The 57,671-nt window shown below is 50.6% G+C and carries 50 protein-coding genes (2 of these 50 only partly in view); 23 read left to right on the forward strand and 27 right to left on the reverse strand.

What is annotated here, in order from left to right; all coding sequences use genetic code 11:
• Window positions 1–132, forward strand: partial view of a hypothetical protein gene (locus Dvar_RS22350; RefSeq protein WP_419655340.1) — the 3' portion only. The gene continues 75 nt to the left of window position 1, outside the view; the window shows 132 of its 207 coding nt (coding positions 76–207); its start codon lies off the left edge, out of view; the stop codon is at window positions 130–132.
• Window positions 133–146: 14 nt separating this feature from the next.
• On the opposite strand, the gene Dvar_RS22355 is transcribed toward Dvar_RS22350, so the two are convergent.
• The 9 genes from Dvar_RS22355 to Dvar_RS22395 form a co-directional block, all read right to left on the reverse strand.
• On the reverse strand, window positions 147–1,949 hold the full coding sequence (locus Dvar_RS22355; protein WP_419655341.1) for a sodium:solute symporter family protein: 1,803 nt from the start codon (window positions 1,947–1,949) through the stop codon (window positions 147–149).
• Between the two features lie 157 nt (window positions 1,950–2,106).
• The gene (gene acs / locus Dvar_RS22360; RefSeq protein ID WP_419655342.1) at window positions 2,107–4,140 is read right to left on the reverse strand and encodes an acetate--CoA ligase; all 2,034 of its coding nucleotides are present in this window, start codon (window positions 4,138–4,140) and stop codon (window positions 2,107–2,109) included.
• A gap of 202 nt (window positions 4,141–4,342) precedes the next feature.
• Window positions 4,343–4,975, reverse strand: a complete 633-nt coding sequence (locus Dvar_RS22365; RefSeq protein ID WP_419655343.1) for a TetR/AcrR family transcriptional regulator — start codon at window positions 4,973–4,975, stop codon at window positions 4,343–4,345.
• A 225-nt stretch (window positions 4,976–5,200) separates the two neighbouring features.
• The gene (locus tag Dvar_RS22370; protein WP_419655344.1) at window positions 5,201–6,148 is read right to left on the reverse strand and encodes a ParB/RepB/Spo0J family partition protein; all 948 of its coding nucleotides are present in this window, start codon (window positions 6,146–6,148) and stop codon (window positions 5,201–5,203) included.
• Window positions 6,138–7,034, reverse strand: coding sequence for a phosphoribosylaminoimidazolesuccinocarboxamide synthase (locus Dvar_RS22375; RefSeq protein WP_419655345.1), 897 nt, complete (start codon window positions 7,032–7,034; stop codon window positions 6,138–6,140). Before Dvar_RS22375 ends, Dvar_RS22370 begins: the two co-directional genes overlap by 11 nt.
• A 76-nt stretch (window positions 7,035–7,110) precedes the next feature.
• Entirely contained in the window at window positions 7,111–7,470 is a 360-nt protein-coding gene (locus Dvar_RS22380) for a PilZ domain-containing protein (protein ID WP_419655346.1), read from the reverse strand.
• A gap of 58 nt (window positions 7,471–7,528) precedes the next feature.
• Window positions 7,529–8,746, reverse strand: coding sequence for a cyclic nucleotide-binding domain-containing protein (locus Dvar_RS22385; RefSeq protein WP_419655347.1), 1,218 nt, complete (start codon window positions 8,744–8,746; stop codon window positions 7,529–7,531).
• Between the two features lie 15 nt (window positions 8,747–8,761).
• Entirely contained in the window at window positions 8,762–9,376 is a 615-nt protein-coding gene (locus Dvar_RS22390; protein ID WP_419655348.1) for a GTP-binding protein, read from the reverse strand.
• Between the two features lie 82 nt (window positions 9,377–9,458).
• A complete protein-coding gene (locus tag Dvar_RS22395; protein WP_419655349.1) occupies window positions 9,459–10,247 on the reverse strand; it encodes a hypothetical protein in 789 nt (262 codons plus the stop codon).
• 425 nt (window positions 10,248–10,672) lie between these two features.
• Between Dvar_RS22395 and mdh the strand changes: the two genes are divergently transcribed.
• Window positions 10,673–11,605, forward strand: a complete 933-nt coding sequence (mdh, locus tag Dvar_RS22400; RefSeq protein ID WP_419655350.1) for a malate dehydrogenase — start codon at window positions 10,673–10,675, stop codon at window positions 11,603–11,605.
• A gap of 50 nt (window positions 11,606–11,655) precedes the next feature.
• Here mdh and uvrC read toward each other — a convergent pair whose 3' ends face one another.
• Genes uvrC through ispF form a run of 4 tightly spaced genes read right to left on the reverse strand, consistent with a single transcriptional unit; the run spans window position 11,656 to window position 17,497 of the window.
• Window positions 11,656–13,497: an excinuclease ABC subunit UvrC gene (gene uvrC, locus Dvar_RS22405; RefSeq protein ID WP_419655351.1), complete on the reverse strand. Its 1,842-nt coding sequence runs from the start codon at window positions 13,495–13,497 to the stop codon at window positions 11,656–11,658.
• Window positions 13,498–13,533: 36 nt separating this feature from the next.
• A complete protein-coding gene (gene uvrB, locus Dvar_RS22410) occupies window positions 13,534–15,534 on the reverse strand; it encodes an excinuclease ABC subunit UvrB (protein WP_419655352.1) in 2,001 nt (666 codons plus the stop codon).
• Window positions 15,535–15,543: 9 nt separating this feature from the next.
• Entirely contained in the window at window positions 15,544–16,977 is a 1,434-nt protein-coding gene (gene cysS / locus Dvar_RS22415; RefSeq protein WP_419655353.1) for a cysteine--tRNA ligase, read from the reverse strand.
• Window positions 16,978–17,020: 43 nt separating this feature from the next.
• Window positions 17,021–17,497 (reverse strand): 2-C-methyl-D-erythritol 2,4-cyclodiphosphate synthase, encoded by a 477-nt coding sequence (ispF, locus tag Dvar_RS22420; RefSeq protein WP_419655354.1) that lies wholly within the window; start codon window positions 17,495–17,497, stop codon window positions 17,021–17,023.
• Window positions 17,498–17,942: 445 nt separating this feature from the next.
• Between ispF and Dvar_RS22425 the strand changes: the two genes are divergently transcribed.
• The 6 genes from Dvar_RS22425 to Dvar_RS22450 all read left to right on the forward strand — a co-directional run bounded on the left by Dvar_RS22425 (window position 17,943) and on the right by Dvar_RS22450 (window position 25,485).
• Window positions 17,943–20,114 (forward strand): acetate--CoA ligase family protein, encoded by a 2,172-nt coding sequence (locus Dvar_RS22425; protein ID WP_419655355.1) that lies wholly within the window; start codon window positions 17,943–17,945, stop codon window positions 20,112–20,114.
• A 50-nt stretch (window positions 20,115–20,164) separates the two neighbouring features.
• A complete protein-coding gene (locus Dvar_RS22430) occupies window positions 20,165–20,608 on the forward strand; it encodes a hypothetical protein (RefSeq protein WP_419655356.1) in 444 nt (147 codons plus the stop codon).
• The gene (locus tag Dvar_RS22435) at window positions 20,583–21,518 is read left to right on the forward strand and encodes an Hsp33 family molecular chaperone HslO (protein ID WP_419655357.1); all 936 of its coding nucleotides are present in this window, start codon (window positions 20,583–20,585) and stop codon (window positions 21,516–21,518) included. Before Dvar_RS22430 ends, Dvar_RS22435 begins: the two co-directional genes overlap by 26 nt.
• Before the next feature lie 96 nt (window positions 21,519–21,614).
• Window positions 21,615–23,687 carry an XrtA/PEP-CTERM system histidine kinase PrsK gene (gene prsK, locus Dvar_RS22440; RefSeq protein ID WP_419655358.1) on the forward strand — a complete coding sequence of 691 codons (2,073 nt, stop codon included), beginning with the start codon at window positions 21,615–21,617 and terminating at the stop codon, window positions 23,685–23,687.
• A 162-nt stretch (window positions 23,688–23,849) separates the two neighbouring features.
• The gene (locus tag Dvar_RS22445) at window positions 23,850–24,551 is read left to right on the forward strand and encodes a CAAX prenyl protease-related protein (protein ID WP_419655359.1); all 702 of its coding nucleotides are present in this window, start codon (window positions 23,850–23,852) and stop codon (window positions 24,549–24,551) included.
• A gap of 349 nt (window positions 24,552–24,900) precedes the next feature.
• Window positions 24,901–25,485, forward strand: coding sequence for a PEP-CTERM sorting domain-containing protein (locus Dvar_RS22450; RefSeq protein ID WP_419655360.1), 585 nt, complete (start codon window positions 24,901–24,903; stop codon window positions 25,483–25,485).
• A 256-nt stretch (window positions 25,486–25,741) separates the two neighbouring features.
• Here Dvar_RS22450 and prsR read toward each other — a convergent pair whose 3' ends face one another.
• The gene (gene prsR, locus Dvar_RS22455; RefSeq protein WP_419655361.1) at window positions 25,742–27,109 is read right to left on the reverse strand and encodes a PEP-CTERM-box response regulator transcription factor; all 1,368 of its coding nucleotides are present in this window, start codon (window positions 27,107–27,109) and stop codon (window positions 25,742–25,744) included.
• Between the two features lie 794 nt (window positions 27,110–27,903).
• On the opposite strand from prsR, the gene cysC reads away from it, so the two are divergent.
• On the forward strand, window positions 27,904–28,578 hold the full coding sequence (cysC, locus tag Dvar_RS22460; protein ID WP_419655362.1) for an adenylyl-sulfate kinase: 675 nt from the start codon (window positions 27,904–27,906) through the stop codon (window positions 28,576–28,578).
• A 21-nt stretch (window positions 28,579–28,599) separates the two neighbouring features.
• Here cysC and Dvar_RS22465 read toward each other — a convergent pair whose 3' ends face one another.
• The 6 genes from Dvar_RS22465 to Dvar_RS22490 all read right to left on the reverse strand — a co-directional run bounded on the left by Dvar_RS22465 (window position 28,600) and on the right by Dvar_RS22490 (window position 34,312).
• Entirely contained in the window at window positions 28,600–29,130 is a 531-nt protein-coding gene (locus Dvar_RS22465) for an NUDIX domain-containing protein (RefSeq protein WP_419655363.1), read from the reverse strand.
• Complete coding sequence (locus tag Dvar_RS22470; protein WP_419655364.1) at window positions 29,127–29,720, reverse strand: tetratricopeptide repeat protein; 594 nt, start codon at window positions 29,718–29,720, stop codon at window positions 29,127–29,129. The genes Dvar_RS22465 and Dvar_RS22470 overlap by 4 nt, the downstream gene beginning before the upstream one ends.
• A gap of 179 nt (window positions 29,721–29,899) precedes the next feature.
• Window positions 29,900–30,898, reverse strand: coding sequence for a glucosyl-3-phosphoglycerate synthase (locus Dvar_RS22475; protein WP_419655365.1), 999 nt, complete (start codon window positions 30,896–30,898; stop codon window positions 29,900–29,902).
• The gene (locus Dvar_RS22480) at window positions 30,891–32,048 is read right to left on the reverse strand and encodes a hypothetical protein (RefSeq protein ID WP_419655366.1); all 1,158 of its coding nucleotides are present in this window, start codon (window positions 32,046–32,048) and stop codon (window positions 30,891–30,893) included. Before Dvar_RS22480 ends, Dvar_RS22475 begins: the two co-directional genes overlap by 8 nt.
• Before the next feature lie 7 nt (window positions 32,049–32,055).
• A complete protein-coding gene (locus Dvar_RS22485) occupies window positions 32,056–32,916 on the reverse strand; it encodes an HAD family hydrolase (protein ID WP_419655367.1) in 861 nt (286 codons plus the stop codon).
• Complete coding sequence (locus Dvar_RS22490; RefSeq protein WP_419655368.1) at window positions 32,906–34,312, reverse strand: hypothetical protein; 1,407 nt, start codon at window positions 34,310–34,312, stop codon at window positions 32,906–32,908. The genes Dvar_RS22485 and Dvar_RS22490 overlap by 11 nt, the downstream gene beginning before the upstream one ends.
• Before the next feature lie 276 nt (window positions 34,313–34,588).
• Here Dvar_RS22490 and Dvar_RS22495 point away from each other — a divergent pair, with 276 nt between their 5' ends.
• Both Dvar_RS22495 and sixA read left to right on the forward strand, forming a co-directional pair.
• Window positions 34,589–35,854, forward strand: coding sequence for a glycosyltransferase (locus tag Dvar_RS22495; protein WP_419655369.1), 1,266 nt, complete (start codon window positions 34,589–34,591; stop codon window positions 35,852–35,854).
• Between the two features lie 14 nt (window positions 35,855–35,868).
• Complete coding sequence (gene sixA, locus Dvar_RS22500; protein WP_419655370.1) at window positions 35,869–36,333, forward strand: phosphohistidine phosphatase SixA; 465 nt, start codon at window positions 35,869–35,871, stop codon at window positions 36,331–36,333.
• An 8-nt stretch (window positions 36,334–36,341) separates the two neighbouring features.
• On the opposite strand, the gene Dvar_RS22505 is transcribed toward sixA, so the two are convergent.
• Window positions 36,342–36,923 (reverse strand): hypothetical protein, encoded by a 582-nt coding sequence (locus Dvar_RS22505; protein WP_419655371.1) that lies wholly within the window; start codon window positions 36,921–36,923, stop codon window positions 36,342–36,344.
• A 6-nt stretch (window positions 36,924–36,929) separates the two neighbouring features.
• Window positions 36,930–39,641, reverse strand: a complete 2,712-nt coding sequence (locus Dvar_RS22510; protein WP_419655372.1) for a hypothetical protein — start codon at window positions 39,639–39,641, stop codon at window positions 36,930–36,932.
• 356 nt (window positions 39,642–39,997) lie between these two features.
• Between Dvar_RS22510 and Dvar_RS22515 the strand changes: the two genes are divergently transcribed.
• Window positions 39,998–41,008 carry a 3-oxoacyl-ACP synthase III family protein gene (locus Dvar_RS22515; RefSeq protein WP_419655373.1) on the forward strand — a complete coding sequence of 337 codons (1,011 nt, stop codon included), beginning with the start codon at window positions 39,998–40,000 and terminating at the stop codon, window positions 41,006–41,008.
• Window positions 41,009–41,034: 26 nt separating this feature from the next.
• Here Dvar_RS22515 and pgi read toward each other — a convergent pair whose 3' ends face one another.
• Window positions 41,035–42,663, reverse strand: coding sequence for a glucose-6-phosphate isomerase (gene pgi / locus Dvar_RS22520; protein WP_419655374.1), 1,629 nt, complete (start codon window positions 42,661–42,663; stop codon window positions 41,035–41,037).
• Window positions 42,664–42,746: 83 nt separating this feature from the next.
• Window positions 42,747–42,968, reverse strand: a complete 222-nt coding sequence (locus tag Dvar_RS22525; RefSeq protein WP_419655375.1) for a hypothetical protein — start codon at window positions 42,966–42,968, stop codon at window positions 42,747–42,749.
• A gap of 490 nt (window positions 42,969–43,458) precedes the next feature.
• Between Dvar_RS22525 and Dvar_RS22530 the strand changes: the two genes are divergently transcribed.
• Genes Dvar_RS22530 through Dvar_RS22540 form a run of 3 tightly spaced genes read left to right on the forward strand, consistent with a single transcriptional unit; the run spans window position 43,459 to window position 46,967 of the window.
• The gene (locus Dvar_RS22530) at window positions 43,459–43,974 is read left to right on the forward strand and encodes a DUF2760 domain-containing protein (RefSeq protein WP_419655376.1); all 516 of its coding nucleotides are present in this window, start codon (window positions 43,459–43,461) and stop codon (window positions 43,972–43,974) included.
• Window positions 43,975–43,997: 23 nt separating this feature from the next.
• A complete protein-coding gene (locus Dvar_RS22535) occupies window positions 43,998–44,222 on the forward strand; it encodes a hypothetical protein (protein WP_419655377.1) in 225 nt (74 codons plus the stop codon).
• A gap of 12 nt (window positions 44,223–44,234) precedes the next feature.
• Complete coding sequence (locus Dvar_RS22540) at window positions 44,235–46,967, forward strand: ATP-binding protein (RefSeq protein WP_419655378.1); 2,733 nt, start codon at window positions 44,235–44,237, stop codon at window positions 46,965–46,967.
• On the opposite strand, the gene Dvar_RS22545 is transcribed toward Dvar_RS22540, so the two are convergent.
• On the reverse strand, window positions 46,937–48,043 hold the full coding sequence (locus tag Dvar_RS22545; protein WP_419655379.1) for a cation diffusion facilitator family transporter: 1,107 nt from the start codon (window positions 48,041–48,043) through the stop codon (window positions 46,937–46,939). The genes Dvar_RS22540 and Dvar_RS22545 overlap by 31 nt on opposite strands.
• 203 nt (window positions 48,044–48,246) lie before the next feature.
• Between Dvar_RS22545 and Dvar_RS22550 the strand changes: the two genes are divergently transcribed.
• The 5 genes from Dvar_RS22550 (at window position 48,247) to Dvar_RS22570 (ending at window position 50,425) form a co-directional block, all read left to right on the forward strand.
• On the forward strand, window positions 48,247–48,606 hold the full coding sequence (locus Dvar_RS22550) for a cytoplasmic protein (protein ID WP_419655380.1): 360 nt from the start codon (window positions 48,247–48,249) through the stop codon (window positions 48,604–48,606).
• Window positions 48,607–48,610: 4 nt separating this feature from the next.
• The gene (locus Dvar_RS22555; protein WP_419655381.1) at window positions 48,611–48,847 is read left to right on the forward strand and encodes a hypothetical protein; all 237 of its coding nucleotides are present in this window, start codon (window positions 48,611–48,613) and stop codon (window positions 48,845–48,847) included.
• Between the two features lie 16 nt (window positions 48,848–48,863).
• The gene (locus Dvar_RS22560) at window positions 48,864–49,424 is read left to right on the forward strand and encodes a YceD family protein (RefSeq protein WP_419655382.1); all 561 of its coding nucleotides are present in this window, start codon (window positions 48,864–48,866) and stop codon (window positions 49,422–49,424) included.
• A gap of 6 nt (window positions 49,425–49,430) precedes the next feature.
• On the forward strand, window positions 49,431–49,610 hold the full coding sequence (locus Dvar_RS22565) for a hypothetical protein (RefSeq protein ID WP_419655383.1): 180 nt from the start codon (window positions 49,431–49,433) through the stop codon (window positions 49,608–49,610).
• A gap of 233 nt (window positions 49,611–49,843) precedes the next feature.
• Window positions 49,844–50,425 (forward strand): hypothetical protein, encoded by a 582-nt coding sequence (locus Dvar_RS22570; RefSeq protein WP_419655384.1) that lies wholly within the window; start codon window positions 49,844–49,846, stop codon window positions 50,423–50,425.
• A 65-nt stretch (window positions 50,426–50,490) separates the two neighbouring features.
• On the opposite strand, the gene Dvar_RS22575 is transcribed toward Dvar_RS22570, so the two are convergent.
• Entirely contained in the window at window positions 50,491–51,489 is a 999-nt protein-coding gene (locus Dvar_RS22575; protein ID WP_419655385.1) for a J domain-containing protein, read from the reverse strand.
• 256 nt (window positions 51,490–51,745) lie between these two features.
• Here Dvar_RS22575 and Dvar_RS22580 point away from each other — a divergent pair, with 256 nt between their 5' ends.
• Both Dvar_RS22580 and Dvar_RS22585 read left to right on the forward strand, forming a co-directional pair.
• Window positions 51,746–52,915 (forward strand): MFS transporter, encoded by a 1,170-nt coding sequence (locus tag Dvar_RS22580; RefSeq protein WP_419655386.1) that lies wholly within the window; start codon window positions 51,746–51,748, stop codon window positions 52,913–52,915.
• 218 nt (window positions 52,916–53,133) lie between these two features.
• A complete protein-coding gene (locus Dvar_RS22585) occupies window positions 53,134–53,523 on the forward strand; it encodes a hypothetical protein (RefSeq protein ID WP_419655387.1) in 390 nt (129 codons plus the stop codon).
• A gap of 13 nt (window positions 53,524–53,536) precedes the next feature.
• On the opposite strand, the gene Dvar_RS22590 is transcribed toward Dvar_RS22585, so the two are convergent.
• Window positions 53,537–54,442: a universal stress protein gene (locus Dvar_RS22590; RefSeq protein ID WP_419655388.1), complete on the reverse strand. Its 906-nt coding sequence runs from the start codon at window positions 54,440–54,442 to the stop codon at window positions 53,537–53,539.
• A gap of 259 nt (window positions 54,443–54,701) precedes the next feature.
• Here Dvar_RS22590 and Dvar_RS22595 point away from each other — a divergent pair, with 259 nt between their 5' ends.
• Window positions 54,702–57,671, forward strand: the 5' portion of a protein-coding gene (locus Dvar_RS22595; RefSeq protein ID WP_419655389.1) for a beta-ketoacyl synthase N-terminal-like domain-containing protein. 4,113 nt of this gene lie beyond the right edge of the window; the window shows 2,970 of its 7,083 coding nt (coding positions 1–2,970); the start codon lies at window positions 54,702–54,704; its stop codon lies beyond the right edge, outside the window.

The following is a 57,671-nucleotide window of genomic DNA, read 5'->3' on the forward strand; positions in this document are numbered from 1 at the left end:
ATCAACGACGCGGCCGGCATTTCAGCGTATAATTCTATTTATCCGAACAATCCCCATCCAAAGGATGCGGTCCAGAGGATGGAAAACACGACCAATCCAATCATCCATATATCTTCTTTTTTCATGGGGTAATCCTCCTTTGATGCTTAAGCTTCTTTTACGACGATGTTGGTTTCCTTCTCGGCCCGGTCAATTTGAACCTCATTGGTAGTGGCCATTTCAGCCTTGAAGCAAAGGGCCCACATCATGATGATGCCCAGAATCCACCAGGAGATCTGCCAGGACCACAAGGGCGTGAATCCGGAGAAGGAGAAAGCCTTGTTACCCAGGATACAGGCCGGCCCAATGGCAAAGAAATACCACAGCGGCACGGCGATCTTCATCACACTGCGCCACTGCTTGCCTGATTCGCTGGGTGCATCGATATCGTCAAGGAAAGTGCGCACCTCGGCCTGGCGCTTGATGGTCTCCTCGTCATCCTTGATGCCCAGGCCGCGGCAGATGTAGGCCACGACAAGGCCGCTGAAAGTACCCCAGAAGGCACAGTGCATGGACAGCGGGTTCGGCCAGATCGCGTAGGTTAGATATACGGCCAACATACCGACCAAAACACCAAGTACAGCTCCGACCCGCGGGAACTTGAAGCCCCAGATGACACCTAAGAGCAGCACGTACATCACAAAACCAAAGGCGGTGGCCAATGCGCCGAGAATAACCAACGCCGCCTTGGAGGTCATGCCCACGACCAGTGCAAGAATGGTCAATACCGTCGCGAATACCCGGTTCATCCAGATCTGCTCGGCATGGGTGGCTTCCTGTTTGCGGATATATCTCCAGTAAATATCGCGCAGCAGAATCGAACCGCCTGTGCCGATGTACGGCGCTGCCGTGGAATGGATGGCCGCGATGGCGCCCATGAAAACGACACCCAGCATGAAGGGGGGCAGAAATTCGTTCATCAAGGTGGGTACTACCGTTGCATTGTTCAGGTTCTGGAAGGCTTCATGACCGGCCAGTTCCAGTACCTTGGCACCCATGCCCTGGAACGCGGTGAAGAAGAACAGGGCAAAGCCAACCACGAAGGTGGACATAAACGCCTGCTGCCAGGCCAGGGGTTTGGGTGACTTGATCCCGAAGGTCCACATGGTGAACGCCGGGGAGCTTTGGATGCCCATCAGGGCAAACATGTAGGTCAGCACCATGACCGCTGTCCAGGCCGATTCACCGGGTGCCCCGCCCAGGTAGTCCACCGTGTTGATGACCCGGGGAACCTCCAGGAATTTGACATCCAGGTTGTGGACAGCAGCCGAGAAACCCGACCAGCCACCGAACTGCGGTGCGGTGATAACGAAAAAGCCCAGGATGATGATACCACCGACCAGGAGAATAAACTGAATCACGCCGACCCAGGTGCTGGCCTTGAGCCCGCCCGTGCACACGTAAAACCATACGATGAAGGCCATGAAAATGGCACCAAAGGTAATCGGTACGCCGGCGATGATGTTAAACAGCGCTGCGGATGCCATCAGCTGAACGGCTGAGTAAAAAATGGAGTAGAGAACCGCCGTCAACACCACCAGAAACCTTAGCGGTTCGGAATTGTAGTAGTAGGCGTACATATCGCCAGGGGTGATAAACCCGTAGCGTTTGCCCATCAACCAGGTCCGTTTTGAAAAGAATGTACCGGTGATGGGAATGGTTAGTACATAAAATGACGCAAATGCGTATGCCAACCCGTCCCGCCAGATCAGGCCCGGATGGCCGATAAATGTCCACCCGGAGAACGACGCTGCCGTTGCCGCGAGCAGGAAAGCAAAAAAGGGAATCGACCGCCCGGCAATGGCATAGCCCGAAGAGGTCTTCTCTGTAAAGTATCCTTTAAGCCCCCAATAAAAACAGTAGATGATGTAAAGCCCCAACATGATATAGACCCACGTGGTTCCGCCCATAACGTTTCCTCCTGTGCCTATTTGTCAAAATCGTTTGACCGGCCGCCAAAAAGTTTGTTGTTGCTCCTGATCGTTCAGGCGTTGCATCACCTCCTCTCAAGGCCCTTTTGTGGCTGGACCGGACCGACCCATGATCCGATCCAGCCGGATTTTTTATTTATTGTTGAACCATTTGCCTTATTTCTTCCACAATCTCCGGATTGGCCAGCGTCATGACGTCGCCAACGTCACTCTTATTGGACAGTGCGCCCAGCACCCGTCGCATAATCTTTCCCGAACGGGTCTTGGGCATATCCTTGACAATCCAGACCTTGCGCGGTTTGGCAATCTTGCCGATTTCCTCGCAAACGGCATCGGAGATCTTTTTTGCCAGTGCGTCACTGGCTTCAAATCCGGGTTTGAGTGAAATATATAGATCCGGTTCCTTGCCTTTGATATCGTGGGCCACGGGCACAACCGCCGCCTCGGCAACTTCACCCACCACCAGGGCAGCGGATTCGATTTCCTTGGTGCCCAACCGATGCCCGGAGACGTTGATCACGTCATCGATTCGTCCGAGGATACGGTAATATCCGTCTTCGGCTTCGACCGCAGCGTCACCGGTCAGATAAGGCCAGTCCCGCCAATCCTTGCTGTTGGGATCTTTGCAGTACCGGGCAAAGTAGGTGTCCACGAACCGATCCCGATCCCCCCAGATGGTCTGGAACATACCGGGCCAGGGGTTCTGGATGCAGATGTTGCCGGCCTTGCCGGAGCCTCTGGGGACTTCATTGCCTTCGTCGTCAAAGATAATGGGGTGGATGCCCGGCATGCCGGGACCTGCACTGCCCGGTTTCATTGGCGTGATGGCCGGCAGGGTGCTGCACAGAAAACCACCGGTTTCCGTTTGCCACCAGGTGTCGACGATAATAGCCTCCCCTTTGCCCACTTCCTTGTGATACCATTTCCACACTTCCGGTTCGATGGGCTCGCCAACCGTGGTCATGTGTTTGAAATGGTAATTGTATTTGGCCGGCTCATCCGGACCGATTTTTCTTAAGGCGCGGATGGCGGTGGGTGCGGTGTGGAAAATATTGACATCCAGATCCTGGGCAATGCGCCAGGACCGGCCGGCGTCCGGATAGGTGGGAACCCCCTCATAGATTACCGTGGAGGCGCAGTTGGCCAGCGGACCATAGACGATATACGAATGACCGGTGATCCAGCCGATGTCGGCCATGCACCAGTACACATCTTCCGGATGAATATCCTGAACGAACTTGGAGGTGCCGGTGACATAGGCCAAATAACCGCCGGTACCGTGCTGGCAGCCCTTGGGCTTGCCGGTGGTGCCGCTGGTGTACATGAGAAACAGCGGATCTTCCGAATTCATGCGTTCCGGTTCAACCCGGGCGCCGTAGTATTTGCTCAGCAGATCGTTGACGAAAAAGTCACGGCCTTCGACCATGGGTTTCTTGGCCGAGTATTTGCCGGCATAACGCTGCCAGACCAGTACCTTATCCACCTTTTGGCCGAGCTTTTCGGCGTGCTCGACAGCGATATCCGCATTTTGCCGGTGGTCGATCAGGCTGCCGCTACGGTAGTAGGCGTCCATGGTGATCAGCACATTGCTGCCTGAATCGACGATGCGATCGGCACAGGCCGTTCCGCTGAAGCCACCGAACACCTGGGAATGAATGACGCCCAGACGGGCACAGGCCAACATGGTAATGGGCAGCTCCGGTACCATGGGCATATGCAGGGTCACCCGGTCCCCCCGTTTCAGGCCGGCAAAATCCTTTAGCAGGGCGGCGAATTCATTAACCCGAACATAGAGTTCCTGGTAGGTGATATGCTCGTATTTTTCATCCATCGGTTCAGGGACGAAATGGATGGCGGTTTTGTTCTTGTTGTCTTTCAGGTGGCGGTCAATGCAGTTGTAGCTGGCGTTAATCTTGCCGCCCTTGAACCATTTGTAACAAGGCGCATCGCTGGTATCTAAAATATCGTCCCAGTATTCATACCAATCTAAGAGATCGGCATATTCCTTGTAGCAATTGGGAAAATTGTCCAGGCTGAAGCGCTCGTAAATTCCCTTGTCGGTCATGTTGGCCTGGGCAACAAATTCAGTTGATGGATAGTAGTATCCTTCTTCCTGCCAGTGAACGGCAATTTGAGCCTCTGATGTTTCGACAACTTCTTTTTCTGCCATGGGTACGAATCCTCCGATTAAAGTTGTGGGTTCTGTCCTTCCGATTGGCTTGCGTTTTTTTTGATTTCCCAAGCAAATGGATGGACCCGTGGGTCCTTGAATTACGATGAACAAGAAGTTATCCTACCCCGATTACAATCCCCCCTTTCATCCATGTTGTGTTTTTTCCTTTTATCTCTACGGCCGATAAGCTTTACGCCGGTTATTGGCGCAAAATTCCGCGAAAAAAAATATCGAAAGCAATGTCAAAGGTTTCTTTGAGTACGTCGGTGTTGCCGTTGATCATCTTTTTGCTTGTTTCCCAAAGTACGATGCCTGAAAAAAGGGACCACAGAATATCGGCAACCGCTGTCGGACGGCAGTCAACAAATTGCTTTTTGCGGATGCCATCTTCAAAAATACTGGCAATGACTTTCATGGAATTTCGGCTGAGGGTTTCTATTTGCTGTAGCAGATCGGAGGAGAGGTTTTTCAGTGATTCACTGGATTGCATATGGAACATATTGAGCAGAATCAGCGGGTCGAATTCGTACACATCGAGCATGGCCCCTTTTAGACTGTCCAGCCGTTGTTTGGCATCCGTGAAGGGTTCGGCATTGACATGTTCCAGACGGATCATCAGATATTGGAGAATACGCAAGGAAAGCGAGGCATACAGTTCATCTTTGTTCTTAAAATAGAGGTAGAGCGTACCGGGACTCAGTTCTGCCTCGGCAGCAATATCTTCCATGGTTGCCTTGCCAAAACCTTTGTCAGTAAAGACGCGTTTGGCGGCAACCATGATCTGCTGCCGTCTTCGCTCCCTTTCTCGCTCTCTTCTTTCTTGAATGCCCATATTTTATGAATTCCATTTAGTTCCTGTACGAAGATACATATCATGGCTTTAATTTGTCAAGTTATATTTGTTCATAGTTTATAATTTTGTCCCAATCATTGGCAGGCTTTTGGTTTTGTGAATGGGCGTGTGATAGAAAGCTGTCAGCAAATAGCTGTTAGCCGTTAGGATGCATGGATCTTTCGATTAAACGCAAACAGCTAATCGCTTAAGAATCCGTCAAACTTATTCAGGTAGGATTTGGGTGGCGCCGGCAATTTTTTCAAGATCGGCCAACAGCCGTTTGAGCTGTTGACGAGAGCGAACCGAGAGGCTCAGGCGAAAGGTTTGGCCCTCGAAAAAACGCGGGGGTTGGAGTTGAATGGCAGGATCGACCTTTAGCCCCTTAAATGCCTGGTGAAAGGCATCTTCGGCTTTACTCAATTCCGGATAGCGCATTAGTTTGAGCACCTGCCGTAAGCGTTGTACCTGTTGCGGCATCGGCGTGTTATCGTCTGCAAAAATCGATGTGATATCCTGCTGTTCCAATAGCCGGGAAACGCTCATCTCTTTAATGATTGCCGTCTCGACAATGAGTTCGAAAAGTTCCCGCTGATTGTTTAGTCCTGTGTTTATTTTTTGGAACAGCAACGACAAGGCGGTGCCATCATCTTGGTGCAGGGTACGAATTGAGATGGCGACCGGCAGTGCAATGCTACCGTTGACGATGGCCATTTGCAGCGATTCCGGCATATCGGCAATGGGCAACAGACGCTGCACAGCCTTTCGGCTGGTGGGCAACCCCACTAACCGAGCGGCTGCATGCCAGTCCGTTTCATCTGGCGCAAATCGCTGTATCAAGGCAAGCGCCCGCGATTGTTCGACAGTATTGAGCGGGCGTTGAAATGCATTGTCGGCAATGGCCATTTGGGCCTGGTCGAAACCGGACGCGTGATCATTGATGATCCGTGCTGGAATATCCACCAAGGAAAGCGATTGACACACTGAAATCCGGCGAAAACCGCTGACAACGATGAACCCCTCTCCCTTGGGAACCAGCATAGGGGGCTGTAAGACCCCCATCTGGCTGATTGATGGCGTTAGATCGCTATAATCGCTGTTTGTGGTAATCCTGAACGTTTGATCGGAGGTATTGATCTTGGACAGGCGAATATGGCGAACGTTATAGTCCATGGTTGTCGCCGGATAAAAGGGTCAACGCCTCAACGTATTTGGCACGGGTATTGTCAATGACGACTTGGGGAAGTGTGGGGCCGGGAGCCGTTTTATCCCAATCCAGGGTCGAGAGGTAATCCCTTAAATATTGCTTGTCAAAGCTCTTTTGAGAGCCACCCGGTGTGTAGGTGGCTCTTGGCCAGAACCGTGAAGAGTCAGGGGTCAGCACCTCGTCGATTAAGATCAGCTGACCATCCAGCAGACCGAATTCAAACTTGGTGTCGGCGATCAAAATCCCTTTTTCAGCTGCAATCTGGGCACCTTTTCGATAAATCGCCAAAGACAGATCCCGCGCTTGTTCAGCAACCGATGCACCGACCAAGCGGACCATTTCATCAAAATCGATATTGATGTCGTGCTTGCCCTGGTCTTCTTTTGTCGACGGGGTGAATATCGGCTCGGGTAGCTGATCAGACTCCACCAACCCCTTGGGCAGCTGAATACCACACACGGATCCATCCTGTTGGTAGGATTTCCAACCCGATCCAGTGATGTACCCGCGGACCACGCATTCAACAGGAAGGGGCTGCGTTTTTTTAATGAGAATGCTTCGATTCTGCAAATCCACTTGATATGGTTTGCAGGATTCAGGGTACTGGTTGACATCGGCAGTGATCACATGATTGTCCACCAGCGATGCCATTATTTCAAACCAGAAAAGAGAAATCTGGGTCAGCACAACGCCTTTGTCCGGGATTGGATCAGGCAAAACAACATCAAACGCAGACATACGATCGGTTGCCACCATCAGATAGGCATCCTGAAGATCGTACATATCACGGACTTTGCCGCGTTGCATGAGATTAAGAGAAGAAAAGTCCGTTTCTCTAACAGCATGGGTCATTTTTAATATTTCCTTTGGTCATCAATGGTCGTCAGGTAGTCAACCTTATCGTTGTGGGCCCGATTGCCCACACATATCAGGTGTCGCTGGAGGGGGACATGGCATTAAATGCATTAATGTAGCGTCGTAGGGTTTTCAGGGAGCTGTCATCAATGGAAAGGAACTCAATGCCGGATTGGAACCGACCGGTTTGTGTAGGCCGATTAAACACGACCTTCCCGCGAATGGTGACCATATCTTCTTTGAGTCCAACGACAACTTTTACTATATCATTCTCATTGAACGGAATATGCGTTTCCAGCATGATCCCGGATTCGGATACGTTGATGGTGCGTCCCATGCCCTGCGTTACAGAGTCATTATTATTTTTGTCTATGTGCTCATAGTTAAGTAAATAGATCGAGTCTACCCTGGAATATTTGCGTTTTTCGTTCATGGACATTCACCCTTGTTCCAATGGAAGAGGTTGACGATGTTAAACCGTTACCAAACGATCAGACGCCTTGTCGGACTGATAAAGTTGAATCGGTAGCCGTCGCCTTCTTTGCTTTCAAGGAATTGCAGACAATATCCGAGGTAACCGAGATGCTGGTCGCTAAATTATCAACGATGTTCTTAAATGTTGTTGAGAGGCGATTATATTCTTTTTGCAGTGATACCGCCTGAACTTTGGAAACTTTTATATTATCCGACCCGTAAATGGATGCACCTTCGGGTTCCAGGCCCGAATTGAGAAAAGGCACACTACCGAAATAGTCTCCTTTGTAGAGGTGGCAAAGCAGTACCGGGCCGTTTGGGGTTCTGCGAACGACCGATGCGCGTCCCTGCTTGATGATATAAAGCTGCTCTTCTTTCATCTTGGCTTGGGGAATGAGGACCTTTTTGTCTTTTAGAATGTCTAAGGGTTGAACATTTCCATCATTATATTCAACGACACGATCGGTAAGCTGTTTGATGCGTTTGTCCAAACTGGTCAGATAGGCTCGAAATTCCATTGACATGGCCGCATATTCCTGGGCCAACCGTTGGGAATCCAAAACGCCCAGTTGGACATTGCCGACCGCTATGGCTGTTGCTGTGCGGATGTGCCCCTGCAACAAAAAGGATGCCATGCTGCCCACAAAGGAACCATCACCAATGCGAATAATAGGAATCTCCCCGGCGTCGGTCTCTTTGACAATATCAACAACCCCCTCTAGGATGACCCATATCCAGCTGCCGTGCTTGCCCTCTTCAACGATATATTCACCATCGAAAAAATCTTCCTCATCGACGACATACATGTAGTCCACAAGGGGACCTTTTAGGACCGGGGTTTTGGATATAGACGCCTTTAATTCGTTGATTTTGGTATCGGCATTGGCCGTTGGGCCAATGATTGGCGTCTGTCCGTCGTCCACAAGCCGCATCCCTTCCAGCACTATTCCCATGCGGCTTTTGGCAATGCGTTTTTCGGCAAATACGGCTTCACGGGTAAATTCAAAGGATCCGGAAAGCCATCCGAAAAGAGAATAAAGCGCCTCGATCCCCTCTACCGTGTCATTTTGTGCATTTATGGGGTTTCCATCAATGAAGTAGACAAAGGCAGGCACTGGGGCGTAACGGTTGATCAGCCGAAGAACGCCTGTACTACCGCTTGACCCAAGAAGCTGAATGATATCACCTAAGGACAGGAAACCCAAGCTTCCCGATAGCACCACGCTTTCATTCATAGGAAATATGATCCCCTATTTGGCCCACTGAAATTCTTTTTGTAAGGATTTCAAGGTTTCCATTAAGCAGGTCTTGAGTGTTATGCCCACCCCGTCACCTTTGACCGCACTTCCGGGAAATGATGGAACCTTCAGTTGCCGGTTGAGGTCTCTTTCCATCTGCTCAATAGACATCAGCGGAATACCTTCGTCAGCCAGATCCCTTTTATTGTGCTGAATCACCAGTGGCACTTTGAATATGCTTTTTCCGTATTCCTTGAGATTGGCTTGCAGATCTTTTAATGACAGCATATTTTTTTCGCGTCGAACTTCCAGAGAGTCGGCAACGAAAATGATACCATCGACCCCCCTTAAGACCAGTTTGCGCGTTGAACCGTATTTTACCTGGCCGGGTACCGTATACAACTGAACTCGAACATCACAGCCTTTGATTTTCCCCAGCCCCATGGGTAGAAAATCAAAAAACAAGGTTCGGTCGCCCTCGGTATTGATGGAGACCATCTCACCGGTAACCTGCTTTTTGTAAGACTTGAAGATGTATTCAAGATTCGTTGTTTTCCCGCAACGCCCTGCACCATAGTAAACGATTTTGCACTCGATTTCCTTTTTTTTCAGGTTAAAAATAGCCATATAGAATTATCCTTCACTGATGAATGATATGAGCGCTTCAAGAAAGTATATGTCAACACGACAAAGACCGTTGCAAGGGGTATCAAGTGCTTGAAATTTTTAGATCAAGGCAGAAATCTCCCCGTTTCGGACCACTATCAATCTGGGTCTTGTTCGCAACTACGGCCGTTCCGCTGAACATCGCAATGGGTGAGTAAAACTGAATATCTTCAAGCGTGTCTCCATTTTTCAAATCCTCAATCATTCCTTTATCGTTTTTTGGAATGATCATGCTCAGCAAATCACCGGATTGAAAGTTCACATCAATTTCAACCATCCTCCCCATATGCGGGCCGCTGGAGAAAGTGATCCCAATGGATGTGATTTCCAGAATTTCTTCTTCGGGCTCATCAGGCATACTGAATTCGATACCACCGCTTTGTGTCGTATCCGCTTCGCCTTCAACCACAGGAGCGGGAAGTGTTTTTTCGATGCCCCGTTTTTCCAGAATGGGTTGGAGATAGGCCCGGATGGATTCCATTTCGCCGGTGGAAAAAAGATCGCTTGAAAACCATTGGTTGTACTGGTCAATGGCATCATCCGCCGTGCCCATGGCCATCTTACAGCGGATGATATTCCTTGCCGCTTCCAGCCGGTAGGTATCATCTTTTAAAATGGCCTGCAGCTCAACAATGGATCGTTCGAACTGCCCGAATCTGGCCAGGGCCACTGCTTTTTGTAAGTCATTCTCGCCAAAAAGGTTTTTAATCAAGTCCTGGCCCTTTTCAGACAATTCAGGGGATGCCGGTCCGGTCTGGGCTTTCTCGGTTTTTTCTTCAAGAGATTGGATTTTTTCTGAAATGGCCTTGATCAAGCCCTCTTTATTTTTCAAATTATTTATATTATTAATAATTTCTGAAGCTGCGGTGTATTTTTGTTTTGCATCGGCGAAAAGTCCTTGAGCACGATACAATTCAGCTTCATTTAAAAGAGATTTGATTTGGAGCCTAATATCCATTCACGATCCTGTTATTTTTGATCGTTTATGCATGTTGCGTGAATGCCGCTGGTTGATCAAGGCATTTTTTTCGGTTGATCGGGATTCGATATGGAATGATTCCCAATGAACCTAATATTTTGCCATCACAAGATGTTTTATCCTGTTTGCCCTTTTATTGTCAACATTTGAGAACTAACTATTTATAAAACAAACATATTGACATTGACCGATGGTATGTTATCAAGACCTCTTCACCTTTTTCAGCCGTTTTAAAAAAATTCGACACAATAACCCATCAACCCAAAAAGGAGCAAATTATGGACAAAAAGGTTACAGTTGTCGGCGCGGGTAATGTTGGCGCCACCGCCGCCCAACGGCTGGCTGAGAAAGAACTGTGCGATGTCGTTCTCGTCGATATCGTTGAGGGTGTGCCCCAGGGCAAATCATTGGATCTGACCGAAGCCGCACCGGTTGAAAAACATGACGCGAAGATAACCGGTACCAATAGTTACGAAGCGACTGCGGATTCTGATATCGTGATTATCACTGCCGGTATTCCCCGCAAACCGGGCATGAGCCGGGATGATCTGATCAGCACCAACGCGGGTATCATCAAAAGCGTTACCGAACAGATCGTCAAATACTCTCCCAACACGATTCTTATCATTGTCAGCAATCCGCTGGATGCCATGTGCCATGTGGCCCTGGAGGCATCGGGATTTCCCAAAAACCGTGTAATCGGGATGGCAGGAGTGCTGGATTCCGCTCGCTTTCGGGCGTTTATCGCCATGGAATTGAACGTTTCCGTGGAAAATACGCACGCTTTCGTTCTGGGTGGCCACGGCGACACCATGGTTCCCCTGCCCCGCTACTCGACCGTTGCTGGTATTCCCATTACCGAGCTGATCTCCAAGGATCGCATTGACGCATTGGTCGATCGCACGGCCAACGGCGGTGCTGAAATCGTCGGGCTGCTGAAAACCGGCAGCGCCTACTATGCCCCGGCCTCTTCAGCCGTGGAAATGGCCGAATCCATCATCAAGGACAAGAAAAAAATTCTGCCCTGTGCCGCCTATCTGACGGGTGAATACGGACTCAATGAACTGTTCATCGGCGTGCCGGTAAAACTGGGCAAAGACGGTATCGAACAGGTCATCGAAATCACGCTCACCGAAGACGAAAAGGCCGCCTTGATGAAATCGGCCGATGCCGTGCAGGGATTGAAGGAAACCCTGGCCAAATTAGGATAACACCCATCCATTACTGGATGGACACGATGTTAAACGCTCAATGGCTTAAGTCAAGTCAACGCCTGTTTAATAGCTTGGGCCAATGAAACCGTAATACCGGGCAGTTCGCTGATCTCTTGGGCAGTGGCTGCCCGGATCTTTTTAATGCCACCGAAGTGCTTCAGGAGCAGGGCTTTGCGTTTGGGGCCAACCCCGGCGATACAGTCCAGCTGAGATCCCACCATGGCCCGACCCCGTGTTTTCCGCTGAAACGTGATGGCAAACCGATGGGCCTCGTCCCGAATTTGCTGCAACAGTAAAAGCAGCCGTCCATCTCGTCCCAGATTAACGGGATTGGCCCGATTGGGCAAATAAATTTTATCATCGGTTTCCCCCCGCTGCACATCTTTCTTGGCAATGCCGGCGACACTGAACTGCCCGGAAAGCCCCAGATCGGTCAATACGCTGATGGCGATTCCCAGTTGGCCCTTGCCGCCGTCCACCAATAAAAGATCCGGCTCCGGGTTGGCCGCATTGATCTTTTTAAAACGCCGGGTAAGCACTTCAGCCATGGTCGCATAATCATCCGGAGCGGCCACCGTACGGATGGAAAACCGGCGGTATCCGTTTTTATAGGGGCGTCCGTGCTCAAAGACAACCATCGCCGCCACTGGATGGGTGCCGGCCAGGTTGGAGTTGTCAAAGCATTCAATCCGTTGGGGCAGCCGGTCCATGTGCAGCCGTCGCTTTAACCCTTCCAGAATGTCGGCATCCTGTGAGATTCTTTGAATTTTTTCCCGAAGTGTGTTGGCCGCGTTGGTCTGGGCCATCTCAAGCAGGCGTCGTTTCTCGCCCTTTATCGGTTGCCGGATTTTCACCCGCCTGCCTTTCCATTCGGATAACGTCTCCTCCATCAGCGCGGCATTGTCCGGCAGGATAGGCACCAGGACTTCAATCGGGATATCATGGACCTTCTCATAGTACTGCCCTAAAAACTGAGCCACCAGTTCTGCGGGTTCGGACGGCACCTGGGTCATTTCGAAATGACGAATGCCCTGCAAAAATCCCCGCCTTAAAGTCATTACCGACAATACCCTGAAATCGATGTTTCCGCTGATGCCGATCACGTCCCGATCCAAAAAGTCGGTCGTCACCGTGACCTGCCGTTCCAATGTTTTTTCAAGCGCCTGCATCCGGTCCCGCAGTGCCGCGGCCATTTCAAAATCCAGACGCTCGGCGGCTTTTTGCATCTGGCGCTGGATGCGTTTGATCAACTCGGGCGTTCGGCCTTTTAGAAAAAGGATCACTTCTTTGACGATGGCCTTGTAATCGTCTGCGTTCACATCCAGGCAACATGGCGCCAGGCACTGCTTCATCTGATAATGAATGCAGGGCCGGGTCCGGTGCCCCATGGATCGGTCGCTGCATTTTCGAAGCGGAAAGGTCTTGTTGATCATTTTGACGGTCTGGCGCACACCGTGGGCCGAGGTAAAAGGCCCGAAATAAACGGCCCCATCTTTGGGGGTTTTGCGAACGATTTCGATTTTTGGATACGCCGCCTTGACGTTGATACGAATCGACGGGTAGCGTTTGTCGTCCTTTAGAACGACGTTGAAACGTGGCCGGTGCCGTTTGATCAGGCTGGACTCTAAGATCAGGGCCTCTTTTTCCGAGGCGGTGACGACCGTTTCAATGTCAGCTACGCGGGTGACCATCAAGGCGGTCTTGGCACTATGGGTGTCCTGGCGCTGAAAATAGGACGCGACCCGTTTGCGCAGGTTAATCGCCTTGCCCACATAGATGACCTGTCCGCTTTCATCTTTCATGATGTAGACACCAGGCTTTTCGGTAATCTGTTTGATGGTTTCGGCCATCTGAATCAATGGATCCGGCTTGTCTGAATCGGGTGCCATAGCAAAACCTATGGAGAGATATGGGAAATCGTCAGATCAGGATTCAAAAAGCATGCGTTTTCGAAGTGCTTTAATGCGATCACGGAACTCGGCGGCTTTTTCAAAGGCCAGTTCTTTGGCTGCATCCTGCATGTGTGCTTCCAGATCACGGATCATGGCCTCCAGGTCCGCCTCGCTCTCAAAGTCGGCCGTCACCTCGGCCACGGTGTCGGTCTGCATTTGTTCATCCGATGCGGTATAGGCCATGTCGAAAATATCGGTAATGGTCTTGCGAATGGTTGTGGGAATGATGTGATGGGTCTCGTTATAGCGCTGCTGAATTTCCCGTCGCCTTTCGGTCTCCTCCATGGCCTGCCGCATGGATGCCGTAACCTGGTCGGCGTAGAGTACCACCGTTCCATTGCTGTTTCTGGCAGCCCGGCCAAAGGTCTGGATCAATGACCGGGTGGAGCGCAGAAAACCCTCCTTGTCCGCATCCAGAATCGCCACAAGGGATACTTCGGGAATGTCCAGCCCCTCCCGCAACAGGTTGATACCAATCAAGGCGTCGAATTTGCCCACGCGCAGATCACGAATGATGTCCATGCGCTCCATGGTGGAAATGTCAGAATGCAGGTAGCGCACCGCCAGCCCCATGTCGGTGTAATACTCGGTGAGATCTTCGGCCATGCGTTTGGTCATGGTGGTGACCAGGATGCGCTCCCCACGCTGTTGACGCTGACGAATCTCTTCAAACAGGTCGTCCACCTGATTGCGGGCACTGCGCACATGCACGATGGGATCCAGAAGCCCGGTGGGTCTGACGATCTGCTCCACCACATGTCCATGGCTCTCGGACAGTTCATAGGCCGCCGGGGTGGCCGACACATAAACGATCTGGTGAACGCGCGAGCACCATTCCTCAAACTTGAGCGGCCGGTTGTCCAGTGCCGAAGGCAAGCGGAATCCGTAATTGACCAATGTCTGCTTGCGCGAACGATCGCCTTTGTACATGGCCTGGATCTGGGGGATGGCGATATGGCTTTCGTCGACGAAAACGATAAAATCTTTGGGGAAGTAATCCAGCAGCGTGGGCGGCGGCTGGCCGGCCAATCGGCCGGTCAGATGCCTGGAGTAATTTTCGATGCCGTTGCAGTAGCCGATTTCCTGGATCATCTCCAGATCAAACAGGGTGCGTTCATCGATGCGCTGGGCCTCGATGAGTTTGTTCTCCTGACGAAAAAATTCAACGCGGTCTTTGAGCTCCTGGACAATGGTCCGGGTGGCGCGCTGAAGGGTGGCCTTCTGGGTCACATAATGGCTGGCCGGGAAAATGGATATCTGATCGAGGGTCTGCAGCGTGGTCCCTTTAAGCGGGTCAAAGGTCTGAATGGTCTCGATGTCATCGCCGAAATAGTCGATGCGAACAGCCACATCCTCTTCATAAGCCGGAAAGATCTCTACCCGGTCCCCACGCACCCGGAACACCCCCCGGTGAAAATCCATATCGTTGCGCTGGTAATGGATGGAAACCAGCTGATATAGAAGACGCTCGCGCGGCAATTCCATATCCGCGGAAAGCTCGATGCGCATGGACAGATAATCTTCAGGTGCCCCCAGCCCATAGATGCAGGATACGCTGGCCACCACGATCACATCGGTTCGTGACAGCACGTTGCGCGTGGCGGAGTGGCGCATCTTGTCGATCATCTCGTTGATCGACGAGTCTTTCTGAATATACGTGTCCGTGGTGGGAATGTAGGCTTCCGGCTGATAATAATCGTAGTAGCTGACGAAATATTCGACCGCATTTTCCGGAAACAGCTGGCGAAATTCGTTGTACAACTGGGCCGCCAGGGTTTTGTTGGGCGCCAGGATCAGCGCCGGACGCCCCTCCCGGGCGATAATGTTGGCCACGGTAAAGGTCTTGCCCGAGCCGGTGACGCCTAACAGGACCTGGCTCTTTCGGCCTTTGGCCAACTGGTCGCTGATATGTTCGATGGCCTGGGGCTGGTCGCCGCAGGGCGTAAATTCAGATACGATTTTAAATGCTGCCATGGGCGTTTATCAGGTGGCGACTTTCCAATGGGTGCCATCGGCCTTGTCTTCCAGAACGATGCCGGCGTCCTGCAATTGATCGCGAATCTCGTCCGCCCGCTTCCAATCCTTGTTCTTCCGGGCCGCTGTCCGTTCGGCCACCAATGAGTCGATGGTCTCAGGCGAGATGGTCATATCCTGCATCTGATTTTGCGTCCGCTGATCGAAAAAATCGCGCCAGGACTGCTGCATGATTCCCAGTATATTGCCGATGCGCAAAAGATCGGCGGCCAAATCCGCCAAGGCAGTGTCGGCGTTTTCACCACTGTCTTCATCCAGTAGACGATTGGTTTCTTTTATAAGGTTGAAAAGAATGCCGATCCCCTTGGCCGTGTTGAAATCATCATCCATGGACTTACAAAAATCCTGCCAGTAACTGGTATTGGACGGGGTGTCGGTATTGGCCACAATGGAGGCTTCCTCATCCAGGCGCTTGATCACACCGTAGATTTTGTCCAAGGCCTTTTCGGTTTCTTTCAGGTGCTGATCGGCAAAGTCAATGGGGCTGCGATAGTGATTGGAAAGTAAAAACAGCCGCACGGTTTCAGGATGATAGGCCTTGAGGATGTCTTTGATCATTAAAAAATTATTCAATGATTTGGACATTTTTTCATTGTTGATATTCACAAAGCCGTTATGCATCCAGTACCGCGCAAAGGGTTTGCCGTGGGCCGCCTCGGATTGGGCGATTTCGTTTTCATGGTGAGGAAAAATCAAATCCTTGCCACCGCCGTGGATGTCAAAGGTTTCCCCCAGCAGCCGCCGACTCATGGCTGAGCATTCGATATGCCATCCGGGACGCCCCTGCCCCCATGGACTCTCCCATGACGGTTCACCGGGCTTGGCGGCTTTCCAGAGCACGAAATCATAGGGGTTGCGCTTGCTGGTGTTGATCTCGATGCGACTGCCGGCAATCATGTCTTCGAGCTTGCGGCCAGAAAGTTTTCCATAATCGGCAAATGCGTCCACGGCAAAGAAAACGTCTCCATCGCCCACATAAGCGGCATTTTTATCAATCAGTGTTTGTACAATGGCAATAATGTCATCGATATGTTCGGTCACCCGCGGTTCATGGTCGGCGCGCATGACGTTGAGTGCGTCCATGTCGCGGTGGAACTCGTCGATAAATTTTTCGGCCAGTTCAAGGGCGGGCATGCCGACCTCAGCAGCTCGCTTGATGATTTTGTCATCCACGTCCGTAAAATTGCGTACGTAGGTCACCTGATAGCCCATGGCCCGCAGGTATCGCACGACAACATCAAAGACGACCACCGAGCGGGCATGCCCCACATGGCAGGAGTCGTAAACCGTGGGCCCGCAAACATAGATCTGAACTTTTCCAGGAACGACGGGGTCAAAAGGTTGCTTGGATTTTGTCAGTGTGTTGTAGATACGTATTGCCATGGTTACCCAATCTCACTAGCGTATTAATTGCCGGTTGACGGCGTTATGGATTGTCCAAAAGGACCACGCACATGGCGGCGATTCCCGCCCCCTGGCCAATGTTTCCCAGGCCTTCGGTTGTGGTGGCTTTGATGTTGATGCGGCTGTGATCCACGCCCAGGCAGTCGGCCATGCGCATGGCCATTTGCGTTTTGAAAGGGGATAATTTCGGCGCCTGGGCGAACACCGTTGCATCCAGGTTGACCAGACTCAGCCCGCGCTGCCTGACAAGGCGGTAAGTGGTGTTAAGCAGATCGATGCTACAGGCGTCTTTGTACTGGGGATCGGTATCCGGGAAGTGTTCACCGATGTCCCCCATGCCCGCGGCCCCCAAAAGGGCATCACACGCCGCATGCAGCAGCACATCGGCATCTGAATGTCCCAAAAGCCCTTTTTCGAAGGGGATCTCGATCCCGCCCAGAATCAGTTTCCGGCCCGCAACCAACCGATGAATATCGTATCCCAACCCCACGCGTGTCATTCAGCCGACCATCTTTTTACAATTACCAGTTACCATTACCAAAGATTAACAAATCGCAATAAAAAATGATTTTAATACCACACTTATAAATGGTCGTAAAGCAGCACCCGGCATCGAATCAAACAAAATATTCGCTGTCAGCCAGACGCAAATACAATAAACGGGAAAAATGCCGCATTTCAGACAGATTCGTAAAAAGCCCGAGATCAAGGCTTGCGAATCCCGAGGAATACCGCTATCGCGGGTGCCGAAGGCAGCGTACATAGAGTACTCCGCAGTGACGAGGGATGAAGCGTAACGCCGATATCGGGCTTTTAACGAATCCGTTAAGTATGACTTGACCGCCCTGATGCCCCTCAAGTAAACAAAGATCTGTTTTTAGTCAGTGTTCATCCAGAAATGGTCTATTTCTTAACGGATAAAAGTTCAATGAGGAGACGCCTACGTGGATGTAAGTCAATTTGTAAGAAAGGTTCTTGACTCGGGTAGAACCGCCTTGTCGGAAGCGGAATCAAAGCCAATATTGCAACAGTACGGGGTGCCCGTCGTAACCGAAACTACGGTGGCAACACCCGAAGATGCCGTTCAGGCCGCAACCGCCATGGGGTACCCGGTCGTTTTGAAGGGAGTTAGCCAAACCGTCCTGCATAAAACCGAGGCCGGTCTGGTTCACCTGAATTTAGCCGATGACGGTGCGGTTACCCGGGCAGCGCAACAGATTCTGAAAAATGATTCTGATATGGCGATTCTCGTTCAGCCGCAAATCAGCGGCCACCGGGAATTCGTGGCCGGACTCTTTCGTGACCCCCAATTTGGCCCGGCGATTCTTTTCGGGCTGGGCGGGATCTTCACCGAGGCCCTTGCCGATGTTGTTTTTCGGCTGGCCCCCTTATCCGAGCAGGATGCACTGGATATGATTTCATCCATAAAGGCCCGCCCCTTGCTGAATGCTTTTCGCGGCGAGACGGCGGTGGATCGGCAAGCCCTTTTGCAAACACTGATGGGGCTTTCCGCCCTTGCCGTTGATGTTCCCGAGATTACCGAGATTGATATCAATCCACTGATCGCCACAGCGACCGGAAAGCTTGTGGCGGTGGATGCACTGATCACCCTGGCCAGCCCGGATGGTATTGATGCCGACCCGTCACGGGTCGAGCCGCGCGACATTCACAGGCTGTTCTATCCGCGCTCCGTGGCGTTTGTCGGCGCTTCTTCAGAAATGGGCAAATGGGGCCATACTTTGATCTGCAATACCCTCAGCGGAGGGTTCCAGGGCAAGGTCTATGCGGTCAATCCCAAAGGGGAGATAATCGCCGGCAAGCCTTCTTTCCGGACGGTGGCAGACATCCCCGGCCCGGTGGATCTGGCCGTGGTGACCATACCGGCGGCAGCGGTGCTGGACCTGATTCCACAGCTCAAGGCCAAGGGCATCGAAAAGGTTGTGATGATCACATCGGGATTCGCGGAAACCGGTCCCGAGGGCAAAGCGCTGGAACGTAAGCTGGCTGAGACGGCACAAGCTGCCGGCATCCATATCCTGGGGCCCAACACCATGGGCATCTGCAATCCGCACATCGATTTTTTCTGTACAGGCGCGCCGGTACGTCCCATGGCCGGTCCAACGGCTGTCGTCGCCCAATCCGGCAACATGGGGGTCCAGCTGCTGGCATTTGCCGAACAGCAGGGAATCGGCATCCGGGCCTTTTCCGGTTCCGGCAATGAAGCCATGATCACCATCGAGGATTATCTGGAAGGGTTTGAAGTCGATGAATTGACACAAACGGTGATGTTGTACGTGGAAAGCGTCAAACAGGGGCGTCGCTTTTTCGAAAGCGCCCGGCGGGTGAGCCGAAAAAAACCGATTGTTCTGCTCAAGGGCGGTCAGACAAAGGCCGGCAACCAGGCGGCGGCCAGTCACACGGGGGCCATGGCCTCGGATGTGCGGCTGTTTGATGCGGTCTGCCAGCAGGCTGGAATTATCAAGGTCGACCAGCCCATGGAATTACTGGATCTGTCTGCTGCCTTTTCTTCCCTGCCCCTTCCCAAAGGCAATCGCGTGGCAATTATGACCCTGGGCGGGGGATGGGGGGTGGTCACCGCTGATTTGTGCAGTCAGCACGGCCTTGATATCCCCGCGCTTGACAAGGACCTGATCCGCCGCATTGATACGGTGTTACCCCCCTATTGGAGCCGCGCCAATCCCATTGATCTGGTGGGCGAAAGGGACCCGTCACTGCCCATGACGGTTATGAAAATTCTGCTCGAGTGGGATGGGTGCGATGCGGTGATTATGCTTGGCATCATGGGACGCAGGATTTTTCTGGGCCGCATGGCAGCAATGGTTGCCCAGGCAGACCCTGCCTATACACGTGCGTCACTTGACCAGGCCGTGGACACGTTGACAGACTGGGAAAACAAATATGTTGATCAGATTGTGCAACTGATGGAAACCTACGCCAAGCCGATTGTGGGGGTCAGCCTTTTCAACGACAGCCAGGACGTTACCGTTCGAAAGGCAGGCGGGAATCGGTTCAAATCGGTCTTTTACGACACACCGGAGCAGGCAGTAAAAGCGCTGGCCCACATGGCCGGGTATCAACGGTTCCGCAGCCGTTAGCGCCTGTTTGATAAATCCGTCTTTGGACACGTTGCCTGAAAGGGTAGATAATGTTTTTTCTGGATTCATCGTTGCTCATCGCTGCCGGCGCTAGCTTTGTGGCCGGGGTAATGGGCTACATCATTGCCCGCTTGTGGATCAAGCCCATCGTCAGTTACAATATTACCAAACGCAAACTGGATGCCCAGCTGAACCGTTACCTGGCACAGATGCCCGAAGGCCCTGCCGCGATGAATGAAAACAATGATTCGTCTGCCGGTGCGGATGCCCTTGGCATGGCGCGCAAAATGGCCATGAAACTGCTGTCCCATTACAATGACGAAATTCCCTACTGGTACCGTTTATTCTTGGACAGCCGGCAGGAATCCCCCACGCAGGCATCAGGATTGCTTACCAATCTAAGCAAGATAAAAGATCCCCAAAAACGCCGGTCACGAATCGAGGCCGCCAAAAAAGAACTGAAACTCCATGGAAAAAAAACGACCCGAAGCTAGCCAAATCGCCGTCGACACCAACCGTCAAGACGGTCTGCACACCTTTCTGATGGCAGGTGACACGATTCGCGGTGCCATGCTTGACGGCAGCTGGATGATCGCCCAAATGGGATGGAATCACGAACTGGGTGTCTTGGAAACACTCGCCCTGGGGCACGCCTACCTTGGGGCCTGCCTGATGAGTGCCAGTCTTAAGGGCAATGACCGCTTGCGCCTGCAGGTCGATTGTACAGGGCCGATCAAAGGTCTGGTCGTCGAAGCCAACGCAGCTGGCGCGGTGCGCGGTTTTTTGAAAAATGTGCCCATTCCCATCGACAACCCCCTTGAGGATTTCAATCTGGCCCCATTTTTCGGCGCCGGCTTTTTATCCGTGACCCGTATGCTGGAAGATGCCAAGCAACCCTTCACAGGACGGGTGATGATGGCCCATGGCCGCCTGGCAAAGGATCTGGCCCACTACTACCTGACATCAGAACAGATTCCCACCGCTTTCAGTCTAAGCATAAAATTTGATACGCGTGGACGTGTGGTTGCGGCCGGGGGGTTGTTTCTCCAGGCCCTGCCAGACGCCGAAGAAGAGATTATCAAAAAAATCGAAACGCAGGTGGTCAGTTTACCCTCCATTGGGGTTTCCCTGGCCGAAAAGACGTCCCCAAAAGATTTTGTACAATCCCATCTGGCGGATTTTTCTCCCCGTTTCGTTGACCAACGGCCGGTGGAATTTGATTGCCACTGCAACCGGGATCAGATTCGCAGTGTGCTCAAAATGCTACCGCCTGGTGAATTGAAGGACATCCAGGCCAATGGGCCGTTTCCGTTGGAGCTTCGCTGCCATCACTGCAATACGCGTTACCTGTTTGACCAGGATCAGATCGACCGGATTGTGGCCGTGCGTTTTGCGCAAAATTAAATCTGAAAGATGAGCTGCGGGCGATTATAAAACTCAAAGCGATGAATAGTAAATTAGGTCAAAACACAACGCCATGAATCGCTCTTCGAGGAATAAATGATTTTTATTATTGGTGGTTTTTCCATCATACTCCTGTTCTCGATAATCGTGGATTGCCGGGTGGATCAACCGGTACGCTTGGTTTATTTCAGCATACTTCGGATGCTGGTAATCATCATCTCTTTAGCGGCTGTCTATTGGGTTGTTGTTTTTGGTAAAGAATTCTATTTTATCCCGCTTCTATATGCTGCCGAATCGATCTTTGCCTTATTTTGGATGTTGTTGGCATATCGGTTTTTCCAAGTCAGAAAGGATAAAAAAAGGCAGAACATTCTGATTGAGCTACTTTTTCTTTTGCTGTCGACAGGGGTTCTGGTTACTGCATTAAATACCCATCTGACCCTGTTCGCCGGTGCGTCGATTGTTGATAAAGTACTGCTCATTTCCAATCCCAGTCTGTCCTACTACAGTGCTTTATTGATGCTCGTCTCGACCATACTGATGGCATGGCAAATCGAGGCCTTTTGGCGCTCGCTGGACGCTGGGGGGAAACAGGGCCACAAATATCTGGCAATTGGTATTTTACTGGTTTGTGCCATCATGGGATGGTCAGGCGCCTATCGACTGACTTACCTTCGACTGCCCCGCGAACATGTTCTGTTGTTGGCCGTTATACTCTTTTTGGGTGTCGCTTTCATTGCTTATGCACTAGTCAAGTACCGCTTGCTCAACCGCAAGTTATTCATTTCCAGGAAGGTGGTTTATGCCACGCTTACACCGCTTTTGTTTGCCGGGTATTTTTTATTTGTGGGCATCTCGGCCCTGCTATTAAAATTTTTCGACTGGCCCGTTCCTTTCGTAGCCAAGTGGACGTTTGTAATTGTGGGAATAACCGTCATCTGTGTTTTAGCACTTTCCGGCAGCATTCGCCGAAAGGTACGTTTTTTTATCAGTACGAATTTTTACGTGAACAAATATGAATATCGCGATGAATGGTTGGCTTTCTCCAGTTTACTGCAGGACAAACTGACCGAAAAAGGGGTGATTGAGGCCTTACATCAAATATTAAAAGATTGCTTGTATACACAACGCATTTTGATCTGGTCAGGAGATACACAAAATGGTTTTAAATTAATTCACCACGGAAAACAGCCTGTTGATGCGAACGCAATTTTGGCCGGCGATGACTCCCTTATTTGCTATCTGCAAAATAATCCCCACCTCTATGTCCAGGACGACCACGGGGATGCGATTTATCAGACCATTTTGTCCGAACGGGAATCTTTTTTCCAGTCCCACGGGATTGTCTTGTTGGTTCCGCTGGTATTGGGCAGCCAATTTGTGGGGTTGGTCGGATTAGGGGAAGAAACCACCGGGGGACGCTATGGACACGATGATTTCGATTTATTGATGGCATTGGGATCCCACGCGGCCTCTGCATTACTTGCCGTCCGAAATGCTGAAAAACTGGCCAAAACACGTGAACAATCGGCATATATCAAACTCTCAGCCTTTATCCTCCACGATATCAAGAATGCAGCAGCCATGCTTGACCTGGTGCGAGCCAATGCACCCCGCCACATGGCCAATCCCGAATTCCAGCAGGATATGTTGGAGACCATCGACGATGCGCTCAAACGTATGGTAAAGGTGCAAAATAGATTGTCCGTCCTTAAAAATGAAACCATCCCAAATTTCAAATCAACGAATTTATATATCCTGCTTGATTCCATCTGTAAAAAATTAACAAAAAAGAATGGCAAATTAGAAATCAATGTAAAATATTTCGACAGTGTTGCGGTTCACACCGATCCTGAATTCATTGAGCGTATTATCGAAAATTTGGTGCTCAATGCAAACCAGGCCGGCGCCACATCTGTCAATGTGACGGCAACGGTAAACGAAAAAATAAAAATATCGATCGCTGACAACGGTGTCGGTATCAATGAGGACTTATTGCCCTATGCTTTGTTCGAGTCTTTTAAAACCGGAAAGCCAGCGGGTAGCGGTATCGGCCTGTGGCAGGCCAGGCAGTTGGTCGAGGCGTTGGGAGGTGACATTCAGGCATTGAATTCTCCTGATGGTGGGGCGCTGTTCGTCCTCCTGCTGCCGTTGGAAAAAGAACTCTAAAAAGTTGAATCTGTAAAAGGACCTCGACCCGTCATGCCGGAATTGATCCGGTATCCGTTAACAAAGGAAATGACTACATTACAGCGTGAACTGGAATGCCGTTGTTCTGTAAGTCTCGTTTTTTTTTTCGTTACCCATAGAATAGCGAAAGGACGTCAGCCTATGGCTTCTGAAGTCCCAGGAAACGAGCAGACTATAGGAATCTCAGGCCTGATGGACCGGCCATGGGTCCCTTACGTGATGCCGTTTGTCATTTTTATACTGATCACCAGCCTGGCGAATTATTTTCCGGCACACCGGGACATCATTTACATCACGAAAACCATTGCCGTTGGTGCATTACTCTGGTTCTGGCGGCGTCACTACGTTCAGGATATGAAACCCCGGTTAGGCTTGACCGGCTATCTGACAGCGTTCCTGGCAGGGCTTCTGGTGCTGGTCCTCTGGATTGTGCCGGACGGCGTTTTGCCAAAAATCGGCACACCCGTGGGATTCAACCCTTATTCCTTTGGCTGGCCGCAACATGCTGTAATCGTACTGATTGCCATCCGGCTTGCCGGTGCTTCATTGGTCGTCCCAATCATGGAAGAACTTTTCTGGCGGTCATTTGTCATGCGTTATGCCATCAATCCTGATTTTCGCTCGGTTCCTCTTGGAACATTCAGTCTGTTTTCTTTTTCAGTTGTTGCTGTCCTTTTCGGTCTGGAGCATTTTCGTGTTGTTCAGGGGGTCATGGCTGGCATTGTTTACGGCCTGCTGGTCTTTAAACAAAAAACACTCAGGGGGTGTGTCCTGGCGCACGCTACAACAAATCTCGGGTTGGGGATTTATGTTCTGTATGCGGAAAACTGGCTGTTTTGGTAATATGTCACTATTTGCCCGATAGCCTCCCTGCCTGGTGAGCATCTTAGTCAAGCTTATCCAAATATTGTTAAAAAATCCGACAATATTTAATGAATTGGCCAACCTAATTGATCAGTCTGATTCTGGCTAAGAGAATTTTACGCTTACTTTTTGGCGGCTATCTCAGGCCTATAGAATTCCATGAGCAATGTGCTTCTACTAAAATAAGCATGTCGGTAATTTTTACATGCCTTTAAATTGGAAATCAAAAATAAAAAAAATATTATAAAATACAGGTATATATATGTTTGGCATGGTGTTTGAATAAAATATGTGGCAGTTAAACCACACAAATCTTTTTGGAGGAAAAATGTTAAAAAAAGTTATTCTCTTTTTATTCAGCCTGGCATTTTTTGTGTTTTTAGGGAGCCCATCATGGGCAACGATGATTACATTTACCGATACGACGGTGTTCACTAGCACAGGAACAACCCCAAGTGGAGACCTTGATGATTATGGCAGGGGAAATGTTAATCGATTAGATGGAATTGGGGATTATGTGGCTTGGACTCATCATTTTACCTATGATTTTCCGGTCGATACAGTTCTTTCGGGGACCTTGAGTCTTGACCTTAGGGATGATGGCGGATGGCTTGATTCTTATGAGGTAGCCTTTGGCTATGCTGAAAGCGGGGATTGGGATATCGGTGACGTTGACACAGGTTCATACAGCTATAATGTTGGCATTTCATCTTTGGCCGACGGCTCTTTTTCTGTAACGCTGGCCTCAGTCTGGGGAGATTTTTACATCGACAATTCCGATCTCACGATCAGCTACGAACCTGTGGCTGCTGAGCCGGTGCCTGAACCGGGGACTATAATCCTCATGGGTGTTGGTTTACTGGGCGTAGCCGTCGCCAGCCGTAAACGCTTCCAAAAAAAGGATGACTTGTAGTACTATTACCTAACCACATACAAATTCGGTCATCAATTCTAAAGATCCTCAAGGACTGCCTTGAGGATCTTTTATTTTCGCTTATGGGACGCGTACAAAACAGTTATTCAGATGTGTTAATGCGCATTTGCACGAAATAGGTTTGGCCGAATTCAAGCGTGTAAATCAAAAACTATCCGAAATCGATGTGGCAGTCTCGTCTCCCTTTCCAGTTGCCAATAGGTTTATGGTACGGGTAAATGCAGACACCGAATTCCTACCCCGTCTCAATCCCATGCTTATTGATCAGATCGTGCAGGGTAGGCCGGCTGATAGCCAACAACTTGGCGGCCCGGCTGATATTATTGCCGGTGTGTAAAAGCGCCTGCCGGACACAGCGGCGTTCAGCCTGATCGCGCGCTTCCTTCAAGGTGAGCAGGGATTCGGTTGACGATTCGGGTTCTGCATCATTCAATCCCAGATCCGATACTGTTATGGACTGACCATCGAATATGGTCAATGCCCTCCGGATTCGGTTCTGAAGTTCACGGACATTACCCGGCCATGGGTGGGCGGACAGCGCGGCCATGGCGGAAAGGGAAAAGGCTACACGGGATTGATTAGCAGCCCTGGCTTCGGTGGTGAGAAAATGGTGGGCCAGTACCATGATGTCCTCGGGTCGCTCGCTCAAAAGTGGCAATTCCACCGGCACTACGTTCAACCGAAAAAAGAGATCTTCCCTAAATTTTTTCTCTGCCACGGCAGCGTTGAGATCGGCATTGGTGGCGGCGATGATACGCACATCCAGGTGAATGGTACGGGTGCCGCCGATCCGTTCGATGGTGCCCTCCTGAAGCGCTCGCAGGAGCTTGACCTGCATATTCAACGGCAATTCGCCGATTTCATCCAGAAACAGGGTGCCGCCGTCGGCCAATTCGAATTTTCCTTTTTTCTGCTCGGTCGCTCCGGTAAACGCCCCTTTTTCATGGCCGAACAATTCGCTTTCAATCAGGTTTTCAGGAATGGCGCCGCAGTTGATGATGACCAGCGGCTTTGACGAACGGGGACTGAGTTTATGAATGATATTGGCCGCCACCTCCTTGCCCGTGCCCGAGGCACCGGTAATCAAGACCGGATAGTCCTTGCCGCTTATCTTTTGGATCAGCTGGAAAACCTTCTGCATGACATCGGATATCCCAATCATGCCCAGCAGTCCACTGCATGCCATGGTCTGTTCATGCAATCGGCGGTTATCGGTTTCCAGGTCATGCATGGCAAACGCTCGATCCAAAATGACTTTGAGCATGTCCACATCGATGGGTTTGGAGCAAAAGTCATGGGCGCCAAGGGCCACAGCTTGAAGGGCAATTTCCTGCTCAGCATTCCCGGTAATGACAATGATTTTAGTGGCCGTGGTGAGATCAGGCGCTTCCTGCAGCAATTTCAACCCCTGTTCAGGCGAGTCAGGGGATGGGGGAAGCCCCAAATCAAGGGTGGCCACGGCAAATTCGCCGGAAGATAGAAAGCCCCGTGCCTTGCTGGCATCCGGGGCAATGGTGATGGCATAAATATCGTTCAGGGACCATTTGAGCTGCTTGGCGACGGAGGATTCATCTTCTATAATCAATAGTTTTTTTTTGCTCATTTTGGAACTCTGTTTCGATTTAAAAAGCCAATTCTGGCTGCCGGCTTAAGAGCCGTTCAGATTTTAAATATCCATGATATATAATTTTTATCACAGAAATGAGCTAAATAAAATCAAAGCCTTTCATCTTTTAGGCGGTAGACGGGAAGAGACTATCCAATTGTACGCCGCACCTTCCCTGCCCCTGCCGCGAGGCTTGTTTTCCCCATCACACAAAGCATTACATGTTAATAATCTATGTATTGACTTATCTTCAAGAATCCTGCACACTAAAATCGAAAGTCAACGATAACCATAAATGCTTTAGTTAAAAAGACCATGACAAAAAACGACATCTATCCATCCAAAAAGTCCCTTACCCCCCGGCTGATTAGAAAAGGCGATGTCCCACCTTGTGTAAAAAAAGGAAACCAGTGCCGTGGATGTTTTGGCTGGCAGAATATGATCCGGGCTGCGGAATCAAATCCGAATTGGCGAAAGTATCCCCTGAGTTGCGAGATCACGGGATTGACGATCAAATTTTAGCATAGCCTCACTCACACGCGAAATAAGTTAAATCCGGCAGCCTTGCGATAAGGCTGTCAGGCCTGATCAGCTGTTGCCTATACTTAACAGACTGTTAAGTTCCCGGACAGTTCCGTTTTCCTTCACCCCTTTTTCATCATCCTGATTTCCTCAAATATATAATTTTATCAACAATATAAAAAAATATCCGTCACATTCATCATGGCATGCTTTTTGGCTAATGGTTTCCTTTCGTCAGCGGTTGCTTAACCATAAAAAGGGGACTGGGTATGGAAAAAAAGACCAAAACCGATCTTGTTTGGCATCATGGGATGGTGAATCGCATAGACCGTGAACGGATTAACGGCCATCGTGGCTTCACCCTTTGGTTTACAGGGCTGTCTGCCGCTGGAAAATCAACCTTGGCCGTTGCCACGGAGACGGCATTGTTTAACCGCGGATGCCGCACCTATGTCTTGGATGGCGATAACATCCGGCATGGATTGAACAGCGATCTTGGGTTCTCTCCTGAAGGTCGGACCGAAAACATCCGTCGCATTGCCGAAGTCGCCAATCTTTTTCGGGATTGTGGAACGATCAACCTGACGGCGTTTATTTCACCCTATCGCCAGGACCGCCGGCTGGCCCGTCAACTGAGCAGCGACGATTCGTTCATAGAAATTTTTGTGGATTGCCCTGTCAAGGTCTGCGAGCAAAGGGACCCCAAGGGGATGTACAAAAAAGCACGGCAAGGTATGATCAGCCATTTTACCGGCATCAGCGCACCATACGAAGCACCGACAGCACCTGAAATCCATCTTAGAACGGATATCTTATCCATTGATGATTGTGTCCGTTCAATCTTGGCCTATCTGGAAAAAAACCGCTATATCTTTACCTTTGAGCCGGGACGCACCAACGATCAAACACAAAAGCAAGTGGTCTCCGGTGGGGCGAGCGCATAGTCGTGGTTTTGATTTATGGGATCAATCCAGACAGTTTGACGCCAGGTGTAGACTGGCGATGGTTTTAGCATCCTCAATCTGACCATCGGCGATCATGGCCAGTGCGGTTCGCATGGCAATGGGATGCACAGATAAAAGCTCGTCGTCGTCCAGATCCTGGGTCGCACGGGTCAGATCCGTAGCTAAAAAAATGTGAATGCGTTCGTCTGAATAGGCGGGAAGTGGTGTGATGACAGCCATTTTTTTCATTTCCCGGGCAGTGTAGCCGGTTTCCTCGATAAGTTCGCGCTTGGCACAGGTCATTTCATCCTCATCCGCATCGAGGGTACCGGCGGGAATCTCCCATATAAAGCCGCCCACTGCATGGCGATATTGTTTGAGCAGCAGCACCCGGCCATCGTCCATGACCGGAACGATGGCCGCTGCACCGGGATGGCGAATGACGTCCATATCCATGGTGACCCCATGGGGCAACGTTATGTTTTCCATATAAAAATCAAAGACACGCCCCTTTTTAATCAGGGTGGTTTGATTGCATTTGGCATTGTTCATTTTTTATCCTGGTGATTGTTTTTGAAATGATCGACAAGCTGTTTGACCGTCTGTCCACCCGGTGATTTGGCGTCGGGGTTGATGGCCAGAAGCGACTGCCATGCGGCCAGTGCGCCCTTTTCGTCTCTGAGATCATGGAACAACACGATGCCCTTGTTGAAACGTGAAATTTCATGTTTGGGGTCGATCTGCATGGCCTGATCAAATGCTTCGACGGCTTTTTCCGGCTTGTCGTTGCGACGGTACATCACACCCAGATCGGTCCATACATTGGCGTTCTCCGGATCGATCGCAAGGGCTTTTTCATAGGCTTCGATGGCATCATCAACCTGTTCCAGATCAAAGTATTGATGCCCCAACTGAATCCATGCGTTTTGATCGGTTGGATGCTGCCTGACGTAATCCGTTAATTCTTCAATCGCTTTTCGGCTTTCAGCCACCGGTGGCCTCGATCCGCTGGGACCTTGCATCAATCCACTTTTATAGACGCCAAAGGCCACCCCGCTTATGAATCCGACCAACAGTGCCAGAGCCACGAACCAGATTACATTTTCACTTTTCACGTATCCGGCGGGTTTGTCTTCGCGCATGTTTTTTCCTATCGTAAAAGAGGTTGGTAACTTAAGGATGCCGACGTATCATCTTCGCTTGAGCATGTCCATGGTCAATTGTCCTGGCAAAACCGATAGCCGGCATACTGAGCTCACAGCACCGCAGATGCCCGTATAATCAAAACATACGCAGTGCCTGTTTTCCTTTTTAACGGGCGTCAGCCGATGGACTGTGACAGGGCCCCGCTATTCGTGAACTTTTGTTGGTATTCAGGGATCGTGACGATCGGTGGGCGTTCGTTCTCCTCAAGGAAGTGAATATCGGGTTGAAGTTTACCGTTAACCAGATGGTATTGGATCATTTCATCGAAAAGCTGCTGGTTGACTTTAACTCGATTTAGCTTTTGGATACGCTTAAGAAATGTTTTGATGATTACAAAGGACATCCGTCCCAGGGCTTTGGTATCCTGATTTTTATGCACCCGTCGATCCAGATCGACCTGGGCCATCACATCAAGGCCCCATTTCTCATGAATGTCAATCAACATACCGGTCTCCACGCCATATCCAATGTGAAAGGGAATGGCTTCGAAAATATCCCGATAACCGGCATATTCTCCGGAAAGGGGTTGCACGAACTGGGTCAGATTGGGCATGAACAGCGAGAAAAGGGGCCGGGTCACCAGTTCCGTCACCCTTCCCCCACCGGTGGGCCGCCACTTGTTTTCCCCCACAGAAATGGGCCGGTCGTAAAACGCTTTTGAAAACCGGATCTGATCCGAAAGCAACAGCGGCCCCAGCAGCCCGTAGGCAAATCGGTGGTGAATGTTTTTAATATCCGCATCGATGTAGATGATGATATCGCCTTGCGTGACATACAGGGCCTTCCACAGGTTTTCGCCTTTGCCCTTATATCGTTCCAGATCCGGCAGAATATCATTGGCTTCATAGACCATTACATCGTAGGACCTTGCAATATCGCGGGTGTTGTCGGTTGAGCCGGAGTCAATCACCACGATCTCATCGATCAGAGGATAACGGGTCATCAGCTCTGACTTCATGATCACGATTTCCTTGGCAATGGTGCGCTGCTCGTTGAGCGTTGGCAGGCATAAAGAAATGGTGACGTTTTTCTTGTTTTTCGCCTCGAGCAACTGATCAAGATTTTTAAATTCAGAATGATGAAACGTATTTGATTCAATCCAGTTGTTATGCATCACACACTCCATTGTCCATGGCCATGACCAACGCTGGAATCTGGGCAATGCCTTTGAACATCGGCTCGATCTCAATGATCGCGCCATCTTTGTGAAAGTTGTCACCCATGGTGAGCCCCAAGGTGATGGAAGGAATTTTATTTTGCAGGAAAATCGACAATGCCGTTTCACTGGGTTCACTGATGGCTTCCACATCCAGACGATTTAATATTCGGGAGGCACATTTTACCAGGGGATGATTGTGCGGCAACTGGGTGGCATTCAGATTGCTGATGCGGTTGAGTTTCAGTTCCACCGCATAGGTCTTGTTGACGCCGTCGACAATATCCCTGATGTCGCCATACAACTCTTTGACCATCCGGTCGGAATCACTGCGGATTTCAAATCCAATGTTGGCATCGTAGGCAATTTTGCCATGGTTGAACCCGCCGGCGATTTTACCGATGACAATATGGGTACGCGGCTTTTGTGGCAACCGCAGCCCCAGGATGGCATTAATCACTTCGTTGATGATCAAGATGGCATTGGGGTGATAGGGTTTGTCCTGCTTTTTCTCGGTTGCAATACTGCAGCTGATCTCACCGCGAATCATTCCGTCAGAGTAGTAGTTCAGCCGCCCCAGTTCCACACTTTCCAGACAAATCGCGCCCCGGATGGAACCGGGCCAGGATTTGAGCAATTGACGGATTCCTTTCAGGTTGCCCGGACCCAGGGAGAGGCAGGGGGCAACCAGAACAATGTCCGATGCAAAAGACAGATCCAGCCGCCGGAAAATCTCCGGAAGCGAGGCCAGCACGCCCACGGCGGCCGAGTTGTCAGACACCCCAATACCGCTGATGACCTTGTCTGTGACCTCGTAGTGCTGGTTAATCTCTACTTCAGAGAACGTGTCCAGATGGGCAACCACAAAAATGGATTGGGCATCGGGAGACGAGCCGTGAATGACACCGATGGCATTGCCAAAATCATCAATGCTGCACTCATCGATATCAAAATCGGCCATTCGTTCGACCAGGCATTCCGCCCGGCGTCGTTCGTGAAATGTCGGCGCAGGCACCTGACCGATTAAAACGATATTGCTGATGATGATTTCACGAATCTGCCGGATTTGATCCACAAAGGTCGGTAAAATATCCAAATACTTTTCCATCTTTTCCTCACGGGAGATTGTCACCGGCACAGGCGAAAAGCTGCCTGAGGTCGGTAACAACAAGATCCGGGGTTAATCGCCTGCACCGTTGATCCGTTTCCCGCAATCGGAGGGATCGCTGGTCTCCGGCAAAAAGGGCGGTGTTGAATCCAACCGATGCGGCCGGCAGGATATCGTTGAGCATATCATTACCCACATAAAGTACGGACGTTGCAGGGATGGTCATATCGTTGAGGGCGGACCGGGCACGCGTAAACATAATCGGCGATGGTTTGGCATGCGTCTGCCTATAAGAGTAAAAAAGCAGGCGGGGTTCAAAACCGCATGCGTCAAGCGAACGCCCCCAAAGCCACTCCAGCAACAACGGGGTGTAAAACTGAGCGTTGGAAATCACCCCCATCAAGATGCCAGCCGCCTTTAATGCGCTGAAAAGTTCATCCGCACCCGGCATCGGGTATACCGGGTTGACCAGCAGCTCATATTCCAGGGCAAATTCATCAATCCAGGAAGCTTGGGGAACGTTTAAAACTTGTGCCCATATTTTAACGATATCCACTTCAGGATAATCAACACCCTGTTGCCGGGCGGTGGTGTGATAGGCTTGAATTGCCGATTGCAACAAACGCCTGAATTCCTCCGGTTCCATGTCGATGCCGTAACGACGCAGTAATTGCACCAATTGATCATCTTTAGAAGATATGTCACACCCAACGCCGATATCTCCCGCCCCGCTGATCACAAGGGTGCCGTAGACATCGAAAAGAATTGCCTGGTATGGCTTAAGGCCGTCCAATTTCGGTGCCATGTGGGTGGCAATGGGCGCAAGCCTTTGCACATAAGTGCTTAATATGGAGGTATCAAGGTTCATAGCACCCCCATTGGAGAAGAGAAAAATGATCAAGATCAAAAAATGCCTCGACAACAACCGATTTGTCGATACGATGGCGGACTCGCTTACGAACCACTTGATCATAGATTACCAGCAGGCGGTCTTTGTATTGTTTCAACCCATAATGGTCAAGGACGGCTTGTCGATTGGATTCAATGGTATCAGGTCTTCCCCTCAGCACACCGGGATCATCCAGCCAGGGATTCATGGTCACCAACGTTTTTCGGGCATCCGGGTCTCCTATCAGGCGGTCCCCAACCATGCGTTGCAACCGTTCGTTGAGCAGGCCGTAATCAACCTGCTCGGATTGAACAAGGTCCGAACTCGCCTGATCCAGCTTGGTGTTGGTGATGGAATATTCGTACTGATCCGCGGCATTGACGACGGCTTCTCGCCAACACTGAAGATACAGATCTCGGTCAATCCAGTCCAACGGGATATCCAGCCTATCGTACAGCCCATCAAGTTGAATACCGTTGGCAGTAAAATCAGCGCAAACACCGTTAAGCCGTCGCCCAAACAACCATTTCCCGGCTGTCCAGGGTTCCAAAAAGGAAAATCCAAAGCCTTCGGCAATGCTGGTGGTAACCATGACATCCGCCTCACCGACCAGTTGGGAGAACGCGGTGGACTTGCTGGCTTCAACATCCACAGGCAGGCGATTATCGTTTATCCAACCGACCCAATCGCGATAGCTGGGGAAATCTGCCGGGCTGTTGGGTGGTTGGGTGATCGCCAACCGCCGGCCCTTTGGAAAAAACAACGATAACACAATTGCCTCCCCGATATTTTTGCGACGGATGGCACGCACTGGATATAGTACCAGTGGGTTGCCGTGCGCACAGGGGGTAAACGGAAGTGGTTCAATGGCATTGGGAAGATAATGAAGGCCGGTGTCCTCAAGCCCAGCCATCTGCAGTATTTTCTTGTCACGGCCATTGATGACACCGTAGTGACAGTCAATCGGATATTCGTCAGCAAAATAGACCAGTGGGCGTCCATCTTCTGCAAAATCATGGATTTGCAAAAAGAGATTTATCCCGCATCGCTGCAGTCGGCTGAGGATATTGATCAATTGCCGGTTCTTGGCGATCAATGGGTTGTGGATGTGTAGGATATCGCATCCGCCCGGCCATTGGCGCTTCAGTACACCCAGCACACGATCGGCCACCTGATCAGCATTTGCATGCCCGGTACCAGGCCGATCATAACCCAGTTCAGGGATTTCAACGATTTTGCACGGCAACCGGGTTCCCGCCACATCGCCGGTAAGCACCAGACAATCGCAGGAATGCTGAAGCGCGGTCACCTGCTGTCTTAAAACCGTGGTGACCCCACCGGTTTTCAGGTGGTAATGAACAAATGCGACCTTCATAAAGCCCCCGCAATGGAAGCGCAAAACTGTCCGTTCGATGTCGAAACTTCAGTAAGTTCAAAAAAATAGGCGGAAACAATCGAGGTTGTTTATTATTTAATAATATTCAATGTTTGTCAACTTTAGCGATACTGATCGGAATTAAAAACAACCATCATCGTCGCTGCCGATCCGCAGTTGACAGAACCTGTTTTGTATGTTGGTCTAAAAAGAGATTAGTCCTTTTTCATCACCATGTATCCGTTGTTTTTACCATTTCCCAACGCAGGAGTCGACATGTATATTCCATTCGATAAAGTCCACCGCATCGGGTTTATCTCCACCCGATTCGCCGGAACCGACGGTGTATCTTTGGAAGCGGAAAAATGGGCGCGTGTTTTTGAAAAAAAGGGACTCCAGTGCTTTTATTTCGCCGGTGAACTGGACCGTGATCCCAAATGTTCGTTTTTATCATCCAAAGCCCATTTTCTTGAACCGGAGATTCGTACGATTTTCAATACGGTTTTCGGTGTTCATGTAAATAGGGGACGGGATCGCCGGCTGACCACTCAGATTCAAACCATCAAGGAACAGCTGAAAGACGAACTTTACGATTTTATCGCAAAATACAATATCGATTTGTTGGTGCCGGAAAATGCAGTGACCATTCCCCTTAATATTCCACTGGGACTTGCCATTACGGAACTGATCGCCGAAACCGGTCTGCCAACCATCGCCCACCATCACGATTTTTTCTGGGAACGGCAGCAGTTCAAGTCAAATGCCGTCTGGGATTATCTGAACATGGCTTTCCCTCCGCATCTGCCTACTATTCGTCATGTGGTGATCAACACGGCCGCCGACAACCAGTTATCCCTTAGAACAGGCATTTCAGGGACCTTGATCCCCAATGTCATGGATTTCGCCAATCCTCCCCCACCACCGGACGCGTACGCCGCCGATGTCCGCGATGCGCTGGGATTGGATCCCGACGAAAAACTGATCCTCCAACCGACTCGGGTGGTCAAACGCAAAGGCATTGAAAATGCCATCGAATTGGTCAGCCGGCTGGGCATCAAGGCGCGATTGGTCATTTCGCACGCATCCGGTGATGAGGGGCACGATTATGAACAGCGCATTATCGACTATTCCCAGCGCATGGGGGTCAATACACTTTTTGTTTCAGATATTATCCATGACAACCGGTCCATCACTGATGACGGTCGTAAAGTGTATACGTTGTACGACATTTACCATCACGCCGATTTCATTACCTACCCATCCACCAAGGAAGGGTTTGGCAATGCGTTTTTAGAGGCCGTCTATTATAAAAAACCAATCTTGGTCAACCGCTATTCAATCTATGCATTCGATATTAAACCAAAAGGATTCCAGGCGGTTGAAATCGATGGGTATATCACTGATGAAGCCGTAGACCATGCCCGGGCCCTGATCAGCGACAATGCACTTTGCAAAACCATGGTGGAGGCCAATTACGCACTCGGTGAACAGTTCTACTCATACGAAGTGCTTTCTGATAAACTGATGAATTTGATGGTGTAAACGAGGAGAAGACGATGGCGCTTTATGTGGCTCAGCATGGCAAAAGCCTGCCCGCATCCGAGGACCCTAAAAAAGGGCTTTCCAAGGACGGACAATTGGAAACCCAGCGTATTGCCGAGGTGGCTGCCGGGTATCAGGTGCATGTTTCACGGACACTGCATAGTGGCAAACAAAGGGCTCGCCAGACCGCTGAAATATTCGAGCAATACCTGACGCCTGAAGGTGGCAGCGAAGCCTGTGACGGAATGAAGCCGCTGGACGATGTAACGCTGTTCGCACCTACCCTACCGATTGATCAAGACGTTATGCTGGTCGGCCATCTTCCTTTTTTGGAACGATTGATCGGCCTACTGGTTTGCGATAACCCGGAAAAGATGGTCTTCAAGTTGCAAAACAGCGGCATTGTCTGTCTTGATTACCGGGACGAATCTCAATTGATTGTCATTCGCTGGGCATTGATGCCCAATATCGGCAGGTAGAGATTGGTTTAGCGTTTGACCCACTTCAACTGGGCCAGAAATTTTTCAGGTTTGACAACAGCCAATGTGGCGGGGTTGATAACGATTGTCTGGGCATCAGGCAGATACCCATCCAGGATCTTTTCGGTTTGACTGATCAGGGCGTCGATTTTCAGGTCAGAAAGCGTATTGACAATCTTTAAATCATCGTCGGCTTGCTGATAGAGATAGCTGAGGCGATCGCAGGCAACCCGATAATATGCAATTTTCTCGGTGTAACGATTGATGTATGCCTCAATCTCCGCCATTAGCAATAGATTATAGTAAATTCGCGGATGTTCCAAGGCGTCAATCTGAGTCCTGATTTTGTTTTCCCGGAGCACCTGAAGGGCTTCGCTTTCCAATTCTTTCAATTTTGTCGACAATGCTTCTCGAATACTGACCGCATCCGCCTTGCGTTGCGCCATCTGACCATTGAGCAAAGCGATTTCGGCCATGGAGCGGCGCAATTGTTCTCCTTTGTCTTCGGCTGCAGCAGCCATAGAGAAAAGCAGCAGTACCAACAGCAGACCAAGCCCCCATGATTTGTCAATCCGTTTGGTAAGTTTCACTATCAATTACCTTTTGCCGTTTATCTTACGGTGCATCTCTTCGGAAAGAAACAGCCGGGTTTTTGGATTTTCCCAATGCGCCATGTGCTTGACATTGATCAGTTCGATCTGGTCTCCCTGCCATTCAGACAAAATGGCCACCACCCGGGGCGACAGTCTGGTCAATCCGTTGAGCGACAAACCTTTGCCCTTCCATTTGGCCAGATATGCAGCCGTCTCCGGCGACAAGTCTTTGAGACCATTTAATCCCAGCCACTCCCCTTTCCAGTCAGCCAACTGCCTTGCAGCCGATGGCGAAAGCGTGGTCAGTTCGTTCAAGAATAAATCCTTGCCTTTCCAGCTAGCCAGGCATTGGGCGGCTTCCGGTGACAATGCGGTTAATTTATGTTTCTGTGAAAAATTACCACTGCACATCGCGGCCCAAATGGCTTCATTTTCAGATTTTTTCGTTGACCGTGTTGGATCAGACGCATTCCCTTTTTGGGACAACTCAGATTCGATGCGTTGCCAAATTGAATCGAGATCGGACTCCGGCACATCAACATCGTCAATATTCAATTGGGAAAGCGCATTACGGTGGGCAGTCATGATCAAATGGGCCTGATCGAGAAACACATCAATATCGATATCACTGGTATGTTTGGCCATCATGGCCAGCAGGTCGACCTTTCTGGCCAGGTACAACAATTCCTCACTGTTATAATAGAGCGCGTTTACCGGATCTTTGAGTTTTTTGATGTAGGAATCACGCCGCTTAATGGCCTTTAGCCCCATGCTGACAAGTGGATCCGCCATGGCGGTTTTGAGGGTGATCGGCCGGCTGTTACCTGTTTCTTGAAGTGTCTTGACCAAATTCTGTAGTTCGGCATTGATACCGGTCTGGTAATATTCTCGCAGTTCCTCGATTTCTTTTCGCTTGGCAATCAGTTCATCGCGTAATTGATCAATCTCGTTCCCGATCGTTTTCAATTGGTACTGATCCGAAGAATTCTCGACCGGCTCAGGTGGGGACGATTTTTCGGCTGCAACCGGCTGCGGTTGCACGGTTTGTTCAACAGCAGGGGCTGAAGCGGGCAAGGCGGTTTCATCTTCAGGTGTCCCTAAATTCTTCTTGTAATAGTATCCTGCAAGGGAAAAAGAAATAATCAAAAACCCGGAAACGGCGATCGCGGTTTTTTTACCGATGCGTATCTTTTTTTGGATTTTTGGTAGCGGTGCTGTTTTTTTTGGGAGGGATGCTTTTTGGGTCGCCGGTTCGCTGTCCGTCTTGGATTCAGGCGCATTTTTTCGATCAGTAGATATTTTTTCGGTGACCGTTTTTTCTACTGCGGTATCGCCGTTCGCAGGAGAAATTTCTTCCGATTTATCCTTAGTCTCGTCCTTGACGATGATATCATCATTGCTAACAACATCCTTTTTACCCGCATCCTTACGCTCGCCAGCCCCGTCATCATCGGACTCATCAATGTCTGAAGTGATTTCTTTTAGAATATCTTCGATGTCGTCGGAAATATCATCTACATCCGAGTCCTCTTTATCTTTTTCAACATTCGCTGTTTCTTTTTTCTCAGGTGCGGCAGCAGGTGCCTTGTCTGCATCCGAAGGTTTTGTGTCAGTATCCTTGCCCTCTATTTCGGCCATGATACTCTCAAAGGCCTTTTGCTGGTTCTCATCCAGCGTATCCTCTGCATCATCACTGGGCTTTGTGGCCGCCTCAGACTGGGTGGCAGCGGCGGCTTCCTGGGCTACTTTTTCCAGTTCAGCGGCAAAATCGTCTTCGGCTTCGTCTGTTTCCGAAGCAGCGGCATCTCCGCCGGCATCCTTTTCGGTTTCATCCGCTTTATTGCCGCCTTCGATCTGAGCCATGATGCTTTCCAAGGCCTTTTTTTGCTCCTCGTCGAGATCATCCTCGGCATCATCACTGGGCTTCGTGGCCGCCTCAGTCTGGGTGGCGGCGGCGGCTTCCTGGGCTACTTTTTCCAGTTCAGCGGCAAAATCGTCTTCGGCTTCGTCTGTTTCCGAAGCAGCGGCATCTCCGCCGGCATCCTTTTCGGTTTCATCCGCTTTATTGCCGCCTTCGATCTGAGCCATGATGCTTTCCAAGGCCTTTTTTTGCTCCTCGTCGAGATCATCCTCGGCATCATCGCTGGATTTTGTGTCCGCCTCAGCCTCGGTGGCGGCGGCAGCTTCCTGGGCTACTTTTTCCAGTTCAGCTGCAAAATCGTCTTCGGCCTCGTCTGTTTCCGAAGCAGCGGCATCTCCGCCGGCATCCTTTTCGGTTTCATCCGCTTTATTGCCGCCTTTGATTTCAGCCATGATGCTTTCCAAGGCCTTTTTTTGCTCCTCGTCGAGATCATCCTCGGCATCATCGCTGGATTTTGTGTCCGCCTCAGCCTCGGTGGCGGCGGCAGCTTCCTGGGCTACTTTTTCCAGTTCAGCGGCAAAATCGTCTTCGGCCTCGTCTGTTTCCGAAGCAGCGGCATCTCCGCCGGCATCCTTTTCGGTTTCATCCGCTTTATTGCCGCCTTTGATTTCAGCCATGATGCTTTCCAAGGCCTTTTTTTGTTCCTCGTCGAGATCATCATCGGCATCGGCCATGCCGTTCAGATCCTCTGAAACAGATTTTTCACCTGACAATGGCGCACTATCCTTTGCCGCCTCATCTTTTTTGGCGTTTGACAGATCATCATTCGATTTTTGATTTGCCTTTTCGTTCATGTGCAACTAGTAGCCATAAAAAATGGCGCGATTTTTCTTGAATGTCCATGGAGCCAGTTGAAATACGCTTTTCATTTGTAACACGGTGGCGTTGTTTACCCGGTTAGGATATCGACGATACATAGTTCAAACTTAAGGATTTTATTGGGTTGTGAGGCGCTGGTGAATTTGGTTTCATCTTAAATGCGCGGCCAATTATTTCAATTTTGCAAAACGCATATTGACCGTACCGGGTAGGCTGTCCGATTAGACAAGTTTCTTGATTATTTACTTGAACATAGATATCTTTTAAAATTATGCATAAGTCGACAGGTGCCGATCAATAACGGTTTTCATTGTAGCCAGAGGAGAAGCCCATGAAAAAGACCGTCATTAAAGCAACCGGCCGCTACTTACCGCCCCGCCTTGTAACCAACCAGGATCTATCCCAGTGGATGGACACATCCGATGAATGGATTCTCCAACGCACCGGAATTGAAAAACGGTATTGGATACCTGAATCAGGTGGGGTTGGTGTCTCGGATTTGGGATTGGAAGCCTCGAAGATTGCAATGGATCGTACCGGATGGTCGCCGCAGGATATTGATCTGATCATTTTCGCCACCCTCAGCCCGGACCTTTTTTTTCCCGGCTCCGGATGTCTATTGGCCGATAAACTTGGGCTCAAATCCACACCGGCGCTGGATATCCGTCAACAATGCACCGGTTTTTTGTACGGGCTGACCACTGCCGATGCCTATATTCGCAGTAGTCTGGCCAAACGCATTCTTCTGGTTGGCGCGGAAGTGCACAGCACCGGGTTGGATGTGTCCACCAAAGGCCGGGATGTGGCGGTGATTTTTGGAGACGGTGCGGCAGCCGTCTGCGTCGAACGGATGGAGACAAACACCGATTCCGGTGTCCTGGCCTCTGCGCTGCACGCAGACGGCTCCCTGTCAGAAAGCCTGATGACCTACGCGCCGGCATCCCGTGACAATCCTCGAATTGATGAGGCCATGCTTCGTGAAGGCAAACACTATCCCACCATGGATGGGAAAAGTATTTTCAAACATGCGGTTCGCCGATTGCCGGAAGTCGCCAGGGAAGTATTGGAAAAGGCGGGCCTCCCACTTTCGGCCGTGGATCTGTTTATCCCCCACCAGGCCAACCTCAGAATCAACCAGGCCTTTGCCAAGACCCTGGATCTGCCCGAATCCAAGGTTTACAACAACATTCAGCAATATGGCAATACGACAGCGGCGAGTATCCCCCTGGCCCTTGATGAAGCCATCGAGAAAGGGCGCGTGGGGCCAGGGAGCACGGTCATGTTCTTAGGACTCGGAGCCGGCGTAACCTGGGGGGCGGTGCTGTATCGGTTCGCGACCTAAAGCCTATTAAAATCATTTCTTTCCGATCAATCGGGCAATCGGCCGCTGAACAACATCTTCAGATAGTGACGGTTAATGGGATCGACCGCGGCGAAATCGTGTTGGGGCGATTGGTTGCGCATGGCGATCTGGTCACGAAGCGTACCCGCGGTAATTTTCCCCAACTCGACACCAAACTGGTCAAATGGGTTAATCCCCCAAAGAAAGGCCTCGAAGATGGTTTTGGCTTCATAAAAGGAAAGCAATCGTCCTACGCTTTCCGGCTCGAGATTTTCGAGTACGAGTATGGATGAGGGCCTGTTTCCACTAAACGATTTGGCCGGATTGTCACTATCCCGACCGACGGCCAATGCAGTTGCCTGGGCCAACAGGTTGGCCCATAATTCCTGCTGATGGCCGACCCCTTTAAAGGCGCCCTCTTCCATCTGATATTGCGGATTCAACACGCCGATAAATTCAATGGGAAATGCCCTGCCCTGATGGGCCAGTTGGAAAAACGAGTGCTGCGCATTCGTGCCGGGTTCACCGAAGATGACCACACCAGCCGGCTGTTCCAGCCAGCGCCCGTCGGTATCCACTGATTTTCCGTTGCTCTCCATGTTGAGCTGTTGAACATGGGTCGCCAGTTTGCAAAGCGGTGAGGCATAGGGGATGATCGCGGATTGCGGGTACCCCAAAAAGCTCGTATTCCAGATCGTCAACAATGCGGCGATCAGGGGAAGATTTTTTTCGGGTTTGGCCGAGAGGGCATGCATGTCCATTTCCTCGGCCCCTTTAAGAAAGCCTTCGAACCGGTTGTATCCCAAATAGAGGCTGAGCGGTACGCCACCGACAGCAGAGCTCACACTGTAGCGCCCCCCGATGAAATCATACATATGAAAGGCTGCCAGTGCCTGGTCTTGGCCTTGGTCACCGGGGCTGCCTTTGCTGGTCACAGTAACGATATGCTTGGAAGCATCGATGCCCTTGGCGGCCAGGTAACGACGGATAAGGTCTTCATTGGCCATGGTTTCAGCGGTCGTGTAGCTTTTTGAAATAACGATCCACAAGGTCCGTTGGGGATCAACGCGTGACCAGAGCCGGCCAAAATTATGAATATCAACATTGGCCAAAAAATCCAGAGTGATATCCTTGTCTGCATATGCCTCAAGTGCATTGGCGACAAATTCCGTGCCCAGATAACTGCCGCCGATGCCCACGACGATCACATGCCTGAACGGCATCCCATTGATTGCTTTGATTGTTCCCTCATGAACCTGGTTTGAAAAACTGCGAATTTTTTTCAGCACCTGCCTTAAATCCGCTTTTGCATCGCGGCCGTCCACGTCGATGGGCTGGCTTGAAAAACTCCTGGCGGCCATGTGCAAAGCGGCCCGATTCTCGGTAACATTGACCTTTTTGCCTTCAGCCATTTGGGTAAATTTCGCCACGACATCGGCGACATCGGCCAGCGAGAAAAGCAGGTCCATGGTACTCTTATTCACACGCTGACGAGAAAAATCAAAAAATAATCCCCCACCGTTGACACTGAACGCGGCAAATCGTTTTTCATCGGTTAAAAGATGCTTGAGGTGCTGGTCCGCTGCCTGCAGGGTCTGGGCATGGTCGGCCAGTTGGCGATAGCAAGGGTGGTTAAAAAATCGATAATCTGGCATACCCCTCCTTTTCTTCGAATTCAGGTTCAAGCGCCTGCCGGATCGATATCGTATTGAATTTTTCGGAAGATTGATATTATCTGCTATTTTTCATCGTTGATTTCTTGAAAAATGGCGTGGGATTCCAAAGACGAGTGGGAGCGTGAACAGGAGACGCTGGTGGTCAGTGCGGTATGGATTCTGTCCAAAGGGATGCAGGTGTCCATGCAATCGGGGAAAAGGTAACGATCCACGCACTCACGGCAGGGGCTTTTTACCAAATATCCAATGTCAAAATCAAAACGGTGTCTATAGTTATTGGCCATGAGTTGTTTGCTATGGGTTTGAATCGTTATGGTAAATATTGTAGCAGATTACTGCAGCGCCCTGGCGATCCAACCAAACCATTATCGCGTCCTTTAATTGATACGATTTATGATTACCATAAGCAGCCAAGGTGTACAAGGCAAAACCCGCCCATTGTCTGAGCCTATCCATGCAAACCGAATTACAACGCCGACGCGTTTGTAAAACTTGACATGAGCGCGTTTACCCATTAGGTTGCCGACACACTCCTCAACAAAACCGAGTACTTCAAATTTTGTAAAAAAACAGGTGGAAGCATCAATGAAATTTTCTTCATTACTAAAGTCCTTTGCATGGCGATCGTTTTTTCAGACAATCTTCTTTTCAACCCTTCTGTTTTTGGCGTTTGGTTATTTTTTCTGGAAGTCCAAAGCGTTTATGATGCCCATAACGATTTTGGAATACGCGTATTTGTTCGCATTTTTGATCCTTTATGGTATATTGACATGGATGTTCCAAAAAATCACGCTGGCAAGGCTACTATCGCGTCACAGTGAAAGACCGCCACTGAAAAAGAAGGTATTGCAAGAGCTTCAGACCGTTGATGCGCAGCAGCAACACCGACCGAGGCAAAATCAAAATCATGAAAAGCGCCTTTTCATTCATCTTTTTGCCGTTCTTCAAAAGGAAGGCCGGTTGCTTGACTTTCTGAATGAAGATCTTTCGCCGTACGATGATAGCCAGATCGGCGCGGCCGTACGCAGTGTTCATGAAAACTGCAGAAAAACCATGGATCGCTATCTATCCCCCGAACCGATTTTGGAAAAAGCCGAAGGCGGCACGGTTAAAATTCCTGACGGCTTCGACCAAAACGCGATCAAACTGGTGGGGAATGTGGTGGGAGAGCCGCCTTTTACCGGCATCGTGCGCCATCGTGGATGGAAATTCAAATCGGCTAGCCTGCCCAAATTGTCGGATGCAGGCAATCCGGAGATCATTGCGCCTGCTGAAGTTGAAATCCAGTAATCGACCAATATAAAGGAGCCCCCATGACCCGCGATAAAATTAACGGCAGACGGTTGGTGGGACTTTTTTTGCTTGGTATGCTGCTTTACAATTACCCATTGCTCTGCCTGTTCAACCGGCCGATTCTTGTTTGCGGTATTCCATTGTTGTATTTTTACCTGTTTGGTGTCTGGACACTGATTATTCTTCTGATGCTGATCATCAGCCGTTCCAAATCCGATGTGCCGATATTAACCCACCACCGCTAAAAGGGCCTGCCCATGTTGGCAACGGAAACGGTTATTTTCGTCTCCTTATGCTACATCGGTGTTTTGTTCGCAATCGCTTACTATGGCGACAAACGGGCGGATATTGGCAAGAGCATTATCAGCAATCCATATATCTATGCCCTTTCATTGGCTGTCTATTGCACCGCATGGACCTTTTACGGCAGCGTGGGCCGGGCTGCATCGGCCGGACCGGCGTTTCTTACCATTTACTTGGGCCCCACCCTGATGGCGACCCTTGGCTGGTTGATCCTAAAAAAGATCATTCGCATTTCTAAAATTCATCGCATCACCAGCATCGCGGATTTCATCGGCTCACGGTATGGGAAAAGCATGACCCTGGGCGGCGTGGTTACCGTCATTGCCGTGCTTGGCATCGTCCCCTATATCTCTTTGCAATTAAAAGCGATTTCCAGCAGTTTTTTGTTGATCCATCAATATCCGCTGCTGTCTCCCCACCCCCATCCCCAAGGCATCGATATCTGGAGTGATACCGCGTTTTACGTGGCCATGTTCCTGGCTCTTTTTGCGACCCTTTTTGGAACCCGCAATCTCGAAGCCACCGAACGTCATGAAGGCCTGGTGGCTGCAATCGCTTTTGAATCCATCGTCAAGCTGGTGGCTTTCATTGCCGCGGGTGTTTTTGTCACGTTCTTTATTTTTAACGGTTTCCATGATCTGGGCCAGCAGGCCATCTCCCGTCCTGAACTTCGTTCATTGATGACGTTAACGCCTGACACCGGACAGTTTGCCAGCTGGCTGGCGCATATTTTCTTATCGATGATGGCCATCATCTTTCTGCCTCGGCAGTTTCAGGTCATGGTCGTTGAGAATGTCAATGAAAACCATTTGAACAAGGCAATCTGGCTTTTCCCGTTTTATCTGCTGGCCATCAACATATTCGTCATGCCGGTCGCATTCGGTGGGTTGCTGTTGTATGGGGCTAAAGGTATTGACGCCGATCTGTTCGTTTTGACCCTACCCATGGCGAACAAGCAGGTCTGGCTCACGCTATTGGTTTTTATCGGTGGCATGTCGGCGGCCACAGGCATGGTCATTGTTGAGACCGTGGCGCTTTCGACCATGATCTGCAACGACCTGGTCATGCCGTTGCTTTTGCACATGCCCAGCTTGAAACTGGCGCAGCGCAAGGATCTGAGCAATATACTGCTGTCCATTCGGCGGTTGAGTATCATTTTGGTGTTGCTCTTGGGGTACACCTATTTTCACTATGCGGGCGAGTACTATACCCTGGTTTCCATCGGCCTGGTCTCCTTTGCCGCCGTGGCTCAATTCGCACCGGCCCTTTTGATTGGTATTTTCTGGAAAGGGGGCACGCGTACCGGCGCCCTTATCGGGATGGTGTGCGGATTTTCAATCTGGTTTTACACGCTGTTTCTGCCCACCTTGGCGGGTGCCGGCCTGATTCCACAAGATTTTATTAACCAGGGCCCGTTTGGCATCGATTATCTTAAACCGTTCGAACTTTTTGGTCTGAATGTCTTTGATCGCATCACCCATGCGGTTTTCTGGAGCATGCTGGCCAATGTAGGCTGCTATGTCGCCGGATCATTGTTCAGCCGGCCATCGGCCATCGAACATTCCCAGGCAACCATGTTTGTGGATGTGTATCGGTATGTGGGACGGGTGCATGATTCCTCGGTTTGGCGGGGAACCGCCTATCTTCCCGACCTGGTTTCAATGTTGGAACGGTTTCTGGGAAAGGAACGGACCGAATCCGCGTTAAATGATTATGTCATGGCCCATGGCATCGATCGGGATCAGCCATTGACCCGGGACCCCGGCCTGTTTAATCACATTGAAAAAATACTGGCCGGTGCCATTGGGTCCGCCTCGGCACGGGTAATGATGTCGTCAATCGTCAAGGAAGAACCACTGGGTATCGAAGAGGTTATGGATATTCTCGATGAAACCCGACAAACCATTCTTTACAGTCATGAGCTGGAACGTACCACGGAGGAGTTGCAGGCAGCCAACCAGCGGCTTCAGGAATTGGATCGAATGAAGGACGAATTTATTTCAACGGTCTCGCATGAACTGCGCACACCGCTGACGGCCATCCGTTCGCTGGCCGAAATTCTTCATGACTATCCGGATACGCCCCCTGATCGTCAACAGGAATTTTCGGGGATCATCATCAGGGAAACGCAGCGGCTCACGCGCCTGATCACCCAGGTGCTTGATTTTCAGAAGCTTGAATCAGGCCGCACCAAGTGGCATATCACCAACGTCGATTTAAAAGCGGTCGTTCAAGACGCGGTAAGCGCCACCGGGCAACTGGTGGCCGAAAAAAATATTCAGATGAACGTGCACCTGCCCAATAGTTCACGGCCCATTGACGGAGACCGTGATCAGCTGATTCAGGCCATGGTGAATTTAATATCCAATGCGGTCAAATTCTGCGATCCGAACCAGGGGCGCATCGACATCCATTTGGTTTATGCCGCCGATCAGCTGAGCGTATCGGTGACGGATAATGGGATTGGAATCAGTGAAACGGATCAAAAGCAAATTTTTGATAAATTCCAACAAGTAGTTGATCCTTCCCGCGGCAGACCACCGGGCACCGGATTAGGCCTGTCCATCACGCGTCAGATCATTCAATACCACCATGGAACGCTAACGGTGAAAAGTGCGCCAGGCAAGGGTGCGACCTTCTCTTTCAATCTGCCTTATCATCGTCCCCCCGGCGATTTAACGGCATAATCTATTTGCTCTCGATTTCCAGCATCGTCTTCACCCGCACCTTTTTCATCGCCACTTTTTTCAACGGTGCGGGTTTTGTCCATCGTCATCGACTCCCGGTCCCATATTTTTCTCTGTGAGGCGGGTGCTTTGCGCACTTTACAATCGTATTGCCGGCAAATCGGGCAATCCTTTGCTTCGCAAGGGTCCAGGTGGACCAACACCCCGGCGTTGCCTTCAAAAAAATGGACCAACAATTGCTCCACGGTTTTGGCTTCGTCATGGGCTTCATAAAGTTTGAATTGCCTCGGTAGCACCAGATGAAGGTCAATGTGAATAAAATTTCCGCTTCGCCATGCCCGCAATTGATGAATATCAATCCAAAAGGGTTTCCGCTTTTTTTCCAGCAATCGGGAAATGTCATCCAACAGTTTGGGATCAGAGGCATCCATCAGACCTGAAAAACTTTGCCCGACCAGTCGTGTTCCGGTCAGTAAAATGTTAATTCCCACCAAACAGGCGATGGCGCCATCCATCCATAGCCACCCGGTCCATTGAACCAAAAAAAGACCGGCGATCACCCCCACGGAGGTATAGACATCCGTAAGCACATGCTTGCCGTCGGCGATCAACGTCAGTGATTGAAGCGTTTTGCCGACCTTGACAAGCCCAAAACCAAGCACAAGATTGACCCCGGAAGCGGCAACCAGGATCACCAGCCCAACGCCTAAGTTGGCAATGGGATGGGGGCTGAATAAATGATTGATGCCGGTTTTGAAAATCCCGATGGCAGCAAAAATGATCAAAGCACCTTCAAACCCGGCGGAAAAATATTCGATCTTGCCATGACCGTAGGGATGCTCGGGATCCGGAGGCTGGGCAGCCAGCCAGATACTGACCAGCGCGAACGCGGCGGCCACAACATTGACGATGGACTCCAAGGCGTCGGAAAGTACCGCCGATGAATGGGTCAACCGGTAAGTGTAAAACTTGGCGCCCATCAACAAAACGGCCACAATCAAGGAAGATCCGATGGCCGTTAGCCGGCGTATAAAATGTTTTGTGCTTGCCAGTGGGGATTGGTTTTCAGATGTCATTTGTTATTATGATAAATCGTGGGTTAAAAAACTTCAATCACCCAGGCCTTATTTTTATGGATACGCCAGGATAAACTCCGTGACAGGTGCAGGAAAATAAGTTAGGGTAAAATGTTTTTTTCTGTAATTGTACCTGGCCCATTGGGCCAGGCTTTTTTTTATTTTTTTTTCCGCAATTCAACCAAAGTAAATGGAGAGCTTTAATGACGGAACAAGAACGAATTGATTTTACAGTAGATCAAAATAACCTGTATCGAGAGGAATCCATCACCGATCTCAAGGTGGCCTCGATTCGTCGCATGGTGCCGATTAACGCAGATGGAACGGACGACTCCAGTCGGTCCCCTGCATTTTTTGGCCATACCCAGATTCTTACCCCGCAAGGGCCGCTTCCTTTGCAGGCCAGACTGATGGCCAATAACCTGGCCGAAGCCATTACCGCTTTTCCTGCAGCCATGGAAAATGAAATGGCTAAGGTCGTCGAACAAATTCAACAAATGCAGGCTGAAGAACAAAAAAAACAACAGGCCAATGATTCGCGTATCATCGTCCCGGGAAGATAGTCCATTGCAGATCCGGGTGGATTGCTATGCCGGCTATCGGGGCGAAGAGACGCCGCGGCGCTTGACCATGGGGAAGCGCTGCATGAATGTCGTTACCGTAAAGGACCGATGGCTGGCTCCGGATCACCGTTATTTTAAGGTCGCTTGTGATGACGGCGGTCTTTATATCATTCGCCATGATCCGCATCAGGATGTCTGGCAATTGGTATTTTATCAATCCCATCCCATCCAAGACCGCTGAAAAAAGCCGAACACCCATGTTACGAATTCATATCGCCAGCATTGCTGAAAAGGAATGGAATATTGATGAACAGGTGGACATTTCGCTGTTGCCCCTATTGGCAGGGGTCTCTCGCGATGGTTCCACCACGTTTACCTGCCCGGTGCATGCCCGGATCCGCGCCACTTGGTCCGGTGAATCGATTTTGATTGATGGACACGTGCAAACAGCGGCTCGCCTTATATGCAGTCGGTGTCTTGAACCTTTTGAACATGCCATCGACATTGTTTTTTCTGCCACAGCCATTGCTGAAAACGAAGCGTCTGCCGACCATCGCTTAACGGATGATATTGAATTATCGGCTGACGAAATGGATGTTATTTTCTATGGGGGAGACAGCATTGATCTGAGCGAGGAAATCGCCCAACAGATCATCATGGCGCTTCCCTACAAACCCTTATGCCAGGATACCTGCAAAGGATTATGTAGCCATTGCGGAATCAATCTCAACCATCATACCTGCCAATGTGACGATCAGGATCAAAGCAACCCGTTTGCCTTCCTTAAAACACTACGCCTGCCCCCCAAAAAGGATTAGACGGCCATGTCCTTGCGACTGATCGCAAAAGATCTTTACAAACTACAGCAGGCCGTGGATCACCTGGAAAAGCAGCTTGCCGATTGCCCACCCCACAAGCGCGATGAACTGCGCCAATCCCTGGCCAGGGCCAAAGCCGAACGAGACCAACTGCGGCAGATTCTTGATGGTCGCCTGGACCGTTAAACCGCAAGGCAGCCGTTAACCTGTCGACAACGTCGGATAGCGTTGACAAGCGTCACTGAAAACCGGTATATGCCTCTGTTTGTTACATTACCATTTCCGATAATAAATTGTCTTTTTTATTGTAACGGATGATAGTATCCGTCGCATCCTGTCTATGACCGGCCAATCGGGCATTGATGGATGGGATCGGTTCGCATCCTTCATCTTCAACGCTTACTGTATTAGGAGAGCCCATGGATTTTAAGCGCCACATCGAAAACGCCTGGAATCTGACCCTGAATAACATTGTTGCCCTGATTCTATTGACGCTCGTATTTGTTGGAGTGAGTCTTCTCAGTTTATTCATTATGTTCCCCGTCGTTCTGGCCGGTTACACCCAGAGTTTGCTCTTGCTGGTTCGAAACGGCCGCGAACCCAGAGTCCAGGATTTGTTTTCCCATATGAACCTCTTCCTTCCCCTCTTGGGTTTCTGTGTTGTCGTTTCAATAGTCATTTTAATTGGCTTCTCAATGTTTGTTCTTCCCGGTCTTCTTATCACGGTGGCCGTTACGTTCTGTTGCATTTACGTCGTTCCGCTGATGACCGATAAAGAAATGAACGTGATGGATGCTGTCAAAGAAAGTTATGCCCTAAGCAGGCGTGGAGAAATTGTGGATCATGTGGTGTTGGTGATCATTTTTCTCGCCATTACCATGATTGGTGGAACCGTTTTCATTGGCGTGCTCTTCACCCAGCCGTTGGCCATGTTGTTTCTTTTGTCTACTTACGAAGAACGACTAAATGCCACCCCACCACCAGTGCATCAGCAGCCATAATGGCGCTATTGATCCACAAGAAAACATTAGCGGCATCGGTGGATTCTACCGGTGCCGCTTGATTTTCATCGGCAGGATTTTCTTTTCATCAATTTTTGATAGGCGGCGGTCAGCTTGACAAAATTCTCCGTATCGCCGCCTTTGTCCGGATGATGCATCAACGCCAGTTTCCGGTATTGTCTGGCCAGTGCCCGGCGGTCCATTTTTTTTAATGCCTCAACACTCACACCAAACAACCGGGCGGATTCAGCCAGACTGACCTTCACGCTTTCCGGCGGACGATAAAACCGGTGGCGGTTGATAAAATCGCGCAAAAAATCCTGAAACGGATCACGTGTTGGAAAACTGCTGTCAAAGTACATCACCGCATAACGTACCAGATGTTGATGCAATCCAGACACTTTGTCACTACCAATCCAAAATGACTCATCTGCGTTCAGCCGACATAACCTTTCCATGAAAAATCGATCCATGCGTTGCTGATCCAACGCTTCGGGATGACTATGGGCGAAGTGCTCATTAAAATAACGCTGCAGATCAAAAATCTGGTAGGTGTAAAGGGCAAGTTCGTGGGGTTTGAGAATTTTTTCCGCTGTGATGAAATCATATTCGATTTCATCACGAGATTTTTTTATAAGGTCTGCATAAAAGGCACCCGGCATGCATCCCATGCGTCGCGGATCGATGCGTCCCAACTTGAGAAAATGCAGCCGGTAACGGTCAAACCGATGAACGGCCTCGGCAGGAATGCATTTATCGCCTCGCTTGTGATGTTTTGCACGTCGATCAAACCCGTCAATAACCCGCCGGATTTGTGGATCGATAAACGGCATGAAAATCGGCTCGAGATCTTCCTGGGAGGCGTTAACCCCTATCTCGGCAATGGCCTCTTCGACCGCGGTGTCGATGTAAAATCCATTGCCACCCGGATATTTGATGAATCGCCCCGGATCATCTCCCAAATCAAAAAGATCCCGGCTGCGGTAACAGTCGCCGTCTGCATAGGATTGCCGTATCATGTAGCGGCGTTTGTTTTTTTTATCTGGCAGGCAGGCAAGATACATAACGGGAACCTTTCAGGATTCAAGGGATAAATGAATACGATCCTTCAATTGACATTTGAATTTTGGTCTTTGGCATTTTTTCTTCATTCTCAAAAGCTGACGATTGCTTCCGGCCAAAGCAGTCATCCCGAATGCGGTGACCCTGCCCCATACGATACCTTGGCTTGACCAAGGACGTCGCAGGTGGTTATAGTTCGCGCTCGTTTGGGGTATCGTGTTGCCCTGCTTTTTCAATCGTCAAGTGGACATTATGCCAATGATTGAACAATCAAAAAGAACGCCAACGCCCAACCGGTTCAATCTGCCGGGTGTCATCGCCGTGTCCATCGGTCATTTTGTCCATGATATCTATTCGAGTTTTTTGGCGCCATTGCTGCCCCTGTTGATCGAAAAACTATCTCTTACACTGACACAAGCGGGTCTTTTATCTACGGTAATGCAGCTACCGGCATTGATCAACCCGTGGATCGGTTCCATTGCCGACCGGCTCAGCGTCCGTTGGTTTCTCGTCATGGCACCGGCAATGACCGCCGTGCCCATGAGTCTGATCGGTGTTGCCCCTTCCTATGCCATTTTATTGGTCCTCATGGTTCTTGCCGGCGTCAGCGTCTCGGTGTTTCATGTCCCCGCGCCAGTGGTGGTGGCCCGCATGTCCGGCAACCAAAAAGGGCTGGGGATGTCTTTTTTTATGGTGGGCGGCGAAGCGGCACGCGCGGTGGGGCCTATGGCAGCGGTGAGTGTCGTCGCCCTGATGGGCCTTGAAGGGTTTTATCCGGTCATGGGGGTCAGCTTTCTTTGCTCGATTCTGCTATTTATGACCACTCGCAACCTGCCCGTCACATCCACGGCGGTCTCGCATGTCCCGCTGATCGACACCTGGCGACAAATGGCTCATATTTTAATGCCCATCACCGGCATACTGATTGCCAGAGGCTTCATGCATGGCTGTATGGCGGCCTTCTTACCCACCTTTATTGTGATGACCACCGACAATCTCTGGCTGGCCGGAGTCGGGCTGACCATTTACGAATGTGCAGGCGTGGTTGGCGTCATGGTCGCCGGCACGCTGAGTGATCGCTTTGGCCGTCGCCGTCTGTTAAGCCTGTCACTGATTGCCGCACCGATCTCCTTGATGCTGTTTGTTTATGTTAAGGGATGGGCCGCCTATGTGATGCTGGTAATGACCGGCTTTACGCTTTTGTCCACAACGCCGGTGATGCTGGCGCTGGTCCAGGAAAACGCCACTCACAGCCCTTCGGCGGCCAACGGCCTGTTCATGATGATCTCCTTTTTGTCCCGATCGGCAGTGGTGGTCATCGTTGGCGTTTTTGGCGATCTGATCGGCCTGAAACCCACGTTTGTCCTTTTTGCTCTGATTGGTCTGATTGGTTTACCGTTTGTTCTCAAATTGCCTCACGATAAATAAACGTCTCTTTACTAACCAATCGCACGAGGATTATTGAAATACATTAATTGAAAGCGCTTCATTAATTGACATATCGTCACCCTGGATCTATAATTATTGTAGTATTGTCAAACAGGCTAAAGGGTTAAGCGATCGACCGGGGTGTCAATAGGAACAACCACTTGAGAAGAGAGAGAAAAGGAGGGGTTCTACGATGACATAACCAAAGGAGGTTTGCGATGAACAGCAATGAACCATCCAGATTCAAGTCCGTTTTGGAAAGGGCTAGTATCTGGACGATCATCAATCACAATTTTCTTGCAGGCCAGATCCGTATTTATGTATGGTCCGCCTCAGCTACGGTTTTATTTCTTGCAGTTGCCAGCATCATTCCCCTTCACACGGCCCTCTATCTTCTTCTTTTTTGCGGTTTTGCAATCATGATTCTGCTGTGGTCGCTGATTAAGTGGAGAAAAGCCATTCTTCTCGATATCCAGAATCCGGCAATGAAAAAAACGGCGCATGCAGCCATGTTGGCGTTAATTTCCTCAAAATCATCCCAACGCAATAAGATGAAAAAGAAAACCGTCCCCCATTATCGGTGGTTCAGGAGAAAAAGTCATCAATAATACATTGTGATCATCACGGAGGGGAGACCGACAAAACCGGACACGATACGCCTCGAATAACCCTGTCGGTTGTCGATCCTAAAAACATGGTCTCTACCAGAGAATGACCGCGTACGCCCAATACGATCAGATCGATCTGGTGCGCATCAGCATAGGCTTTTAGCGCCTGAAAGGGTTTGCCAGCCTCACAGGCGATATGAATTTCACACCAGTTATGGGCTTCTTGCGGCACAAGGGCTTCCAGCCGCTCCCGGCATCCGGCGGCAAGATCACCGAGGATTTCTGTTTTTTCAGCCTCCGGCACGGTGGTATCCCGATAGACGAACGGCTCAACCACATGCACCAGATGGATGGCCGCTTCGAATTCCTGTGCCAGACTGAATCCAAAATCCATCGCTCGTTTCGAGTCAGCCGAGAAATCACAGCCAACCAGGATCTGCTTGAAACCAAATCCTTTGAATGACGCTTTAACGGTTGCCGGTTTCTCGGGTGCGGTGACCACCAGAAGCGGGCAGGCAATGGTTCTGAGCAGTCGTTCCGTGACGGATCCTAAAAACAACCGTTTCAGTCCAGTGCGGCCATGGGTGCCGACAATTGCCAAGTCGGCCTTCTTTTCGCTTGCCAGACGGCACAGCGTACTAGACACAGGACCGGTTTCAACCAACGCTTCCCATTGCATATCCGTGTCCTTCACCAACCCCTTGATTTGCTGAAGGGCGCCGGTCTTCATTTCTTCGATTTGATCTTCCGGATAGACAAAGGCAGCACCATGCATACTGACCATGGGCAGATCAATCACATGGCAGATATACAGCATCGCTTCGAATTCCTTGGCCATACCAATGGCTTGAACGACGGCTGAATTGGAAAAATCAGAGAGGTCCGTGGCGCAAAGAATACGCTGAAAATGGATTTTCATGGTTTACCTCCTGTATTTTTTAGGTGGGCACTGTTTAAACAATACCGGCATCAAGCCATGACTGTCAAAGCAAATCCCCTTTCAATTACCAACAGCAATTGTTTGGCAAGAAATCCGCATTGACCATTGCCTTTGGTGCAACAAGCAGGTATGTTTACAGTTTTAATTAAACGAATAAATGAATTCAGGCAACGCTCGTTACCATTAACCCGTTTCAAGGTCCGCAGCAGGTCCTTTTTTAGAACGTATTTCCACGCATATGAAATCAAAGCCTTTGATTGCCGTTGTTGCAATGGACGGCATTTTTCCCGGTGCGTCCAATCTGGATGTGTTTTGGGACAACATCATCAGCGGAATCGATCAGTCCGTACCCGTCCCCCCCAAACGTTGGGTCGCACCGGTCATGGATCGGCTCAGCCGCCATCTGGTGCCTGACCGAACCTATTCCCAACATGCCTGCTTGATTGATGACTTCATTTTTGATCCTGCATCATTTACACTGGATCAAGATCTCACGCGCCATCTGGATCCGGTCCATCAATTGACGCTCACCGCCGGCAAACGGGCCGCTACACGATCTGTAACCGACCCGATCGATCCTTGCCGTGTGGATACCATACTGGCCGCCATTGCCCTGCCCACGGACAGTGCCTCCCGATTTTCCCGTCAGTTACTGTCTCGTGCTATCGAATCGCGGCTGTTTCCAAAGTACAAGGCCCCATTGATGACAGTCACCCGCAACGACGCCCTGGCCAGCCGGGTGGATGGATTGCCCGCGACGCTGCTGGCGGCAGAAATGGGCTTCAAAGGGACCAGCTTCACCTTGGATGCAGCCTGCGCGTCCTCGATTTATGCCGTTAAACTTGCCTGTGATCGACTGATTGATGGGCGGGCCGACATGGTTGTCACCGGTGGGGTCTCGCGGCCGGAGTGTTTATACACCCAGACCGGTTTCAGCCAGCTGCAGGCGCTTTCCCGGTCCGGACGATGTGCACCCTTTGACCGTCATGCCGATGGTTTGGTGGTGGGTGAAGGGGTGGGCATCCTGGTACTCAAACGGCTTGACGACGCGCTGGCCCATGGGGATGATATCTTTGGCGTCATTCATGGTATCGGCCTGTCCAACGATATGCGCGGCAACCTGCTGGCCCCGGAACGCGCCGGTCAGGTCAGAGCCATGCAGCAGGCCTACCGTGAGGCGGGCTGGCGGCCATCGGATGTTCAGCTGATCGAATGTCACGGCACCGGCACCCGGGCCGGTGACACCACCGAGCTCGAAAGTCTGATCCAACTGTGGCAGGACGAGACCGGCGCCCCAGGGCGCTGTGCGATCGGGTCGGTGAAATCCATGATCGGCCACCTGCTTACCGCAGCCGGGGCCGCCGGGATGATCAAAACCCTTCTGGCCATGCACCACCAGACGCTTCCGCCATCCATTAATTTTAAGCAAGCGCCGTCCGACAGCCCCCTTAACAACAGCCCCTTCAGGGTGCAAACCGCACCGTCTGCCTGGGAACCCGCGGATGCGGATCGCCTGCGGCGAGCCGCGGTGAGTGCGTTCGGCTTTGGCGGCATCAACGCCCATATCCTTTTCCAAGAATGGCCGGCCTTTTTTTCTGAAAAACCAGAAAAAACTGGAAAATCAGAAAAATTATCCTGCGCGCCTGAGCCCATTACCATCGAGGGCAACCCCCAACACGCCCCGCCGGAGCCCATCGCCATCGTCGGTATGGATGGGGTTGCCGGTCCGCTCAAAGACTTCAACGATTTTACCCGTGCGGTGTTCGCTGGAGAACCGCCGTTAAACGATCGCCCTGGAAATCGCTGGAAAGGCGCGGATGAGGTATTTAAAGACATACTGGCATCCGTCAATCCCCAAGGTGCCTTTATCGACAATCTGGTTCTAAAAATCGGGGAATTCCAGATTCCGCCCAATGAAATCAAAGACATTTTGCCTCAGCAACTGTTGGCCCTGAAGGTCGGTGCCGGTGCCATGGCCGATGCCGGTTTGCCGCTGCGTCAGCACCGGGAACGCATGGGCGTGGTCATGGGGATCAGCTTTGATTTTGAAGCCACCAATTTTCATCTGCGCTGGCAGTTGGCCCAGGCGGTGGAACGTTGGAATCGTGAATACGCTTTGGAGTTGGATGATGTCGAGCTAAAAGCATGGCTGGAAAGCCTGCGTGATGGATGTGGTCCGCCACTCACCGCCCCACGGGTGCTGGGTGCGCTGGGCGGAGTCGTAGCCAGCCGCATGGCCCGTGAATTCCGTTTTGGCGGGCCCAGTTTCGTGGTGTCGGACGATACCGCCTCGGGAATCCACGCCCTTGGCATTGCCATGGATCTGTTGCGACAAAATGCGGTTGACGCCATGCTGGTCGGGGCGGTGGACCTGGGCGCCGACGGACGCAGTGTCACGCGCCTGAACCAATTGATGCCACTTTCTTCCAGTAATCGCATTTGTCCTTTTAACGATGCGGCCGATGGTACGCTGCCTGGCGATGGTGCCGCCGCTTTGGTGCTAAAACGCCTTGCGCAGGCCCGTCATGACAAAGATCGCATCTATGCGGTGATCCGCGGCATCGGCAGTGCCAGCGGCAGTGACCCGACCGGTGAAACGGTTGATCCGGCAACCTATTGTCGCTCCCTGGTCAGTTGTTTTGACCGGAGTGATGTGCCCATGGATGCGGTTTCCTATGTGGATGCCCATGGCGCGGGTGTGCCGGCCCAGGACCGGGCCGAGCTTGCCGCATTGACCGATTTTTTTGGCGACCCTAAAAGACGCGGCGCTGCACTGCCGCCTATTGCCCTGGGCGCCACCACCCCCATCTGCGGGCACACCGGGGCGGCTGACGGATTGATTGCCCTGGCCAAAACCGCCTGGTGCCTGCATCGGCGGATATTGCCGGCCCTGCCCGGCTATACCCGGCTACCCGCAGGCCTGGAGGGTTCCTTTCCCTTTCACATGCCCCGTCAGGCCCAGCCCTGGTATCGCGATCGAAAGCGTGGGCCGCGAACGGCATTAAACGCTGCCATCACCAGCGACGGAACCTGTAGCCATGTACTGCTTCAGGAAGACGAGGACGCGCCCGCCATTACCGTTGCCAGACACAGCCATGATGGCGCACCACAAAGTGCATTGTTTGTCATTTTTGGCAATACACCCGAACAACTGCTCGTAGGCCTTGATGACCTGGATGCTTTTTTGCAATCTGATCAAGACCAGGGT

This window comes from Desulfosarcina variabilis str. Montpellier (assembly GCF_048565275.1).
Classification (GTDB): Bacteria; Desulfobacterota; Desulfobacteria; order Desulfobacterales; family Desulfosarcinaceae; genus Desulfosarcina; species Desulfosarcina variabilis.

Coding starts and splice junctions, on each gene's coding strand:
- Dvar_RS22465 (WP_419655363.1), bottom strand. CDS start 29,130: ATGAACAATGCCAAATGCAATCAAACCACCCTGATTAAAAAGGGGCGT.
- prsR (WP_419655361.1), bottom strand. CDS start 27,109: ATGAGCAAAAAAAAACTATTGATTATAGAAGATGAATCCTCCGTCGCC.
- Dvar_RS22430 (WP_419655356.1), top strand. CDS start 20,165: ATGTTTTTTCTGGATTCATCGTTGCTCATCGCTGCCGGCGCTAGCTTT.
- sixA (WP_419655370.1), top strand. CDS start 35,869: ATGGCGCTTTATGTGGCTCAGCATGGCAAAAGCCTGCCCGCATCCGAG.
- Dvar_RS22545 (WP_419655379.1), bottom strand. CDS start 48,043: ATGACATCTGAAAACCAATCCCCACTGGCAAGCACAAAACATTTTATA.
- Dvar_RS22490 (WP_419655368.1), bottom strand. CDS start 34,312: ATGAAGGTCGCATTTGTTCATTACCACCTGAAAACCGGTGGGGTCACC.
- Dvar_RS22475 (WP_419655365.1), bottom strand. CDS start 30,898: ATGCATAACAACTGGATTGAATCAAATACGTTTCATCATTCTGAATTT.
- Dvar_RS22530 (WP_419655376.1), top strand. CDS start 43,459: ATGTTCCAAAAAATCACGCTGGCAAGGCTACTATCGCGTCACAGTGAA.
- Dvar_RS22525 (WP_419655375.1), bottom strand. CDS start 42,968: ATGGCCAATAACTATAGACACCGTTTTGATTTTGACATTGGATATTTG.
- Dvar_RS22565 (WP_419655383.1), top strand. CDS start 49,431: ATGTCCTTGCGACTGATCGCAAAAGATCTTTACAAACTACAGCAGGCC.
- Dvar_RS22480 (WP_419655366.1), bottom strand. CDS start 32,048: ATGGAAAAGTATTTGGATATTTTACCGACCTTTGTGGATCAAATCCGG.
- Dvar_RS22540 (WP_419655378.1), top strand. CDS start 44,235: ATGTTGGCAACGGAAACGGTTATTTTCGTCTCCTTATGCTACATCGGT.
- Dvar_RS22450 (WP_419655360.1), top strand. CDS start 24,901: ATGTTAAAAAAAGTTATTCTCTTTTTATTCAGCCTGGCATTTTTTGTG.
- cysC (WP_419655362.1), top strand. CDS start 27,904: ATGGAAAAAAAGACCAAAACCGATCTTGTTTGGCATCATGGGATGGTG.
- Dvar_RS22445 (WP_419655359.1), top strand. CDS start 23,850: ATGGCTTCTGAAGTCCCAGGAAACGAGCAGACTATAGGAATCTCAGGC.
- Dvar_RS22550 (WP_419655380.1), top strand. CDS start 48,247: ATGACGGAACAAGAACGAATTGATTTTACAGTAGATCAAAATAACCTG.
- prsK (WP_419655358.1), top strand. CDS start 21,615: ATGATTTTTATTATTGGTGGTTTTTCCATCATACTCCTGTTCTCGATA.
- pgi (WP_419655374.1), bottom strand. CDS start 42,663: ATGCCAGATTATCGATTTTTTAACCACCCTTGCTATCGCCAACTGGCC.
- Dvar_RS22435 (WP_419655357.1), top strand. CDS start 20,583: ATGGAAAAAAAACGACCCGAAGCTAGCCAAATCGCCGTCGACACCAAC.
- Dvar_RS22370 (WP_419655344.1), bottom strand. CDS start 6,148: ATGGACTATAACGTTCGCCATATTCGCCTGTCCAAGATCAATACCTCC.
- Dvar_RS22485 (WP_419655367.1), bottom strand. CDS start 32,916: ATGAACCTTGATACCTCCATATTAAGCACTTATGTGCAAAGGCTTGCG.
- Dvar_RS22510 (WP_419655372.1), bottom strand. CDS start 39,641: ATGAACGAAAAGGCAAATCAAAAATCGAATGATGATCTGTCAAACGCC.
- Dvar_RS22580 (WP_419655386.1), top strand. CDS start 51,746: ATGATTGAACAATCAAAAAGAACGCCAACGCCCAACCGGTTCAATCTG.
- uvrC (WP_419655351.1), bottom strand. CDS start 13,497: ATGGCACCCGATTCAGACAAGCCGGATCCATTGATTCAGATGGCCGAA.
- Dvar_RS22470 (WP_419655364.1), bottom strand. CDS start 29,720: ATGCGCGAAGACAAACCCGCCGGATACGTGAAAAGTGAAAATGTAATC.
- cysS (WP_419655353.1), bottom strand. CDS start 16,977: ATGGCAATACGTATCTACAACACACTGACAAAATCCAAGCAACCTTTT.
- Dvar_RS22375 (WP_419655345.1), bottom strand. CDS start 7,034: ATGACCCATGCTGTTAGAGAAACGGACTTTTCTTCTCTTAATCTCATG.
- Dvar_RS22585 (WP_419655387.1), top strand. CDS start 53,134: ATGAACAGCAATGAACCATCCAGATTCAAGTCCGTTTTGGAAAGGGCT.
- Dvar_RS22390 (WP_419655348.1), bottom strand. CDS start 9,376: ATGGCTATTTTTAACCTGAAAAAAAAGGAAATCGAGTGCAAAATCGTT.
- Dvar_RS22515 (WP_419655373.1), top strand. CDS start 39,998: ATGAAAAAGACCGTCATTAAAGCAACCGGCCGCTACTTACCGCCCCGC.
- Dvar_RS22365 (WP_419655343.1), bottom strand. CDS start 4,975: ATGGGCATTCAAGAAAGAAGAGAGCGAGAAAGGGAGCGAAGACGGCAG.
- uvrB (WP_419655352.1), bottom strand. CDS start 15,534: ATGGCAGCATTTAAAATCGTATCTGAATTTACGCCCTGCGGCGACCAG.
- Dvar_RS22495 (WP_419655369.1), top strand. CDS start 34,589: ATGTATATTCCATTCGATAAAGTCCACCGCATCGGGTTTATCTCCACC.
- Dvar_RS22575 (WP_419655385.1), bottom strand. CDS start 51,489: ATGTATCTTGCCTGCCTGCCAGATAAAAAAAACAAACGCCGCTACATG.
- Dvar_RS22590 (WP_419655388.1), bottom strand. CDS start 54,442: ATGAAAATCCATTTTCAGCGTATTCTTTGCGCCACGGACCTCTCTGAT.
- Dvar_RS22570 (WP_419655384.1), top strand. CDS start 49,844: ATGGATTTTAAGCGCCACATCGAAAACGCCTGGAATCTGACCCTGAAT.
- Dvar_RS22535 (WP_419655377.1), top strand. CDS start 43,998: ATGACCCGCGATAAAATTAACGGCAGACGGTTGGTGGGACTTTTTTTG.
- Dvar_RS22385 (WP_419655347.1), bottom strand. CDS start 8,746: ATGAATGAAAGCGTGGTGCTATCGGGAAGCTTGGGTTTCCTGTCCTTA.
- mdh (WP_419655350.1), top strand. CDS start 10,673: ATGGACAAAAAGGTTACAGTTGTCGGCGCGGGTAATGTTGGCGCCACC.
- acs (WP_419655342.1), bottom strand. CDS start 4,140: ATGGCAGAAAAAGAAGTTGTCGAAACATCAGAGGCTCAAATTGCCGTT.
- ispF (WP_419655354.1), bottom strand. CDS start 17,497: ATGACACGCGTGGGGTTGGGATACGATATTCATCGGTTGGTTGCGGGC.
- Dvar_RS22355 (WP_419655341.1), bottom strand. CDS start 1,949: ATGGGCGGAACCACGTGGGTCTATATCATGTTGGGGCTTTACATCATC.
- Dvar_RS22560 (WP_419655382.1), top strand. CDS start 48,864: ATGTTACGAATTCATATCGCCAGCATTGCTGAAAAGGAATGGAATATT.
- Dvar_RS22380 (WP_419655346.1), bottom strand. CDS start 7,470: ATGAACGAAAAACGCAAATATTCCAGGGTAGACTCGATCTATTTACTT.